General features: G+C 67.4%; 48 protein-coding genes (2 of these 48 only partly in view). 28 read left to right on the top strand and 20 right to left on the bottom strand.

What is annotated here, in order from left to right; genetic code table 11:
* From tssG to tssA, 7 genes are all read right to left on the bottom strand, one after another.
* Positions 1 to 868 carry the 5' portion of a type VI secretion system baseplate subunit TssG gene (gene tssG, locus BAU07_RS05680; RefSeq protein ID WP_066654887.1) on the bottom strand. 155 nt of this gene lie to the left of the window's left edge, so 868 of the gene's 1023 nt are visible here — the first part of the coding sequence; the start codon lies at positions 866 to 868; its stop codon lies beyond the left edge, outside the window.
* Complete coding sequence (gene tssF / locus BAU07_RS05675) at positions 853 to 2733, bottom strand: type VI secretion system baseplate subunit TssF (protein ID WP_066654885.1); 1881 nt, start codon at positions 2731 to 2733, stop codon at positions 853 to 855. The genes tssG and tssF overlap by 16 nt, the downstream gene beginning before the upstream one ends.
* Complete coding sequence (gene tssE / locus BAU07_RS05670) at positions 2730 to 3242, bottom strand: type VI secretion system baseplate subunit TssE (RefSeq protein ID WP_066654880.1); 513 nt, start codon at positions 3240 to 3242, stop codon at positions 2730 to 2732. Before tssE ends, tssF begins: the two co-directional genes overlap by 4 nt.
* Positions 3243 to 3354: 112 nt before the next feature.
* Complete coding sequence (locus tag BAU07_RS05665; protein ID WP_157122001.1) at positions 3355 to 3852, bottom strand: hypothetical protein; 498 nt, start codon at positions 3850 to 3852, stop codon at positions 3355 to 3357.
* 75 nt (positions 3853 to 3927) lie between these two features.
* Positions 3928 to 5430: a type VI secretion system contractile sheath large subunit gene (tssC, locus tag BAU07_RS05660; protein ID WP_066654874.1), complete on the bottom strand. Its 1503-nt coding sequence runs from the start codon at positions 5428 to 5430 to the stop codon at positions 3928 to 3930.
* A gap of 27 nt (positions 5431 to 5457) precedes the next feature.
* Positions 5458 to 5994 carry a type VI secretion system contractile sheath small subunit gene (gene tssB / locus BAU07_RS05655; protein WP_066654872.1) on the bottom strand — a complete coding sequence of 179 codons (537 nt, stop codon included), beginning with the start codon at positions 5992 to 5994 and terminating at the stop codon, positions 5458 to 5460.
* Positions 5987 to 7090 (bottom strand): type VI secretion system protein TssA, encoded by a 1104-nt coding sequence (gene tssA, locus BAU07_RS05650; RefSeq protein ID WP_066654870.1) that lies wholly within the window; start codon positions 7088 to 7090, stop codon positions 5987 to 5989. The genes tssB and tssA overlap by 8 nt, the downstream gene beginning before the upstream one ends.
* 298 nt (positions 7091 to 7388) lie before the next feature.
* On the opposite strand from tssA, the gene BAU07_RS05645 reads away from it, so the two are divergent.
* Both BAU07_RS05645 and BAU07_RS05640 read left to right on the top strand, forming a co-directional pair.
* Positions 7389 to 8198, top strand: a complete 810-nt coding sequence (locus BAU07_RS05645; protein ID WP_066664908.1) for an alpha/beta fold hydrolase — start codon at positions 7389 to 7391, stop codon at positions 8196 to 8198.
* Positions 8199 to 8935: 737 nt separating this feature from the next.
* Complete coding sequence (locus BAU07_RS05640; protein WP_066654866.1) at positions 8936 to 9460, top strand: MgtC/SapB family protein; 525 nt, start codon at positions 8936 to 8938, stop codon at positions 9458 to 9460.
* 104 nt (positions 9461 to 9564) lie between these two features.
* Here the strand turns inward: BAU07_RS05640 and BAU07_RS05635 are convergent, their stop codons facing one another.
* Complete coding sequence (locus BAU07_RS05635; protein WP_066664905.1) at positions 9565 to 10980, bottom strand: aminotransferase-like domain-containing protein; 1416 nt, start codon at positions 10978 to 10980, stop codon at positions 9565 to 9567.
* Between the two features lie 426 nt (positions 10981 to 11406).
* On the opposite strand from BAU07_RS05635, the gene BAU07_RS05630 reads away from it, so the two are divergent.
* Genes BAU07_RS05630 through BAU07_RS05615 form a run of 4 tightly spaced genes read left to right on the top strand, consistent with a single transcriptional unit; the run spans position 11407 to position 17196 of the window.
* Complete coding sequence (locus BAU07_RS05630; RefSeq protein WP_232338256.1) at positions 11407 to 14607, top strand: hybrid sensor histidine kinase/response regulator; 3201 nt, start codon at positions 11407 to 11409, stop codon at positions 14605 to 14607.
* Positions 14608 to 14618: 11 nt separating this feature from the next.
* The gene (locus tag BAU07_RS05625) at positions 14619 to 15440 is read left to right on the top strand and encodes a CheR family methyltransferase (protein ID WP_066654859.1); all 822 of its coding nucleotides are present in this window, start codon (positions 14619 to 14621) and stop codon (positions 15438 to 15440) included.
* 5 nt (positions 15441 to 15445) lie between these two features.
* Positions 15446 to 16054: a chemotaxis protein CheB gene (locus tag BAU07_RS05620; RefSeq protein ID WP_066654857.1), complete on the top strand. Its 609-nt coding sequence runs from the start codon at positions 15446 to 15448 to the stop codon at positions 16052 to 16054.
* 2 nt (positions 16055 to 16056) lie between these two features.
* The gene (locus BAU07_RS05615) at positions 16057 to 17196 is read left to right on the top strand and encodes a hybrid sensor histidine kinase/response regulator (protein WP_066654855.1); all 1140 of its coding nucleotides are present in this window, start codon (positions 16057 to 16059) and stop codon (positions 17194 to 17196) included.
* On the opposite strand, the gene BAU07_RS05610 is transcribed toward BAU07_RS05615, so the two are convergent.
* Genes BAU07_RS05610 through BAU07_RS05600 form a run of 3 tightly spaced genes read right to left on the bottom strand, consistent with a single transcriptional unit; the run spans position 17132 to position 19962 of the window.
* The gene (locus BAU07_RS05610) at positions 17132 to 18127 is read right to left on the bottom strand and encodes a sterol desaturase family protein (RefSeq protein ID WP_066654854.1); all 996 of its coding nucleotides are present in this window, start codon (positions 18125 to 18127) and stop codon (positions 17132 to 17134) included. The two genes, BAU07_RS05615 and BAU07_RS05610, sit on opposite strands and share 65 nt — an antisense overlap.
* A 19-nt stretch (positions 18128 to 18146) precedes the next feature.
* Positions 18147 to 18962, bottom strand: coding sequence for a polysaccharide deacetylase family protein (locus BAU07_RS05605; RefSeq protein ID WP_066654853.1), 816 nt, complete (start codon positions 18960 to 18962; stop codon positions 18147 to 18149).
* A complete protein-coding gene (locus tag BAU07_RS05600) occupies positions 18946 to 19962 on the bottom strand; it encodes a YncE family protein (RefSeq protein WP_415830366.1) in 1017 nt (338 codons plus the stop codon). Before BAU07_RS05600 ends, BAU07_RS05605 begins: the two co-directional genes overlap by 17 nt.
* Positions 19963 to 20320: 358 nt before the next feature.
* Between BAU07_RS05600 and BAU07_RS05595 the strand changes: the two genes are divergently transcribed.
* The gene (locus tag BAU07_RS05595; RefSeq protein WP_232338255.1) at positions 20321 to 21481 is read left to right on the top strand and encodes a methyltransferase; all 1161 of its coding nucleotides are present in this window, start codon (positions 20321 to 20323) and stop codon (positions 21479 to 21481) included.
* A 109-nt stretch (positions 21482 to 21590) separates the two neighbouring features.
* Here BAU07_RS05595 and BAU07_RS05590 read toward each other — a convergent pair whose 3' ends face one another.
* Positions 21591 to 22283 (bottom strand): PepSY-associated TM helix domain-containing protein, encoded by a 693-nt coding sequence (locus tag BAU07_RS05590; RefSeq protein WP_066654852.1) that lies wholly within the window; start codon positions 22281 to 22283, stop codon positions 21591 to 21593.
* A 188-nt stretch (positions 22284 to 22471) separates the two neighbouring features.
* On the opposite strand from BAU07_RS05590, the gene BAU07_RS05585 reads away from it, so the two are divergent.
* Positions 22472 to 23251, top strand: coding sequence for a 2-keto-4-pentenoate hydratase (locus tag BAU07_RS05585; RefSeq protein WP_066654850.1), 780 nt, complete (start codon positions 22472 to 22474; stop codon positions 23249 to 23251).
* Positions 23252 to 23287: 36 nt separating this feature from the next.
* Here BAU07_RS05585 and BAU07_RS05580 read toward each other — a convergent pair whose 3' ends face one another.
* On the bottom strand, positions 23288 to 24151 hold the full coding sequence (locus tag BAU07_RS05580; RefSeq protein WP_084025387.1) for an IclR family transcriptional regulator: 864 nt from the start codon (positions 24149 to 24151) through the stop codon (positions 23288 to 23290).
* A gap of 209 nt (positions 24152 to 24360) precedes the next feature.
* On the opposite strand from BAU07_RS05580, the gene BAU07_RS05575 reads away from it, so the two are divergent.
* From BAU07_RS05575 to pgl, 10 genes are all read left to right on the top strand, one after another.
* On the top strand, positions 24361 to 25353 hold the full coding sequence (locus BAU07_RS05575; RefSeq protein WP_066654848.1) for a tripartite tricarboxylate transporter substrate binding protein: 993 nt from the start codon (positions 24361 to 24363) through the stop codon (positions 25351 to 25353).
* A gap of 66 nt (positions 25354 to 25419) precedes the next feature.
* Positions 25420 to 26211, top strand: coding sequence for an enoyl-CoA hydratase/isomerase family protein (locus BAU07_RS05570; RefSeq protein ID WP_198168875.1), 792 nt, complete (start codon positions 25420 to 25422; stop codon positions 26209 to 26211).
* Between the two features lie 2 nt (positions 26212 to 26213).
* Positions 26214 to 28298: an acetate--CoA ligase family protein gene (locus BAU07_RS05565; protein ID WP_198168874.1), complete on the top strand. Its 2085-nt coding sequence runs from the start codon at positions 26214 to 26216 to the stop codon at positions 28296 to 28298.
* Positions 28299 to 28406: 108 nt separating this feature from the next.
* The gene (locus BAU07_RS05560) at positions 28407 to 29117 is read left to right on the top strand and encodes an ROK family protein (protein ID WP_066654847.1); all 711 of its coding nucleotides are present in this window, start codon (positions 28407 to 28409) and stop codon (positions 29115 to 29117) included.
* A gap of 72 nt (positions 29118 to 29189) precedes the next feature.
* Positions 29190 to 31289, top strand: coding sequence for a transketolase (gene tkt, locus BAU07_RS05555; RefSeq protein WP_066654845.1), 2100 nt, complete (start codon positions 29190 to 29192; stop codon positions 31287 to 31289).
* Positions 31286 to 34129 carry a bifunctional transaldolase/phosoglucose isomerase gene (locus tag BAU07_RS05550; protein ID WP_066654843.1) on the top strand — a complete coding sequence of 948 codons (2844 nt, stop codon included), beginning with the start codon at positions 31286 to 31288 and terminating at the stop codon, positions 34127 to 34129. Before tkt ends, BAU07_RS05550 begins: the two co-directional genes overlap by 4 nt.
* Positions 34130 to 34218: 89 nt before the next feature.
* Positions 34219 to 35196, top strand: coding sequence for a phosphogluconate dehydrogenase (NAD(+)-dependent, decarboxylating) (gene gnd, locus BAU07_RS05545; protein ID WP_066654841.1), 978 nt, complete (start codon positions 34219 to 34221; stop codon positions 35194 to 35196).
* On the top strand, positions 35196 to 36734 hold the full coding sequence (gene zwf / locus BAU07_RS05540) for a glucose-6-phosphate dehydrogenase (protein WP_066654839.1): 1539 nt from the start codon (positions 35196 to 35198) through the stop codon (positions 36732 to 36734). Before gnd ends, zwf begins: the two co-directional genes overlap by 1 nt.
* Positions 36716 to 37564 (top strand): Cof-type HAD-IIB family hydrolase, encoded by an 849-nt coding sequence (locus BAU07_RS05535; protein WP_066654838.1) that lies wholly within the window; start codon positions 36716 to 36718, stop codon positions 37562 to 37564. The genes zwf and BAU07_RS05535 overlap by 19 nt, the downstream gene beginning before the upstream one ends.
* Positions 37564 to 38286 (top strand): 6-phosphogluconolactonase, encoded by a 723-nt coding sequence (gene pgl / locus BAU07_RS05530; RefSeq protein ID WP_066654836.1) that lies wholly within the window; start codon positions 37564 to 37566, stop codon positions 38284 to 38286. Before BAU07_RS05535 ends, pgl begins: the two co-directional genes overlap by 1 nt.
* Before the next feature lie 87 nt (positions 38287 to 38373).
* Here the strand turns inward: pgl and BAU07_RS05525 are convergent, their stop codons facing one another.
* Positions 38374 to 39540 carry a mandelate racemase/muconate lactonizing enzyme family protein gene (locus tag BAU07_RS05525; RefSeq protein ID WP_066654834.1) on the bottom strand — a complete coding sequence of 389 codons (1167 nt, stop codon included), beginning with the start codon at positions 39538 to 39540 and terminating at the stop codon, positions 38374 to 38376.
* Positions 39541 to 39670: 130 nt separating this feature from the next.
* Here BAU07_RS05525 and BAU07_RS05520 point away from each other — a divergent pair, with 130 nt between their 5' ends.
* A complete protein-coding gene (locus BAU07_RS05520) occupies positions 39671 to 40615 on the top strand; it encodes a LysR family transcriptional regulator (protein WP_066654832.1) in 945 nt (314 codons plus the stop codon).
* On the opposite strand, the gene BAU07_RS05515 is transcribed toward BAU07_RS05520, so the two are convergent.
* The gene (locus tag BAU07_RS05515; protein WP_232338254.1) at positions 40530 to 41087 is read right to left on the bottom strand and encodes a hypothetical protein; all 558 of its coding nucleotides are present in this window, start codon (positions 41085 to 41087) and stop codon (positions 40530 to 40532) included. The genes BAU07_RS05520 and BAU07_RS05515 overlap by 86 nt on opposite strands.
* Before the next feature lie 167 nt (positions 41088 to 41254).
* On the opposite strand from BAU07_RS05515, the gene BAU07_RS05510 reads away from it, so the two are divergent.
* From BAU07_RS05510 to BAU07_RS05490, 5 genes are all read left to right on the top strand, one after another.
* A complete protein-coding gene (locus tag BAU07_RS05510) occupies positions 41255 to 42136 on the top strand; it encodes a LysR family transcriptional regulator (RefSeq protein ID WP_066654829.1) in 882 nt (293 codons plus the stop codon).
* A 165-nt stretch (positions 42137 to 42301) separates the two neighbouring features.
* Positions 42302 to 44986 (top strand): aconitate hydratase AcnA, encoded by a 2685-nt coding sequence (acnA, locus tag BAU07_RS05505; RefSeq protein WP_066664892.1) that lies wholly within the window; start codon positions 42302 to 42304, stop codon positions 44984 to 44986.
* Positions 44983 to 46074 (top strand): lactonase family protein, encoded by a 1092-nt coding sequence (locus BAU07_RS05500; protein ID WP_066654827.1) that lies wholly within the window; start codon positions 44983 to 44985, stop codon positions 46072 to 46074. The genes acnA and BAU07_RS05500 overlap by 4 nt, the downstream gene beginning before the upstream one ends.
* 73 nt (positions 46075 to 46147) lie before the next feature.
* Complete coding sequence (locus BAU07_RS05495; protein ID WP_232338253.1) at positions 46148 to 47161, top strand: tripartite tricarboxylate transporter substrate binding protein; 1014 nt, start codon at positions 46148 to 46150, stop codon at positions 47159 to 47161.
* Positions 47162 to 47309: 148 nt separating this feature from the next.
* Complete coding sequence (locus tag BAU07_RS05490; RefSeq protein ID WP_066654825.1) at positions 47310 to 48701, top strand: MFS transporter; 1392 nt, start codon at positions 47310 to 47312, stop codon at positions 48699 to 48701.
* 20 nt (positions 48702 to 48721) lie between these two features.
* Here BAU07_RS05490 and BAU07_RS05485 read toward each other — a convergent pair whose 3' ends face one another.
* Positions 48722 to 49156 carry a DUF2501 domain-containing protein gene (locus BAU07_RS05485; protein WP_066654824.1) on the bottom strand — a complete coding sequence of 145 codons (435 nt, stop codon included), beginning with the start codon at positions 49154 to 49156 and terminating at the stop codon, positions 48722 to 48724.
* Positions 49157 to 49404: 248 nt separating this feature from the next.
* On the opposite strand from BAU07_RS05485, the gene BAU07_RS05480 reads away from it, so the two are divergent.
* Positions 49405 to 50394, top strand: coding sequence for an NAD(P)-dependent oxidoreductase (locus BAU07_RS05480; protein WP_066654822.1), 990 nt, complete (start codon positions 49405 to 49407; stop codon positions 50392 to 50394).
* Positions 50395 to 50481: 87 nt separating this feature from the next.
* Here BAU07_RS05480 and BAU07_RS05475 read toward each other — a convergent pair whose 3' ends face one another.
* Positions 50482 to 51108, bottom strand: coding sequence for a phosphatase PAP2 family protein (locus tag BAU07_RS05475; RefSeq protein WP_066654819.1), 627 nt, complete (start codon positions 51106 to 51108; stop codon positions 50482 to 50484).
* Positions 51109 to 51295: 187 nt separating this feature from the next.
* Here BAU07_RS05475 and BAU07_RS05470 point away from each other — a divergent pair, with 187 nt between their 5' ends.
* Both BAU07_RS05470 and BAU07_RS05465 read left to right on the top strand, forming a co-directional pair.
* Positions 51296 to 52465: a zinc-dependent alcohol dehydrogenase gene (locus tag BAU07_RS05470; RefSeq protein WP_066654818.1), complete on the top strand. Its 1170-nt coding sequence runs from the start codon at positions 51296 to 51298 to the stop codon at positions 52463 to 52465.
* 31 nt (positions 52466 to 52496) lie between these two features.
* On the top strand, positions 52497 to 53195 hold the full coding sequence (locus tag BAU07_RS05465) for a hypothetical protein (protein WP_066654814.1): 699 nt from the start codon (positions 52497 to 52499) through the stop codon (positions 53193 to 53195).
* A gap of 57 nt (positions 53196 to 53252) precedes the next feature.
* Here BAU07_RS05465 and BAU07_RS05460 read toward each other — a convergent pair whose 3' ends face one another.
* The 3 genes from BAU07_RS05460 to BAU07_RS05450 all read right to left on the bottom strand — a co-directional run bounded on the left by BAU07_RS05460 (position 53253) and on the right by BAU07_RS05450 (position 57274).
* Positions 53253 to 53861 carry a lytic transglycosylase domain-containing protein gene (locus BAU07_RS05460; protein ID WP_232338252.1) on the bottom strand — a complete coding sequence of 203 codons (609 nt, stop codon included), beginning with the start codon at positions 53859 to 53861 and terminating at the stop codon, positions 53253 to 53255.
* A gap of 350 nt (positions 53862 to 54211) precedes the next feature.
* Positions 54212 to 55564: a DUF1501 domain-containing protein gene (locus tag BAU07_RS05455; RefSeq protein WP_415830370.1), complete on the bottom strand. Its 1353-nt coding sequence runs from the start codon at positions 55562 to 55564 to the stop codon at positions 54212 to 54214.
* 135 nt (positions 55565 to 55699) lie between these two features.
* Entirely contained in the window at positions 55700 to 57274 is a 1575-nt protein-coding gene (locus BAU07_RS05450; RefSeq protein WP_084025383.1) for a DUF1800 domain-containing protein, read from the bottom strand.
* Between the two features lie 163 nt (positions 57275 to 57437).
* On the opposite strand from BAU07_RS05450, the gene BAU07_RS05445 reads away from it, so the two are divergent.
* Positions 57438 to 57514, top strand: the 5' end (the start) of a protein-coding gene (locus BAU07_RS05445) for an ABC transporter transmembrane domain-containing protein (RefSeq protein WP_066654806.1). The gene runs 2620 nt beyond the window's last position; only the first 77 of its 2697 coding nucleotides appear in the window; the start codon lies at positions 57438 to 57440; its stop codon lies beyond the right edge, outside the window.

Here is a 57514-nt window from a genome sequence, read left to right as displayed (position 1 = left end):
CATCCCAATCCAGCAGCCCGCCCGTATACAGGTCGACCCACTCCAGCAGCCGCCGATGGGCCGATGTTCCGGGCAACAGGCGTCGCATATCGCGCGCGCCCACCGGGCCGATGACAACGCGGAACTTGTTTTGGCGGTCCCACACCCGTCCGCCCAGCACCAGTCCCTCCCCCAGGCGGCGCGCGCCATGGCGCCGCAGGGTCGACCGGTCCTGGCTCGGGAGCGTCAGCCACTGGCCCACGAACTGCCGTATCGCCACGGGAACACCGAAGTACTGCGACAACAGAAGTCCCAGGCCGCTCGCATGGCGGGTGCGCGAGGCAAGCAGGCTGCTGAACTGCAGCTTGTCCAGGTCGGCCATGGCGCGCGCGCGCCCGCGCGGCGGCGGGGCCAGACCGCACAGGCTGCCGACATAACCGACATAGCCTTCGGCGCGCGCGGGCCCGCGATCCAGCCCGACCACGGGTTGCGTATTGGCCCACGCGCGGTAGAAGAGGCTCAGCAGGCGATGATGGAAGATGTCCAGGAAGCGGGCCAGCGTCGGGTCACGCTCATGCACCATGCGGCTGTGCGCGTACTCGGCGAAGTAAAGCGGCATCGGGCTGTTGGGCCCGAACAGGCCGGCGACATTGACGGCCAGCCTGCCGGGCCGGCCGCCGGCGGCCGGCTGGTACCTGCCCAGCTCGGCTGCGACAAAGGCGAACTGCGGGTCCTGGCCCAGGCGGATGGCATCATCGGCCGGACGCAGCGATCTACCCAGACGGGGCCGATGCGGATAAGTTGATTCGATCAGGCGCAGGGCCTGCAGGAAGCCGAACCGCGCGGTTTCCCCGGACAGCCGGCTCACCAGGCTCAGAGGGTGTGGCATAGGCCCTCCCCGCTCGGCCATCGCATGATTTCGCCGCGGGCAAGACTGCGCACGACCGTCTCGGTAAAGTGGTTGACCGAGACGTACCCGGAGAAGAACGCCTGCAGCACCGCGCCCAGCAGGAATGCGCCGCCGCCCTGGAAGGCCGCCTCGTCCAGCGTCAACGTCACTTCCAGCCCGCGGCCGAAGCAGATGGGTCCGGGTAGCGGCAAGCGTCGGGTCACCGCGCGCGAACTCAGCCCGACGACGCCGGCGATCTGCCGTTTGCCCACGGCGTCGGACTCATGGCAATAAAGATCCAGGAGTTCGCGGACGGCGCTTGCGCCGGCCTCGGGCCGGTCTTCGAGCAGGGATCGGTAATTCAGTGCAAGGTGGTTCAGCAGCCGCCATGCCGCCACGCCGTCCTGCATCCCGGGACGCGGCTCGCTGGGGCCCGCCACGCATCGGATGCTGCGCACGGGCAGTTCGCCGTCCCAGGAGAAATCCGTGGCGCCGACGCCCACCGGCATCGACAAGGGCAGGTCGCGGTTGGTACAGAGCACATCCACGCCGAGTTGCTGCAGGTCGGCGCTGAACGGCGCCGACTGCACATCGACCAGCGCGATGAAGACGTCGCTGCCCAGATAGCGCGATCGCGCGCCATGCCGCAATTCCCTTTCGGTCTGACGCCGGGTGTCGCGGCGCTGCTGGAAGAAAGCGCCGCCGGTGATGCTTTCCGCCTGGGGATCGCGCGCCCGCAGAAAAGGTTCGAACACGCGCGGCTCCGCGTTGGACGACGCGTAATCGCGCACGGTATCCACACTGTAGACCTCGAAGTCAATCGGCCGGCTGCGGTCCGGCACCACCTGGTATTCGAACTTGCCCGGATCCAGCGGCACACGGTCCGCCCGCATCGGGAACAGATTGATCGCCGGCACGCAGTTCAGGCGGAAGTGCGAGGCGTCGACACTCTGCTCGAGGCGCGACTCGTAGGCATCAAGCAATAGGATGACTTCGAAGCGTGCCTGGTCGCAGCGCCGCAAGGCGTCCCGCAGGCCGCGGAGTTCCACGAACAAAAAGCGTTCTGGAAAGGCAAAATACTCCTGCAGCAGGCGATAGCCGCGGAAAGCCTGGCGCGACGGCGGCAGCAATGCTTCCTCGTCGGTGAAGCCCATTGCCGCGACACAGGCCGGGTCCAGCGCGCCGCGCCATGCGGTGGCCTGCCCCGCCGAGGTCGCGCAGCCGCCCAGCACATGGCCGACCAGATGTTCGTAGAGCAGGACGGGCAAGGCATCGGCGCCGCGCAGGAACAGGGGAAGGCGATCGAGATCCAGCGACGCTGCGGGGGTGCTGCCGTGCAGTTCGAAGCGCAGGCGCAGCATGGCCTGGGGACGACGCGGGGTATCCGGGACGACGCCGCCAATGTTCCCCATATAAGGCCTGTACTCGGCGCCGGTCAGCCGCAGCGGCCATAGCGTCATGGCCCGGGCGGTGCGGTACTCACAGCGCGTCGTGCCGTTCCGGTCCAGGTTGCTCTTAAGCACGCTATGGCGGGGCGCGGAGTATCCCTTGGCCAAGCCCGGGTGCCCCCAGTCGGGCTGGAACTCGGCGACGATCATCGAGGGCGTCGGCGCCAGGTAGTTCGGATACACCATCTCCGCCAGGTGCCGCGTGAACCGGGGGAACTCGGCATCCACCTTCATCCGCGTCCGCGCCGTCAGGAAACTGAAGCCTTCCAGCAGGCGTTCGACATACGGGTCGGCACACTCGAAGCTCTCCAGGCCCAGGCGTCCGGCAATCTTCGGATAGGCGGCCGCGAATTCTCCACCCATCTCCCGCAGGTACTGCAGTTCCTCGTTGTAGTACCGCAGCAGGTCGCCGTTCATTTTCGACCAGCTCCATGGCGAGGCATGACCGAGATCTGGCCGTCTTCGAGATCCAGCTCCGTCATCAGGTACAGGCGTTCGGGGTAGGGCTGCGCCCAGAGATCCCCCTCGATGAGAAACGCCAGCACGTTGCCACGGACACTTTCCTCCGAGGCAACGGCCGACACGCGCAGGCTGTCGCGCATGATCCTTGGTTCGAAGCACACGATCGTGCGCGCGATCTCCTCCGCGAAGGCCTTCCTGTCCAGGTCCGATGCGATCTTGCCCGCGAAGTCCGGCAGGCCGGCATTGAGCACGGACGAAGCGATAAGGGGATAGGCATCGACATTCCACCCGGACAAGCGCCTTGCGTTGAGCAGATAGCCGATATCGCGCAGCACCCCTTCCCGCAGTTGGCGTAGGGATACGACCCTGTGCTCGCGCGATTCCGCTGCAACGAGGGGATTGTTGTCGGTCAAGCGATCCAGAAGCGCGGGTTGCAGGCGGTTCCTGCTGACGAGTTCGGCCATAATCGATACCTGCCGCGAGGCGGTGTCGCCGCGCCGGGCCTTGCGTGCAAGGTCCGCGGCGCGACGGAGGAAAGCCGGAACGGCAGGCCGCGCACCCCGGCAACAGGACGGCTCAGCTGGTGGTGAGCACACCCTTGTAGCGGTCGTAGACGACGATCGTGCCGGCACCCAGTGCGCCGGTTTTGGGATCCTGCTTCTTGGTCTCGACCTTTAGCACCGTCCAGTCAAGTTCGAAGGCATCGGGCTCGAAGTCCAGGTCGCCTTCGTTGACGTGCCGCATGACGCAATCCGTCACCGTCCAGATCACGCGCTGGGCGGGCTTCTTCTCGGACGGGTCCATGTACCAGCTGAAGAACTGGACATCCATCGGCTCACCGTCCTGCAGCAGCCGCAGTCCAGGGCTCGCCGAACTCCAACGGCTCACCACGGAGATATTGGAATAGATGGGCACGCCCGGCGCGGACAGGCCCGAGCCGAAGGCATGATGGTCGTTCTGCAAGGTCATGAACCTTGGACGGGACTCCAGATCGATGTGGCCGTCGCAGCCCTCACGTTGACTTTCGCCCTGGAATTTATCTCCGAGCTTGCCGGTCCATACGTTGTTACTCACGATCGATTACTCCAAAAATGAGGCCGGTGCGCGTGGCGCGCCGACCGTTGTACGAGGCGACGATGCGCCTCCGACTTACTTCCCTTTGATGGCGGGAATCTTGCTGACCAACCGCAGCGAAACGGTCAGTCCTTCAAGCTGGTAGTGGGGCTTCAGATAGAACTTGGACGTGTAATAGCCCGGGTTGCCCTCGACCTCTTCGAGCGTTACCGCGACATCGCTGAGCGGCTTCATGGCCTTCACCAGGTCCGACGACAGCTTCGGCGAGCCGTCGACGTATTCCATGGCCCACTTGAGCAGCCACCTCTGCATCTCTTCCTTGCTCTTGTACGAGCCCACCTTGTCGCGCACGATGCACTTCAGGTAGTGCGCGAAGCGGCAGCATGCGAACAGATAAGGCAGGCGCGCCGCCAGGTTGGCGTTGGCGGTGGCTTCGGGGTCGTCATACTCGGCGGGCTTGTGCAGCGACTGCGCGCCGATGAAGGCGGCGACGCCGCTGTTCTTCATGTGCACCAGCGGCAGGAAGCCATTCTTCGATAGCTCCGCCTCGCGCCGGTCGCTGATCGCCACCTCGGTCGGGCAAATCACGTCCACGCCGCCATCGTCGGTGGGGAAGACATGGACCGGCAGGTCCTCCACCGCGCCGCCTGATTCGACGCCACGGATGCGCGAGCACCAGCCGAACTCCGCGAACGACCGGTTGATGTTCACCGCCATCGCATAGGCGGCATTGGCCCAGGTGTACCGTTCGGGATTGCCCCCGCCGGTATCCTCCTCGAAGGCGAATTCGTCGACCGGATTGGTTTTCGCCCCATACGGCGCGCGGGCGAGGAAGCGCGGCATGGTCAGGCCGATATAGCGCGAGTCCTCGGATTCGCGCAGCGCGCGCCAGGCGGCGTGCTCCGGCGTCTGGAACAGCTTGCCGATGTCGCGTGGGTTGGCCAGGTCGCGCCAGGAGTCCAGCAGCATCACGGCGGGCGCCGCGCCGGAAATGAACGGCGTATGGGCGGCGGAGCAGATGCGTGCGATCTGGGACAACAGGTCGACATCCTGGGCGCTGTTGTCGAAGTAGTAGTCCCCCACCAGCGCGCCATAGGGTTCGCCGCCGAACTGGCCGAACTCCTCTTCGTATAGTTTCTTGAACAGCGGGCTCTGGTCCCACGCGAAACCCTTGTACTTCTTGAGTGTCCTGTAGAGCTCCGACTTGGAGACATTCATCACGCGGACTTTCAGCCGCTCGCCGGTCTCCGTGTTGCTTACGAGATAATGCAGGCCGCGCCAGGCGCCCTCGACGCGCCGGTATTCGGCGCAGTTCAGGATGGCATTGATCTGGTCGGTCAGCTTGCGGTCGATCTCGGCGATCATGGCTTCCACCGTGTCCATCACGTCGGTGGATACCAGCGTGGTATCGGCCAGCGCGAATTCCGCGAGGGTGGACACGGACTGCTCCACCGCACGCTGCGCCTCGTCGTTCTTCGGTTTGAATTCTTTCAGCAGGAGCGACGAGAAATCGCCCCCGCCTTCTTCGATTGCAGTCTTTTCGTTGGCCTGTTCGGCCACAGCCGTAGCGTCGCTCATCGTCTATCCTTCATGGGTTCGGTGGATTTACTCCGGCTTGGACTCGCCGTCCCCGGCGTCGTCCTGCGCCGCGCCCTGGGGCTGCGTCGCCAGGGCGCGCATCAAGGCAGGGTCCGCCAACAACTTGGCGACCATTTCTTCCGCCGCGACCTTTCCGTCCATGTAGGTGAGCAGGTTCGACAGGTGGGTGCGCGCCTCCAGCAGCCGGCGCAGGGGTTCGACCTTGCGCGCGATCGCGACCGGCGAGAAATCCTCCATCTTCTCGAAGACGAGTTCCACGCCGATATTGCCTTCGCCGGTCAAGGCGTTGGGCACGCTGGCCGCCATGCGCGGCTTGATCGCCGCCATGCGGTCGTCGAAATTGTCGCTGTCGAACTCCAGGAATTTGCGCTCGGCGATAGGCGCCAAGGGCTCCACGGATTGTCCTGACAGGTCCGACATCACGCCCATGACGAAGGGAAGCTGTACTTTCTTGGCCGCGCCGTTTACTTCCACGTCGTATTCGATCTGCACACGAGGTGGGCGCGTGCGTGCAATGGCCTTCTGGCTACTTTCTTTAGGCATCCGGATAACTCCGTTCGTTGATTGAGAACGCTTCCTCGTCGGCGGAGTCGGAATTCGACGCGCCGGGGCTGACACCGAAAAGGAAGCAGGTTTCCGCAAGTCCTTGCGGAGACAGCTCGGACATGAGCTCGATGAAGTTCATATTGATGAGCCGTTTGGCACGCTGCAGGAGGATGGGGACCGGGCTTCCGGGTTCCTCCAATGCGTAGTACTCGCAGATCCGGTCGATCTGGCGCGCGACATCGTCGCGGCTTTTGATATCGCCGCTGGCGCGGGCGGTCGGGCCGCTGTCGTCCCCGGCCGGCACGGCGCCGGTGTCCGCACCGCGTTCGAGGGGTGCGCGCGGGGCGCCGGGGTGCCGGCGCAACTGGTCGCGCACCAGCCTGGCCGCATGGCGCAAGGTCTTGGGCAGGCGCTGCAGGCCGGCGGCGTTCACGCGGTCCAGGTGCCTGCCCAATACGGCCTCGATGTGCTCGAGACGCTCGCAGCTCCGTTCGATGGTATCGGCGACGGCCTCAAGATCAATGAACGGGACGGCGTGGAACACCGCATCGATCGCCGCCATTTTCCTCGGCGTATCGTCCGCGCGAGCCGGCAGCTCGCCGGTGGCCAGGTCGATGTCGCGCAGGCAGACCGCTCCATACGCGGCCGAGCGGGCCAGCGCGGCCAGGCGGACCTGGCCCAGCAGGCCATCCATGTCGTCGAGCGCCACGATCGTGTTGAGCCGTTCCGTGGGGTCGTCGTCCTCCGGATCCAGGATGGGATGCACATGGTCCCAGTACCGCTCGATGTAATCCTCGATGAGCGCGAGGCCGTCGTCCAGGCCGTCGTATCCGTGCTGGCCGACCAAGGCCCGCGTCAGCCAGACCGCCAGGCGCAGATCGCGCGTACGCGCCAACAGCTTCAACGACAGGGCTTCGGCCGACTTCCAATCGGGGTCGGCCGCATCGACGCGCATATCGCCGTACTCGACCTCCGGCGTGCCCTGCATGATCTGAGTCAGTTGGACATACTCGGCGTCATACAGCAGGTCGGGTCCACACGGCTGGTCCGCGCAGACATCCTGCTGATAACGAGACAGATCGATGGTTGACATCGCTGGTGCAGCCTTGGACCTGGCGCCCCGGGACGGATATTCCCCTTGGCGCCGTATTGCGTACGCACCGGACTGGGTATGCCGGGCACTGGTGTGGCAAGCGGGTGTGACCGCATCCACGGACTCAAAGATAGCGACGCGGTGATGAGCCAGATATAAGAAAAATCCACGCCCACGAATATTTTTTTGCGCCGTGCATGGCGCGGCCTATATGGGTTGGCGCTGCCGCGCCGCCGGCGGTCGCCGGGCTAGAATGGCAGCGCCCGAACAGCAGGGCGCTCCCGACCCGCCCGATGCCATGCCCGCCGACTTTCCGTTCCCGATCCAATTCCCGTCGTCTTCCGAGCCCGGCCTGTCGCACGTGCGGCTCGGCGCCGGCACGCCGCTGGTTCTCGTCCATGGATCTCTTTGCGATTTGCGCTATTGGAAGGCCCAGATCGGTGCGCTGTCGCGCGACTTCCAGGTCTTCTCGGTGAGCTTGCCGGGATACTGGCCGGAAAGCGGGCAAGCGAACCCGGACACTTTCCAGGCGGGCGCGCATGCGGACGCGCTGGCGTCTTTCATCGACCGCCATTGCAATGGGCGCGCGCATGTCGTGGGACATTCCCGCGGTGGACGCGTGGCCTACGAACTGGCGCGCCGCCATGCCCACAAGGTAGAGGCACTGGTGCTTGCGGATCCGGGGCTGGTGCTCGATGAACGCGGAGACCGCCGCGACGACTTCCGGCAGCGCGCACTGCGGCATATCGAGGCGGGCGACATAGAGCAGGGCCTGGCGCTGTTCATCGACACCGTCAGCGGCGAGGATACCTGGCGCCGCATGGTGCCGTGGTTCAAGCAAATGGCCATGGACAACGCAGGTACCTTGTTCGGGCAGGTGGGCGAGGCGCCATGCCTGCTGGCCGAGGCGGACGCCCGGGCGCTCGACAAGCCGGTGCTGCTGGTGGGCGGGGCGCTAAGCCCTCCGCCCTATCCCGCCATACTGGCGGCATTGCACGAATGGCTGCCGCATTCGCATTACCTGCGTATCCCGGGCTCCTCGCACGGCATGAACCTGGGGAACCCGCGCGCCTTCAACGAGGCAGTACGCCGTTTCCTCGCGCAATAGGTCCGCGCGCAGCGGGCATAGGCGGGTGCGGGCCGACACCCGCGCGCGCATGCTTGGCGGCCGCGCGGGTAAGGCGGTTCTCGCGCGTTCCGACCAGCTTCGCGCTATCCGGCCACGAGCGGGCGACGCGGTGAACCGCACCGCTGGCCAACTGCGCCACGCGGCCCGGGTGGCCCGTACAGGCTTTGAATGCGCGCCCATTCACCACTCCCACCGGCGCCTGCGGGCCGCCGGCGGCTGCCACACTGCCGTTTGCGGGGAGCGACCCGCCGCTGATACACGAAAACATAATGACCCCTGCAAAGTGCCTGCCCCGGACATCGCGGCATCGCGCGGCGCCGCCCGGGCAGCGCCCGAAGCCGGCGCGGCTCGATGCAGCCATCCGGCCTCGGCGAGCAGCTGAATGTAAAGGCAGCGGGAGCCGCTGTCTGTCGGGCCAAGCGGCGATCCACCGCAGGCGCCATGCCAACCCGGGCGCGGGCACGGGACGATGAGCCGATCCAAATATCCCGTCTGCTGTAGGACTCATTCACCACATGGCTGGGACCAACTAACCCAACATCGGCAGCGCAACACAGGTAGTCCCGACAGGTCTCCCCGCCCTGCGCACGTCGGGGCCGCCATCCCGGGCCTTCGTGGTACAACACCTCGTCTTCGCCGCCGCCGGAACCGCCCATGCCACACCGCCCTTTCAATGCCGCCAGCACGCGCGTCCCCGCCGGGATGCGGCAGACGCCATGAACGACTTCGGCGCAATCGTCTGGCGAACGCTGCAATCGGAATTCTCGGATATCAGCGACGTGGAAAGCTACACGCGCATCCTTACCCGCCTGACGGTGGCCGTCGTGCTGGGCGGGTTGATCGGCTACGAACGCGAACGCAGCGGCAAGGCCGCCGGATTGCGCACCCACATGCTGGTGGCGCTGGGCGCCGCGCTGTTCGTCCTCGCCCCGCTGCAAGGCGACATGGAGGTGTCGGACCTGAGCCGCGTACTGCAGGGCGTGATCGCCGGCATCGGCTTCCTGGGCGCCGGCGCGATCATCAAGCTCAGCGCCGAAGCAGAGGTCAAAGGCCTGACGACAGCGGCGAGCATCTGGCTGACGGCGGCGCTCGGCATCGCGGCCGGCATGGGCAAGGAACTCGTCGCCATCTTCAGCGCCCTGATCGCCCTGGTGATCCTGGGCCTTTTGCGGCGCCTGGAGCAGCGGCTCAGCGGCAACGGCAACGACAGCGGCGACGGATCGTCCGGCGGCCGGGCCTAGTTGCCGTTTCGCCCGCGCCAGGGCCAGACCGCCGCCAACGGAACCTGCTTGCCCGCCGGCGCCCGGCGCATTGCACTGCCTGCCCGCTTGCGCTCACGCGCACTTCAACCCTGTATGTCGCGCGTGACGATTTCGCCCAGCAGCCGCATGGCGTTCTCGGCCGCCTCGTCCCAGGGGTGGCCGTAGTTCAATCGCAGGCAATCGCGGAAGCCGCCGCGCGGCGAGAAGATCGGCCCCGGCGCCACGCTGATGCGCTGCGCCAGCGCGGCGTGGTAGACGCGCAACGCGTCGGCCCCCTTGGGTAGCTGCACCCACAGGAAGTAGCCGCCTTGCGGCCGCGACGCGCGCGTCCCCTCCGGAAAATACCGCGCTAGCGCCGCCATCATGTGCTGCTGCTGCCGGGCCAGCGTGGCGCGCAACTGCCGTAGATGGCGGTCGTATCCGCCATGGTCCAGATATTCGGCCAGGGCCAGCTGGTTGGGACTGGGAGACGCCAGCGTCGTCATCAGCTTCTGCCGCTCCACCTCGCGCGCATAGCGGCCCGCTGCTATCCATCCCACGCGGTAGCCCGGCGCCAGGCACTTGGAAAACGACGCGCAGTGAAGGACCAGGCCCTCGCGGTCGTAGGCCTTGGCGGGCAAGGGCCGCGCGCGGCCGAAATACAGCTCGCCATAGACGTCGTCCTCGATCAGCGGAATGCCGTGCCGGGCCAGCAGCGCCACCAGCGCCTGCTTGTCCTCGTCCGTCATCAGGCTGCCCGTGGGGTTCTGGAAATTGGACATGATCCAGCACGCCTTGGGGCGGTGGCGGGTGATGGCTTCGGACAGCGCGTCCAATTCGATGCCGGTGCGCGGACTGGTGGGGATTTCCACCGCATGCAGCTTCATCCGTTCCAGCGACTGCAGGGTGGCGTAGAAGGTGGGGGATTCGATCAGGACGGTATCGCCCGGCCGCGTCACGGCCATGAGGGCCAGTTGCAACGCCTCCATGGCGCCATTGGTGATCACCAGGTCGTCGGCGTGAACGTCCATGCCATCGACCAGGTAGCGCACGGCGACCTGCCTGCGCAGGCTGGCATTGCCGGTAAACATGTCGGACACGCTGCTCCACGGATCCATGCGGCGCAGCCCCGCCTTCAGGGACGAGGCCAGCCGGAGCAGCGGGAAAAGCGTCGGCGACGGGAAGGCGGAACCGAGGGGGACGGTGGCCGGGTCCCGGACGGATCCCAGCACGTCGAAAACGAGCGCCGCCACATCGACAGGACCGGGATTGCCGTCCGGCCGGGAGCTCTCGGGTTCCGGCGGCGGCCGCTTGCGGGCGCTGACGTAATACCCGGACCGGTCGCGCGCCTGGATATATCCACGCGCTTCCAGCAGGTAGTACGCCTGGAAAACAGTCGATACGCTGACGCGGCGCGCCGCGCTGGCCTGCCGTACCGAGGGCAGGCGATCGCCCGGCTGCAGGGTCCCTGTTTCGATGGACCGGACAATGTCGGCGGCCACGGTCTCGTAGCGCTTCAGGCGTCCGTCGCCATGGGCGGAATCTCTCATGATGGTTCCGTGTACCGGCGCCGCGCGCCTGGGCGATGCGCCGGGAAGTCTCCGGGGCAGGCCAGGCGTGCTGCCATGGATGCCGGGGCTGCGGTTCTAGGGTTCTGCGGTTCTGCGGTTCTGCGGTTCTACGGTTCTGCGGTTCCGGCGCAGGTTTTTCTGCTGCGCTCCAACTGTAGTGCGACGCAGTAAAACAGAACAGATGCAGATGGTTGAGTTTGCAACCATATCAGTGGCTCTGCCGGACGGATTCCCCGGCCTTTACACCATACCCAGGCACGGGAATTGCTCTGCCGCGCCCCGCGCTACGGAAGGTAACGTGCTGTACTATTTCCGCCTCTTGCTCCCTGTCCCCCGATGTTGCCGACCACGATGCAGCCGAACGAGAAAGACGACATGCCGACGTACGTCGGCATAGCCGCCCTGAGTACCCTGATCTTCGCCATAGACATCGTGCTGCCGATAGGCATCGCGATCTGGGTCTTCTACATGGTCCCGGTGGTGCTGAGCGTTTTCCAGCGCCACAAATACCTGCCCTTGCTGGTCGCACTGGTCCAGTTGGTTCTGGTGGTGTGCGGAACTTTCCTGCCGCTGGGCGGCGAGGTGCCGCTGCAGAACATGGTGAACCGCAGCTTCGGGGTCGTCACGCTGTTCGTGACGGCGCTCCTGGGCATGCAGGTCATTGCCACGCGCCTGCGGGCGCAAAGGTTGATCTGGCAGCAGCGCGGGGAAACGGCCTTGTCGCAGGAGCTATTGGGCGAGCAGAGCGTCCAGGACATCGGCCGCAACGCGCTGACCTCCTTGTCCAGGTATCTGAACGCGCAGATGGGCGCGCTGTACCGGCTGGAACGGGGCACGCTTCAATGGGTCGCCGGTTATGCCCGCACGCAGGCCGACGGCACGCCGGTGGAGGGCCCCAGCGCCGGCCTCGCCCAGGAGGTCGCCACGCTGGGCACGCCCCTCCTGCTGCACGACGTGCCGGAGGGATATGCCAGGGTGCGGTCGACCATCGGGGAAGCGACGCCGCGCACGGTGCTGATCGCGCCCGTCATGGCCGACGGCCGCGTCCAGGGTGTGGTGGAGCTGGGCTTCCTGCGGCCGGACAAGGACTTCTCCGAGGAACTGGAGCTGATGCAGGCGGCGGGCGAAGTCATCGGCATCGCACTGCGCTCCGCCCGCTACCGCGAGCATATGAAGGAGTTGCTGGAAGAAACCCAGCGCCAGAGCGAGGAACTGCAGACCCAGCAGGAAGAGCTGCGCGTATCGAACGAGGAGCTGGAGGAACAGGGCCGTGCGCTGCGCGAATCGCAGGCGCGCCTGGAACAGCAGCAGACGGAGCTTGTGCAAAGCAACGTCCAGCTCGAAGAACATACGCAGCGGCTGGAACGGCAAAAGCAGGATCTGCTGAAGGCGCGCGCGACGCTGGAAACCAACGCCAAGGAGCTGGCCCGTGCCAGCCGCTACAAGTCCGAGTTCCTGGCGAATATGTCGCACGAACTGCGTACGCCCCTGAACAGTTCGCTGATCCTGTCGCAGATGCTGGCGGATCCCAAGTCGGCAACGATGACGTCGGAGGACATCCGCCGTTATGCCAAGACCATTCATTCCGCCAATGCCGATCTGCTCTCCTTGATCAACGACATCCTGGACCTTTCCAAGATCGAGGCGGGCCATATCGACCTGGCCACCGAAACGGTGTCCGCTGCCGGGGTCCTCGAACCGATACGCCAGATGTTCGAACCCATCGCCGCCGACAAGCAGCTGGAGTTCCGCATCGACATCGACGAGGATGCACCCCCGACCTTCGTGACCGACCCCGCCAAGCTGCAACAGGTTTTGAAGAACCTGCTGGCCAACGCCTTCAAGTTCACGGAGAAAGGCGGGGTCACGCTGTCGGTACGGGCGGCGGACGCGGGCCGGCTCGCATTCGCGGTGCGCGATACGGGCATAGGCATCGCCCCGCAGCAGCAAGCCTCCATCTTCGAGGCTTTCCGCCAGGCCGACGGCACGACCAGCCGCAAATACGGCGGCACGGGCCTGGGCCTGTCGATATCGCGCGAACTGACGCGCTTGCTGGGCGGCACGCTGAGCGTCCAGAGCGAGGTAGGGCAAGGCAGCACGTTTACCGCGGAGATCGCCACGGACCTGCGTCCGACCGGCCAGGAAGGCAAGGCGGTGGATCGGACTGGCACTGCTACGACGCCGATGACCCCGGGCACGCTGGCCGCCGCCGCGGCAGCGGCTGCGGCCGCGGATGCCGCCACGGCCCCCGCCGCGCGCGATCATACCGCCGCAGCCACGGACGGGGGCCCGCCCCCGGGGCAAACCGGCGATGCCGTGGAGCACGAGCGCCGCGCGGCGCTGCCGCTACCGGCGGGCGGCAGCTTCAAGCCGGCACGCGGGGATATCCAGCAGCGGCGCCACGACCGCCTGGTCCTGGCCGTCGAGGACGACGAGCGCTTCGCCGACATCCTTTACGAACTGGCGCACGAACTGCGCTTCGATTGCGTGCTGGCCTCCAACGGCACGGACGCCGTACGGCTGGCGCGCGAGCTGCGCCCCAACGGCATCCTGCTGGATGTGGGCCTGCCCGACCAGTCCGGGCTGAGCGTCCTCGATCAACTGAAGCATGACCCGGATACACGGCATATCCCGATCCATGTGGTGTCGGTGGCGGACCACGTGCAGACGGCCCTGGAACTGGGCGCGGTCGGCTATGCGCTGAAACCGGTGGCGCGCGAAGAACTCGTCGAAGCCTTCAGGCGCGTCGAGGAAAAACTGCATCGCAGGGCCAACCGCATCCTGGTGGTCGAGGACGACCCCGACCTGCGCACCAGCATTTCGCTGCTGCTGCAGGCGGACGACATCGAGATCACGACGGCGGGCACGGTGGCGGAAGCCCTGGAGCACCTGTCCGAGCGGACCTTCGACTGCATGGTCATGGACCTGATGCTGCCGGACGCCTCGGGGTACGACCTGCTGGAGCAGATGGGCTCGGGCCGCAAGTACGCCTTTCCGCCCGTGATTGTCTATACCGGCCGCGCGCTGACCCGCGACGAGGAACAGCGCCTGCGCCGATACTCGCGTTCCATCATCATCAAGGGCGCAAAGTCCCCCGAGCGCCTGGTCGATGAAGTCACGCTGTTCCTGCACCGCGTCGAGGCGACGTTGCCGCCCGACCAGCAGAAGCTCCTGCTGCAGGCGCGCCAGCGCGACATGGTGTTCGAGGGTCGGCGCATCCTGCTGGTGGAGGATGACGTGCGCAATATCTTCGCGCTGTCCAGCGTCCTCGAACCGCTGGGCGCGCAGTTGCTGGTGGCCCGCAATGGCAGGGAGGCCCTGGACGCGCTGGCCAGGGATCCGCAGGTCGACATCGTACTGATGGACCTGATGATGCCGGAGATGGACGGCTTGACCGCCACGCGCGAGATCCGCAAGCGCCCCGCCCTGCGCGACCTGCCGATCATCGCCTTGACGGCCAAGGCAATGATGGACGATCGCAGGAACTGCCTGGAGGCCGGGGCCAACGACTATATCTCCAAGCCTATCGACGTGGACAAGCTGGTTTCGCTGTGCCGGGTCTGGATGCCCAAATAGGCGGAGCGCACATGGCGACGGACACGCTGTTCGATATCGAGTTGAAGCTGCTGCTGGAAGCGGTCTACCTGCGCTACCAGTATGACTTCCGCGGCTACGCCGTGGCGTCGATGCGGCGGCGCGTACAGCAGGCCATGGAGCGCTTCCAGTGCAAGACGGTGACGCAGCTGCAGGACCTGGTCCTGCACCAGCCCGCCGTGTTCGCGCAGATGCTGCAATATTTCACCGTGCAGGTCAGTGAAATGTTCCGCGACCCGGATTACTTCCGCGCCTTGCGCGAGCATGTGGTGCCCGTGCTGCATACCTACCCGTCCGTGAAGCTCTGGGTGGCCGGCTGCAGCAGCGGCGAGGAAGTCTGGTCGCTGGCCATCCTGCTGGACGAGGAGGACCTGCTGGAACGCACGCTGATCTACGGCACCGATATCAATGCCAATGCCTTGCACATTGCTGAAAGCGGCATATACCCGGTGGACCGTATCGCGCAATTCAGCAAGAATTATCGCGAGGCCGGCGGCCTGCGCTCCCTATCGGACTACTACAATGCGAATCTGCACGATGCCCGCTTCGAGCGGCGCCTGCGCGAGCACGTCGTATTCGCCGATCACAGCCTGGCCACCGACAGCGTGTTCTCCGAAGTGCATTTCGTCTCTTGCCGCAACGTGCTGATCTACTTCAATCGCGAATTGCAGGATCGGGCGACGCGGCTGTTCCACGATGCGCTGGTCCGTCGCGGCTTTCTGGGGTTGGGCGCCAAGGAAAGCCTGCGCTTTACGGCGCAGTCGGAGCGCTTCGTCGAGATCGCGCCCCGCCAGCGCATCTATCAACGTCTGTGACGCCTATGTCCAGGACCTTGCAACCCGTCAAAACCGAACTCGTCGCGATCGGCGCCTCCGCTGGCGGTGTGGGGGCGATCGGCGCGTTGCTGGAGGCCCTGCCCGCGGATTTTCCTGCGGCGATTGCCATCGTGTTGCATATCCCGCCGGACCACAACAGCCTGCTGCCGGCATTGTTCGCCCCCCGTTGCGCCTTGCCTGTGAAGGAAGTCGAGGACAAGGAGCCCATCGTTCCCGGAGTGGTCTACATGGCCGCGCCGGATTATCACATGCTGGTGGAGCCGGACAGGTGCTTTGCCCTGTCCCAGGATGAAGCCGTGAATTTTTCGCGGCCTTCCGTCGACCTGTTGCTGGAGTCGGCCGCCGCGGCATACCGGGAACGGCTGCTCGGCATCGTCCTGACGGGCGGCAGCCCGGACGGGTCCAGGGGACTGAAATGCGTGCGTGAAGCGGGTGGCCTGGCCTGGGTCCAGGACCCGGATAATGCGGATGCGCCGGCAATGCCGGCCAGCGCCATCGCCACGGCGGGCGCGGATCGAATCATGAGTGTGCAAACGCTGGCGCAGGCGCTGGCCGGGCTGGGCAGGCATCCGAGCGACATTGGAATTTCGTAGCCGTGACTGAAAACATCAACATCCTTGTCGTCGACGATATCGCGCAGAACCTGATCGCGATCGAAGCCCTGCTGTCCCGGCGGGGCGTGACCGTGCTCAAGGCCAACTCCGGGATCGAAGCGCTGGAGCTGCTGTTGACGCACGAAGTGGCGCTGGCGCTGGTGGACGTGCAGATGCCGCAGATGAACGGTTTCGAACTGGCCGAACTGATCCGCGGCAGCGAACGGACGCGCAGCGTGCCGCTGATTTTCCTGACGGCCGGCAGCAAGGAAGGCGAAGCGCATTTCCGCGGCTATGAAGCCGGCGCGGTGGACTTCCTGTACAAGCCGCTCGATACCGATGTGCTGATCAGCAAGGTCAACGTCTTCGTCGAGCTCCATACCCAGAAGAAGCTGCTGGCCAGCCAGTTGGAGGAGTTGCGGCAGGCCCTGACGCTGAACGACATGTTCACGGCCGTCCTGGGGCATGACCTGCGCAACCCGCTGTCGGCCATCCTGCATGGTTCGGAACTGCTGCTGCGCGGCTCGGACGACCCCAAGGTGGTCACCAACGCGCGCCGCATCCAGTTCAGTGCCGGCCGCATGGCGCGGATGGTGGAGCAGTTGCTCGATGTCGCGCGCATCCGTTCCAAGGGCCTGGTGCTGCAATGGGCGCGCGCGGACTATGGCGAACTGTGCAGGGCCATCATCGATGAAATCGCCGAGCCGGCGCAGCGGCAACGCGTGCGGGTAACCGTCACCGGCGATCCGCACGGCGACGTCGACGTCGACCGTTTCTCGCAGGTCATCTCCAACCTGCTCGGCAATGCCTTGCAGCATGGCGAGGCCGACGCGCCGGTGGCGCTGCATGTGGATGGCGGTCCGGCGGATCGTATCGTGGTGCGCGTCGCGAACCAGGGCGTCATTCCGCCCATGCAGCTGCCGAACCTGTTCAACGCTTTCCAGGCCAGCCTGGAAAGCCGGGCGTCCAAGAACGGGCTGGGGCTGGGGCTTTATATCGTCAAGAAGTTCGTGGACGCACATGGCGGCGAAGTCGCCGTTACCTCCAGCCGCGAGGCCGGAACCGTGTTCGAGATCGTCATGCCGCGGCGCGCCGCGACCGGCGGCGGACCAGCCGTGGACGCGACGCCACCAGGCGCTTGAGGCCCAGCCACTGCTGCGCCAGGAAGGTGCGGCCGTAATCCCGGCCGCCCGCCTCGGGCAACTGGTCGGCGATACCGGTGGGGCCGAAGTCGCCGTCGAAACGCGCGGTACGGAACAGGATGTCCCAGATCGGGAAGATCACGGCGTAGTTGCTTCCCACCACCTTGCCGGTCGGCGTGGTTTCATAGGCGATGCCGTGGTGCTCGCGATGAAAGCGCGGCCCCACGATCAGGCGTTCGCCGAGCCGGCCGAAGCCCAGGCGCAGGTTGGCATGCGAGAAGCTTTCCACCAATTGCAGGATGACCACCACCGCGACGAACTGCGCCGGCGGAACGCCGATCAGTTGCGAGACGATCACGATGACCACGTCGTGCAGCACGTCGTCCAGCAGATGGTTGCGGTTGTCGCTCCACATCGTCATCTGGCGCTGGCTGTGATGCACCGCGTGCAGGGCCCACATCCACTCGATGTTGTGCTGGGCGCGGTGGTAAAGGTATTCGACCAGGTCGAACACCACCAGGTAGATCGCCAGGCTGACCAGCGCGTTATCCGTTACCCCGGGCCAGAGATTGTCCAGCTGCAGCGTGGACAAGCCCCAGATATGCAGTTCGCCGAAGATGCTGTCCCAGAACGGATCGATCGCGAAGAACAGCACCACGCGAAACACGCCGAGCCGGTGGATCAGCGTGTACAGGATGTCCAGCCGGACTTCGCGGCGGTCGGTCACCGGCTCGACGGGCCGCCAGCGCTGCAGCGGCCCGATCACGCAGATCAGGACGGCGATCTGGAGGATGCCGGCGATCAGCCACAGCGTGGCGTCGTAGGCGTCTTCCAGCACGCTGGCGAAACCGAGCTTGAAAAGCACGGGCTGGATCAGCGACTCGAAGAGCCATTCCTGCGCCATGCCGATCAGGTGATTGAAGGTATCCATCGCTATCGGGGAAAAATGGTCATTGACGATGCGCCGCGATCCAGTCGCGATACGCCGGATGCTGGTCCAGCGTGGCGAAGCAATAGCCCTTGGCCTGCAGGCCGGTGATCAGGGGCTCCAGAACGGCCGGCGCCCAGGGATCCTGGCGCGACCAGATGCCGAGGTGGGCCAGCAGGATGTCGCCGGGCCTGATCGAAGCCAGGGCGCGCGCAAGCAATTGCTTGTTCGGGTATTTGTCGCTGGGCAGTTCGTCGCCGAGGAACCCGGCATCCGACCAGCCGACATGGCGATAGCCGCAGGTCTCGGCGGCCTTGAGCAGGGCTGGCGAGGTCCGGCCGCCAGGGGCCCGGAACAACGGCAGCATGGCGTGCCCGGTCATCTGCTTGAAGCGCGTGGCGGACTGCCGCAGCGCATCGCAGTACTGCTGCGCGGTGTAGACCTCGCGCTTGCCGGCATTGGGGCCGGCGCTGGGCCGCACCATGAATTTGCCGCCGGGCAGGTCCTTCTGCCAGTAGACGTGATCGTAGGTATGGGTGCCGAAGACATCGCCGTCCGCCACGCGGGCGCGCCACCAGGGCGCCCAGTGGTCATCCAGCGACGAGCCGTTGGTCAGCGTGCGCTCGTTGGCCAGAAAGAAGCTGACCTTCACGTGATGGCGCGCCAGGACGTCCGCGACCAGGGGCGCGACGCCCATGTGCCCGGTATCGAAGGTCAGGTAGACCGGCTTGCCGCACACCGGCGTTGCGGCCGCCGGCGCGGCCGCCGCCGTGGCCGCCATGACGACGCCCAGGACGCCGCAGGCAAGCGCGAACGCGCGTTCAGTGCATCGAGACATGATCGAGCGTCCACACGCCGTGGGGCGAGCGGCCGACATTGACCTGCCGCAGCAGCTTGCCGCTGTCGATATCGATGACGGAAAGCTTGCGTGCCCAGCGCGATGTCACCAGCAGCGTCTTGCCGTCGGCCAGCAGGTCCATGCAGTCCGGACCGCCGGGGGCGGGAAATTCGGCCAGCACGGTAAGGTTCCTGGTGTCGATGCGACTGATGGTGTTGGCCGCACGGTTGCTGACGAAGATATGCTGGCCGTCGCCCTGGGAACGGAAGGCGTGCGCGCCGGCATTGGTCTTGATGCGCTTGATGAGCTTGGGCGTGGGCGTGGTGATGTCATAGGCCTCGACATAACTGTCGCCCGTCAGGGCCACCAGCATGACCTTGTCGCCGGGGACGATGTAGACATCGGCGGGGGTCTTGCCTACCGGCAGCGTCCAGCGCACCTGCTGGGTCGCCAGGTCGATGGCGATGACCTCGTCGCTGTCCTGCAGCGACACGTAGGCCGTGGTGCTCTTGCTGTCGATGCCGATGTGGCTGGGCGTCTTGCCTGCCGGCACGCGGCGCATCAGCTTGAGGTCGAAGCCGTTCTTGCCCGGGATGTACTGGTAGATATCGATATGGTTGAGCCGGTTGGCCGCCGTGACGAACCACTTCATGTCGGGCGAAAAGCGCAACTGGTACGGATCCACGATGTCGGTCAGGGTGCGCTGGACTTCGCCGGTCCGGGGGTCGACCAGTGTCAGCGAGTTGCCGACCGAGTTGGCCACGATGAGTGACTTCTGGTCCGGGGAAAAGTACAGGTGATGCGGTTCCTTGCCGGTGGGAATGCGGCGCAGCTCCTTGTACGTGACCGGGTCGATGACGCTGACCGAGGCGTCGAGCGAGTTCAGGACGAATATGGGGCCGGTGTGGCCGGCCGGGGCGGTCGGAGCCGCCTGGGCGGGTGTGGCGAAGGCCAGGCAGGCGGCGAGCACGGCGCCGCCGGCGAAAGACAGAAGATTCAAAGAATATCTCGCAGAATCAGGGGGAGCGCGCCAGGGAACAGCGGGCGCGGCGGGCGCATCAGGGCTGAAGCGCCCTGAATTTTGACACAGGGACCGCCCTTGCGTACGACCGATTGCAGCGCGTCCGGCGGCATGCGACACAGCCGCCTCCACGCGGCTTACACGCCCGCGGCCGCTCGCTCCGCGCGCGTCGCGCACACGTTGCGCCATGGCAACAATACCTGCACGTTCGATGATCCCGCTCCTGCCGGAGCCGCCATCCGGCCCCATGAATGCAGGCTTGGAGGGACCTGGCAGGGGAAAGTTCGGCACGCCGCTTAAAATGTCCGGCTCACCCGCCGCGCAAGGCCGATGTACCGTGACTTCCTCTCCCGCCTCGCCCGTGCTTCCCGACCTCGCCTGGACCGAAAACGGCATCGAATGCCGGGCCGCATGGCGGGCCGAGAACGGCGCGCCACCGCCGCGCCGCGTCGTGGTCGCGGACGACGGCATGCCGGCGGATACCGCCTTCCGGCTGGCCAGCGAAGGCACCGGGCTGCTGTGGCGTGGCGATTTCCACAATGCCCGCCAGTTGCTGCAGGCCATGGCCCGCCGCATGGACCGGCGCGCGTCGGCGGCCCGGAAGCGCGCGGCGGACGCGCCGCCGGAATTTCCGCTTGCCTTCCACCTGCACCGGCAGGGGCGTGCCCAGCGCGCCCGCACGCTGGGTATGCTGCTCATCCCGGTGGAACCGGGGCATGTCCTGCCCTTGCGCCGCGCGCCCGACGTCTCTCAGGCGTGCGTGGACGTCTACGGCGCCGCCGACGCCCCGTATGTGACGTCGCTGCGCGAGCTGCTCGGCTTGATCGGCGCGCGCCAGTGGCGCGAGAAAGGCGTGCCCATACCGGCCCTGGACGCCGCGATCCATCCGCACTACGGCGTGTACTCGCCGGTGCGCGGCGAGTACCTGGAACTGGTTGCGCAGGCGCCGCTGCCGGCGCTGGATCGGGCTTACGACATCGGCACGGGCAGCGCGGTCATCGCGGCGCTGCTGGCCCGCCGCGGCGTCGCGCACATCGTCGCGACGGACCGGGATCCGCGCGCGCTGGCCTGCGCCCGCGACAACCTGGACAGGCTGGGGCTGGCGCAGCGCGTCACGCTTTGCGAGGCGGACCTGTTCCCGCCGGGCCGGGCGCCGCTCATCGTGTGCAATCCGCCCTGGGTGCCGGCCCGGCCCTCCGCTGCGATCGAGCATGCCGTGTACGATCCGGATTCGCGCATGCTGCGCGGCTTCCTGGATGGCCTGGCGGCGCATCTGGCGCCGGACGGCGAAGGTTGGCTGGTGCTGTCGGACCTCGCCGAGCACCTGGCGCTGCGCTCGCGCGAGGAGCTGCTCGCCTGGATCGAGGCCGCCGGACTGGCCGTGATCGGGCGCCTGGATACGCGCCCGCGGCACGCCAAGGCCGGGGACCAGGACGATGCGCTGCACGCCGCCCGGTCGCGCGAGGTCACGTCGTTGTGGCGCCTGAAAGCGCGCTGACATCGGTCCGCCGGAAATCGACCCCAGCCACGGGATTGCAGCGCGTCGGGCCCATCCGCGCACAGCGGAGCATCGACCGCGCCGCCACGTCGCGGCACACCGGTGCGGCTCAGAGCGTATGCGCCGCCATCGCCAGGGTGACGACCACCGACACGCCAAGGATGGCCATGCCCACCGTGCGCCGCCGGTTCAGGCCCGTCCACAGCAGCACGCCGGTCAACGACAGCAGGATCATTCCGCCCGCCAGCGTGTCGGCCAGCAGCACCCAGCCCACCCCCACGCCATTGGCGCGATGCAGGTTTTCCAGCACGGCGAGGAGCCCCGGCTCGCTGCGGCGCACCTGTACCTGGGCCGCGCCGGCCCAGTACTCGGCCTGCACCACGTACTGTGGGGAGCGGAACATCAGTTGCCAATGCTCGGGCTGGAGAACAGCCTTGTCCCCCCAGGCGACCGGCCTGGCCGGCTCACGCTGCACCCTCTCCGCAGGCCTGGGCAGCTTCAGTTCGCCCTGCAGCCATGCGCCGAGTTCGGCGGGTGTGCGCGGCGCCGGGGTGGGGAGATTCAATTGCAGCGTGGAGACCTGCGGCGCGCCGCCGCCGATCTTCATGACGGCGCGATGATTCTGGAAGAACCCCGTCAGGCCGAACAGCAGGCCCAGCAGCGCGCCCCACAGGCCGATCCAGCTGTGCGCCTTGCGCAGCCATTTCAGGAAAGTCCCGCGCCGGTTCGCGGACGCGCCGGTGGACGGGGTGGCGAGCGGCCGTGCGGTCGCGGGAGGGTGGGAGATCAAGGTACGGTCCATGGGCCGGATGATATTGCAACTCAACCTCATTTGCGCTGAACATGATGTGCCCGCGCAACGGGGCAGACGAGGCGGACGTCCAGGGCACGGCGGCCGGCGCGGGCGCCGCGGACGGTATTAAGATGCTCATGACCGCCAGCGCTGAATGGCGGCGCTCACCTTAGAGAGAGACAGAGAGGACTATCACCGTGACCGACGTTTTTGATCCCGCGCCCGCCGCCGCCCTGCTGGCGCAGGCATGGCGCGAGGGCCGGCAGTTGACCGAGCTGCCCGCCGACATCCGTCCGACGACCCTGAAGCAGGGCTATGCCGTGCAGGAAGCCTTCATCGCTGCCGGCGGCGACCGCGTGGCGGGCTGGAAACTCGGCGTGGGCAGCGTAAGCGCCATGCGCGCCGCCGGCACGGACCGCCCGTTGGTCGGGAGGGTATTGGAAACGCGCCGCCACCCGAACGAGGCCACCGTGGCGCCGCTCTGCCAGGCGCCGGTCACCGTGGAGTTCGAAATCGCCTTCGTGCTGGGCCGGGACATCGCGCCGGGCGCCGCCCCGGCCGACCCCATGCGCGCCGTCGCCTCCACGCACATCGCATTCGAACTGGTGTTGTCGCGCTTCATCAATCGCCGGGCCGTGGGATGGCCCAGCTTCGTGGGCGACAACGTCGGCTTCGAGGCGTCCATCCTGGGACCGCAGATCGATCCCGCCGCCATCAAGCGCGGCGTGTCCTCGGTGTCCGTGCAGGCCAACGGCGAGCCCAAAGCCCGCGGCCTGACGGGAGAGGATGGCATCGACCCGGTGCAGGCGCTGCGCTACCTGTTCGACCACGCCTGCGACCAGGGCATCACGCTGCGCGCGGGCGACATGGTCACAGCGGGCGCGGTGGCCCAACCCTTCGATATCGCGCCCGGCCACACGGAGCTGACCGCGACCTTCCTGGGCCAGACCCTGCGCGCCGTCGTCGTGCCGAAATAAAGGTAAAGGGCGGATCCCGGGCTTAACGGCGGAGTCTCAGGCGCCCGCGCCCAGCTCCGCCTCCAACGCCTGCACGATGCGCCGCTTGAGCCGCAGCAGATCCTCGGCCAGCGTACGGGCGGCGATCTGCGGCGGATCGCCGGTCGCCACACTGACGTTCAGCGCATAGATGGCGCCATCGTCCAGAACCAGCGGCGTGGACAAGGCCACCACGCCGGGCTGCCAGGCAGCCATGCACCAGCCGCGTCGCGCGATGCTGTCGCGCGCGTCATCGATCTCCGCCACCAGCGCGGGCCCGTGCCCCGGACGGCGCCGCTTCATCGCCGCGATCCAGGCGTTGCGCGCCGCGTCGGGCAACGCGGCCAGATAGGCGCGGCCCAGCGACGTCAGCTCGATGGGGACACGCTGGCCAGCCACCACGTTGCGCAGGGAGATTTTGCGGCTGTAGCGCACCGACTCCAGGTAGACCATATCGTCGCCGTCGGCCACGGCCACGCCCACATTGATACGGCGCGCCTGGGCCAATTCGCGCATCCACGGCGCCGCCACCCTGAGCACCGGGGACCCGCTGCGCATGGCATGCGCCAGGCTGAGCACCGGCGCGCCGAGCCGATAGGCCCGCGAGGCGGCGTCGTACTCCAGGAAGCCGGTCCGCACGAGCGTCTGCGACAAGCGGCTGACGGTGGCGCGCGACAGGCCGGTGCGTTCGGCCAATTCGCCGTTGCCCAGCAGTTCCAGCCCCGGACGGAAGGCGCGCAGCAAGGCGATGCCGCGCTCCAGCGAACGGTTGGAGGGAGAACTGCCCGGTACGCGCGCCCCACCGGGCGGCGGCGCCGGTGCCCGTGGCGTCGAAGCCGGGCGTGGGGGCGATGACCGGGCCGGCCGGGAAGAATCGGGCATGGAAGAACGCGGCATGGATGAACGGGGCATGAAGGGGCCCGGCATGGAGAGCTCGGCGTGGAATGACCCGGCGGGCGCCGGCCACCATTTCCATCAGGTGGAAATTCCGTCCGGATAGGCGGGACATTGTCACCTAAACTGGCCGCATCGCCCAGGGCCTGTACATACAACATCGCGCCGGCGTTGGCCGCGCCTCACTGGAGACTTGCATGGCTTTTCCCCTACCCCTACGCCGGCTCGGGCTGGCTGCGCTGGCCGCGTGCAGCCTGGCCTGGTGCGTCATCGCGCCGGGCGTCGCGCAGGCGGCGTTTCCCGACCGGCCGCTGCGCCTGGTCGTTCCCTTCCCGCCTGGGGGCGGAACCGACCTGATCGCCCGCCAGCTGGCCGAGGGCATGACCCAGGACCTTAAACAGACCGTCATCGTGGAAAACCGCGGCGGCGGCAGCACGATCATCGGCACCGAAGCGGTGGCCAAGGCCGCCCCGGACGGCTATACCCTGCTGCTGGCCACCTTCGCCCATGCGGTCAATCCGGCCTTGCACGCCAAGCTGCCCTATTCCACCTTCGACGCCTTCGCGCCGGTGGCGCTGATCGGCCGCTCGCCCAACGTGCTGGTGGTTGCACCGAAGTCGCCGTTCAAGACGGTGCAGGAGCTGCTGGCCTATGCGCGCGCACACCCTGGCAAGCTGACCTTCGGTTCCTACGGCAATGGCACCTCCGCACATCTGGCCGGCGAAATGTTCAAAAGCCTGGCCCATGTGAATATGGTGCACGTCCCCTATCGCGGCTCGGGTCCGGCCCTGACGGACCTGATGGGCGGGCAGATCGATATCATGTTTTCCACCGTCTCCAGCGTGAGCCAGCTGGTCAAGAGCGGGCAGCTGCGCGCTCTTGCGGTCACCTCGGCGCAGCGCTCCCCATCGCATCCGGACTGGCCCACGGTGGCCGAGTCGGGTGTGCCGGGCTATATCGTCGAAAGCTGGTACGGCGTCTATGCGCCGGCGGGCACCCCGGCCGGCGCGATCGCGCGCCTGAATTCGGCGCTGAAGGCCGCCGTGCAGGCGCCGAACTTCCGCCGCAATGTCGAAGAAGAGGGCCTGGTGCTGGACGTCGGCGATCCAAGCCAGTTGTCCGGCTTCGTGCGCAGCGAAGCCGACCGCTGGAGCCGCATCATCAAGGACGCCGGCATCGCCGGCCAGTAAGGCGCCCTGCCGCCGTCCCCGAACGACACACCCCACAACGCAGGCGCCTGCCTGCTGGAAGAGATCATGCAGAATCCGACCCTACAGATGGACATCGACGACGGCGTCGCCGTCATCACCCTGAACCGCCCCGAGGTGCGCAACGCGATCGACGACGACATGCGCCAGGACCTGATCGCCATGCTGGACCAGGTCGGGCGCGACAGCGCCATCCGGGCGCTGGTCCTGACCGGCGCCGGCAAGGCCTTCTGCGCGGGCGGGGACATCCGCTCCATGCGCGAACGCATGAGCGTGCCCGCCGGCCAGGTGGCGTTCAACGGCTGGAGCCGCCAGCAACGCACCCACCATGCGGTGGCGACCCTGCATAACCTGGGCAAGCCCACGATCGCCGCCGTCAACGGCGCGGCCACCGGCCTGGGATGCGACCTGGCCCTGTGCTGCGATTTCGTGATGGCCTCCGAATCGGCCACCTTCGCCATGACCTACATCCTGCGCGGACTCATCCCGGACGGCGGCGGCATGTACTTCCTGCCGCGCCGGGTCGGGCTGGCGCGGGCCAAGGAGTTGATCTTCAGCGGGCGCACCGTGGCGGCGGCCGAGGCGCACGCGCTCGGCATGGCGGACCGGCTGGTGCCGCCGGACGAGCTGCTGCGGCAGGCCTGCGACTGGGGCCGCACGCTGGGCGCCGGGTCGGCCGCCGCGCTGGCGCTGAGCAAGTCCGTCCTGAACCAGAGCTTCGAACTGAGCGCCGAACAGGTGTTCGCCCTGGGCAGCCAGGCGCAGGCCATCTGCTACACCACCGAGGCGCACCAGGCGTCGGTGGCGGCGTTCCTGGACAAGACCGCGAAGAAGGGCTGACCATGAGCGCCATCGACATCCTGCTCAAGCCCCGCAGCATCGCGGTGATCGGCGCGTCGGCCGACGCCACCAAGACGGCCGGCCGGCCGGTGGCCTATTTGCAGAAGCACGGCTACGCGGGCGCCATTTACCCGGTCAATCCACGCGCCGACACCGTGGGCGGCTTGCCCTGCTATCCGGATATCGATGCGCTGCCCGAAGTACCGGACGTCGCACTGGTGCTGCTCGCGCCCGAGCGCGCCATCGACGCCGTCGCGGCCCTGTCGCGGCGCGGCACCGCCGCGACCATCGTGCTGGCCAGCGGCTTCGGCGAAGTCGGCGAGCTGGGGGTACGGCGCCAGCAGGCCCTGAAGGCGGCCGCCGGCGATATGCGGCTGCTGGGACCGAATACCATCGGCCTGGTCAACCTGACCGACCGCATCATGCTGTGCGCCAGCGGCGCCCTGGAGATGGAAGCGCTGCAGGGCGGCAGTATCGCGGTCGTATCGCAAAGCGGCGGCATCCTGGGTTCCCTGCTGTCACGCGCGGCCGCCAGCGGCCTGGGCTTTTCCAAGCTGGTGTCCACCGGCAATGAAGCCGACCTCGATGTGGCGGACTTCATCGACAGCCTGGCCGACGATGCGGAAACCCGCGTCATCGCGGTCTATATGGAAGGGCTGCGCAACCCTGACAAATTCCGCCGCGCGGCGCTGAAGGCCGCGCAGGCGGGCAAGCCGCTGGTGATCTACAAGGTCGGCCGCTCCGAAGCCGGCGCCCGCTCCGCGGCCTCGCATACGGGCGCGCTTGCAGGAGCCGACCAGGTCTATGACGCCCTGTTCCACCAGGTGGGCGCCATCCGTGCGAAGACGTTCGCGGACCTGCTCGACATCCCGGCGGCACTGGCGACGCGGCGCACGTTGCGCGGCAAGCGCATCGCCATCCTGACTTCCACCGGCGGCGCCGGGACCCTGGTCGCCGACAGCCTGGGGGTAGCCGGCTTCGAGACCCCGGCGCCGGGGCCGGACACCGCCGCCAAACTGCGCGAGCTGCAGCAGAACGACCAGATCGTGCTGGACCGCAATCCCATCGACGTCACCCTGGCCGGGCTGCAGCCGCAACTGCTGCGCGACACCATCGCGACGCTGCTGGCCAGTCCGGACTATGACGGTGTCATCACCGTGGTGGGTTCATCGGCCCTGGCCCATCCCACCCTGGCCGCCGGCGCCATCGCCGACTCGCTGGCGCAAAGCGACAAGCCGGTGCTCGCGTATGTCAGCCCGCATGCCCCGGCCGTACTGGCCCATATCAATCGTGGCGGCGCGCCCGCCTTCACGGCGCCGGAAAGCTTCGCTTCGGTCCTGACGGCATTGCATGCACGGGCCACGCGCGACATCGCCGCCGATGCGGGGCCGGCCGAAGCCGCCAGCCCGGTGAACCTGCAAGGCCTGCCGCTGCCATCCGGATCGCTCAACGAAACCCAGGCCCGGGCGCTGTTCGGCCGTTTCGGCATTCCGTCCGTGCGCGAATGCGTGGTGACCGATGCGGCGCAGGGACAGGACGAAGCGGGGAGTTTCGACGGTCCGGTCGTGGTGAAGGTGCTGTCCAGCAGGATCACGCACAAGACCGAAGCCGGCGGCGTCGCCGTCGGCGTGGCGCCCGATGCCATCGGCGAAGCGATCACCGCCATGGATGCGCGGGTGCGGGCGCGCACCGGCATCGAGCCGGAAGGCTTCCTGCTGCAGGAGATGGCGCAGGGCGTGGAGATGATCGTGGGCATGCACCGCGATCCCCAGCTGGGACCCGTGCTGCTGCTGGGCTTGGGCGGCGTCACCGCCGAACTGTTCAAGGACACCGCGCTGCGCCTGCTGCCGGTGGACCACCCCACGGTGCGCGACATGATCCGGTCCCTGAAGGCCTGGCCCCTGCTGGACGGCTATCGCGGACGGCCCAAGGCCGATGTACAGGCCCTGGAAGATGCAGTCCTGCGTTTCGCCGCGATGGCGCAGCAATTGGGCGAACGCTTGATGGACGCGGAAATCAATCCGCTGTTCGTGCTTGAAGAAGGCCGCGGCGTACGGGCCGCCGACGGCGTCACGATACTGAAATAGTACGCAGGGCCCGATGGCCCGGATACCATTTCGCGCGCTTATTGGTGTACCTTACTGCGGAGCTGCCGGACCCCCGGCAGCGCCGCTGTCGCGAGGAGCACCCAACGCATGAAGCCCGGCATACTGGCCATCGACATCGGAGGCACCGGCCTCAAGGCCACCGTCGTCAATGAACGTGGACGCATGCTGGTCGAGCGCGTGCGCGTGCCGACGCCGCACCCCTGCCCCCCCAAAGTCCTTCTGGCCACCGTCAAAAGCATGACGGCGGATCTCCCACCCTTCGACCGGATCTCGGTCGGCTTTCCCGGCGTGGTGCGGGACGGCCGCGTCCTGACGGCGCCCAACCTCGATACCAGCCTGTGGGCCAGGTTCTCGCTGGGCCCCGCCATATCGCGCGCCTTCGGCGGGCTGCCGACGCGGGTGCTGAACGACGCGGATATGCAGGGACTGGCCTTGATCTCCGGCCGCGGACTGGAGTTCGTGATGACGCTGGGCACCGGCGTCGGCACGGCGCTGTTTCGCGAGGGCGAACTGATGCCGCACATGGAGCTGGCGCACCACCCTATCCACAAGAACAAGACCTACGACGAATACCTCGGCGAGGCGGCGCGCAAGACCGTCGGCAAAAAACAATGGAACCGGCGGGTGCATCGGGCGCTCGAACTGGTGGATATGCTGTTCACGCCCGATCGCATCTTCGTTGGTGGCGGCAATGCCGCCCGCCTGGAGGTGCCCTCCGACGGTCATATCGCCATCGGCTCCAACGACGCCGGGTTGCAGGGCGGCGCCGCCCTGTGGCGCGAACCCCGCCGCCGCTGACACGCCCGTGCCGCGGGCATGGTGTTTGCGGCGAGCGCCAATTCATCTGCGTTTATGCCAGAGAGAGGTCACATGAATACCTTATCGCCCCCCGGCTCCCCGCAAGACGACGAACGCCTGGACCTGCTGTGCATCGATACGCTGCGTACCCTGGCCATGGACGCGGTGCAAAAGGCCAAGTCCGGCCACCCCGGCACGCCGATGGCCCTGGCCCCTGTCGGCTACACACTGTGGCGCGATTTCCTGCGCTACGACCCTGCCCATCCCGACTGGCCCAACCGCGACCGCTTCATCCTTTCCGCCGGCCACGCCTCCATGCTGCTGTACGGACTGCTGCACCTGGCCGATGTGGTGGAGATCGACGCGGACGGCAAGCCCAGCGGTCAGCCGGCCGTCAGCCTGGAAGATATCAAGCAATTCCGCCAGCTCGACTCGAAGACCCCCGGACATCCCGAATACCGCATGACCACCGGTGTGGAAACGACCACCGGCCCGCTGGGCCAGGGTTGCGCCAACAGCGTGGGGATGGCGATGGCGCAGCGGCACCTGGCGCAGCGCTACAACCGCCCGGGCCTGGACCTGTTCGACTACAACGTCTATGTCATCTGCGGTGACGGCGACATGATGGAGGGCGTATCGGGCGAGGCGGCATCGCTGGCCGGCCACCTGGGTCTGTCCAACCTCTGCTGGATCTACGACAACAACACCATCAGCATCGAGGGCCATACCGATCTGGCCTTCAGCGAGGATGTCGCCGCCCGCTTCGCCGCCTATGGCTGGAACACCTTGCGCGTCAGCGATGCGAACGACCGCATGGCATTGGCGGCGGCCCTGCGCCAGTTCCAGGCGACCCAGGACCGGCCCACGCTCATCGTCGTCGACAGCGTGATCGGCTTCGGTTCCCCGAACAAGCACAACACCGCCGCGGCCCACGGCGAGCCGCTGGGCGACGACGAAGTGCGGCTGACCAAGCAGGCCTACGGCTGGCCCGATGACGCCTTCTTCCGCGTTCCCGATGAGGTCCGCTACCGCCTGCGGGACGGCATGGCCGCGCGTGGCGCCCCGGCGTACCAGCAATGGCAGGAAACGCTGTCCCGGCTGGCGGCCGGCGAGCCGGCCGTGGCCGAGGAATTGCGCCGGATGCGGCAAGGCCAGATGCCCGAAGGCTGGGATCAGGACGCGCCTGTCTTTCCCGCCGATCCTAAGGGCATGGCCACGCGCGAGTCGGGCGGCAAGGCCCTGAACGCCTACGCGAAGCACATTCCCTTGCTGGTGGGCGGCGCGGCCGACCTCGCTCCCTCCACCAAGACCAACCTGACCTTCGACGGCGCCGGCAGCTTCCAGCGCGACAACTACGGCGGCCGCAACCTGCACTTCGGCGTGCGCGAGCACGCAATGGGGGCCATCGCCAACGGCATGGCGCTTTCGCACGTGCGGCCCTACACCGCGACATTCCTGATTTTCAGCGACTACATGAAGCCGCCGATCCGGCTGGCCGCGCTGATGGAGCTGCCGGTGATCTTCGTGTTCACCCACGACTCCATCGGCCTGGGCGAAGACGGCCCCACGCACCAGCCGGTCGAGCAACTGGCGCAGTTGCGCGGCATACCGGGCATGCGGGTGCTGCGGCCTTGCGATGCCAACGAGACCGTGCAGGCATGGAAGGTCGCGCTGAAGCAGACGAACCACCCGACCGCGCTGGTGCTGTCGCGCCAACCCGTGCCGACGCTGGACCGCACGCGCTATGCGAGCGCAGCGGGACTGGAGCGGGGCGCCTACGTCCTGGCCGACTGCGCGCCCGAACGGCCGCAGGTCATCCTGATCGCCACCGGCACCGAAGTGGCCCTGTGCCTGCAAGCCTACGACCAGCTGCGGGCGGAGGGCATCGCGGCGCGCGTGGTATCCATGCCCAGCTGGGATCTGTTCGAGGAACAGGACCAGGCCTATCGCGATAGCGTACTGCCGCCCGATGTGGGCGGTCGCGTGGCGGTGGAACAGGCCGGCCCGCTGGGCTGGGAACGCTATGTGGGCGCGACGGGCGCAAAAATCGTCATGCACACCTTCGGTGCGTCGGCCCCCATCGCCAAGCTTCAAGCGAAATTCGGATTCACGGTAGACAATGTCGTTCGCGTCGCGCGCGAACAGGCGCAGAAAAACAGGAGCACCCAATGAACCAGACCGCGAAAAACCCCCTGGGACGGCTAGCCGAAGCCGGCCAGGCAATATGGCTCGACTTCCTCAGCCGCGAATTTCTGGCCGCGGGCGGGCTGGACAAGCTGGTGCGCGAAGACAGCCTGACCGGCGTCACCTCGAACCCGTCCATCTTCGAAAAGGCGATGGGCCACGGCGAGGTCTATGACGAACAACTGCACGCCATCCTGTATCAGGCGGATGCCGAGCCCGGCGATGTGTACGAGCGCCTGGCCGTGCACGACATCCGGACCGCCGCCGATGCGCTGCGCCCGGTGTACGACCGCCTGCAGGGCAAGGATGGCTACGTCAGCCTGGAGGTCTCGCCCTACCTGGCCTACGACACCGAGGGCACGCTGGCGGAAGCGCGCCGGCTGTGGCAGGCGGTGGACCGCCCCAACCTGATGATCAAGGTGCCCGGCACGCCGGCCGGCGTGCCGGCGATACGCCAACTGATCGAGGAAGGCATCAACGTCAACGTCACGCTGCTCTTCTCGCGCCAGGCGTACCGGGAAGTCGCGCTGGCGTACATCGACGGGCTCGAGGCCCGGGTGCGCGCCGGCAAGCCCGTCGACCGCCTGGCCAGCGTGGCCAGCTTTTTCGTCAGCCGTATCGACACGCGCATCGACAAGAAGATCGACGATGCCTTGCAGCGCCCCGGCGCGGACAGCGGCGCGCTCAGCGCGCTCAAGGGCAAGGTCGCGATCGCCAACGCCAAACTGGCTTACCAGGACTACCTGGCGCTGATCGGCGAGGAGCGCTGGAAAGCCCTGGCCCAGCGCGGCGCGCAGCCGCAGCGCCTGCTGTGGGCGTCCACCGGCACCAAGAACCCGGCCTATCCGCCCACGCTGTACATCGACGAGCTGATCGGGCCCGACACGGTCAACACCATGCCCGCCGGCACCATGGACGCCTTCCGCGACGGCGGCAAGGTGAAGGCCTCGCTGACCGCCGATATCGACGCGGCGCGGCGTGTGCTGGATGACGCCGAACGCCTGGGCCTGGACCTGGACGCCGTCACGCGCGAACTGGTCGAGGACGGCACGCGGCAATTCAGCGACGCCTTCGACGCCCTGCTGGGCGCGGTGGGCGCCAAACGGCTGGCTTATCTGGGTGATCGCATCAACGGCGCGGCGTACGAACTGCCCGCCGCCTTGAGCGAAGCGGTGGAACGCACGCTCGATCGTGCGCGCGTCGACGGCTGGGCACGGCGCGTGTGGCAGGGCGACGCCACGCTGTGGACCGGCCAGCAGGAAGATCGCTGGGTCGGCTGGCTGGCCGCCGGGCAGGGCCGGCAAATCGACGCGGACGCCATCGCCGCGCTGGCCCGCGACCTGCAAGCCGAGCGGTACGCGCACGCGGTCCTGCTGGGCATGGGCGGCTCCAGCCTGGGCCCGGAAGTCCTGGGGCAGACGCTGGGCGAGGCCGGCCAGGGACTGGCGCTGCATGCGCTGGACTCCACCAGCCCGGACGAAATCTGCGCCGTGGAGCGCGGCATCGACATCGCGCGCACCCTGTTCATCGTCTCGAGCAAATCCGGCTCGACGCTGGAACCGGAAATCCTCAATGCGTATTTCCATGCCGCCGCGGTGGCGGCGCTGGGCGCGGAGCAGGCCGGCAGCCATTTCGTCGCCATTACCGACCCCGGCTCCAAGCTGGAAGCGGCCGCGCAACAGGCCGGCTACCGCGCCATCTTCCATGGCGACCCCACCATCGGCGGCCGCTATTCGGTGCTGTCCGTGTTCGGCATGGTGCCGCTGGGCGTCATGGGCCACAACGTGGCGCACTTCATGGATGGCACCCAGCCCATGGTGCGCGCCTGCGGCCCCAGCTCGCCGCCGGCCATCAACCCGGGCCTGCGCCTGGGCGCCATACTGGGCGAAGCCGCCAAGGCCGGCCGCGACAAGGTGACGGTTTTTGCTTCCCCCACCGTCGCCAGCATCGGTTCGTGGCTGGAGCAACTGCTGGCGGAGTCCACCGGCAAGCAGGGCAAGGGCATCGTGCCGGTGGACCTCGAACCCATCGGGGCGCCGGACGTCTACGGCCAGGATCGCGTCTTTGCCTACGTCCGCTGCGCGACCGACGACACCACCCAGCTCGACGCCAAGGTCCAGGCCCTGGCGGCGGCGGGACATCCGGTGATACGCATCACGCTGCCGCGCGCGACGGCAATCGGGCAGGAATTCTTCCGCTGGGAAATCGCGACGGCCATCGCGGGCGCCGTGATCGGCATCGATCCTTTCGATCAGCCGGACGTGGAAGCCAGCAAGGTCAAGACCCGCGCCCTGACCGATGCCTATGAGAAAACCGGCAAGCTGCCTCCCGAGACGCCCATCGCCGAGGACGGCGAACTGGCGTTCTTCGGCGACGCGGCACTGGCCGGCGACGGCACCGTCGAAGGCGTGGTGGGCGCGCACCTGGCACGCCTGCGCCCCGGCGACTATGCCGCGGTGCTGGCCTATATCGCGCGCAATGCCGCCCACGAACGGCAGCTGGCCGCCCTGCGCACTGCCCTGCGCGACCGCCGCAAGGTCGCCACGGTGGGCGGCTTCGGACCGCGCTTCCTCCATTCCACCGGGCAGGCCTACAAGGGCGGGCCCAACAGCGGCGTCTTCCTGCAGATCACCGCCGACCCCGCGCACGACCTGCAGGTGCCCGGCCGCAAGATCAGCTTCGGCACCGTACAGGCGGCGCAGGCGCTTGGGGACCTGCAGGTATTGGCCGAACGCGGACGCCGCTACCTGCGCGTCCACATTCGCGGCGGCGACGTGGAAAGCGGGCTGGCCCGCCTGGCCAAAGCCGTCAAGCAAGTATTGAATTGAACGTCCCGGAATCGGGCTTCCAGGACAGGACTTCCAGCTGACCCCGGCGTGGCGCCCGCCACGCCCCCTGCTTATCGCGGAGAATCCCTATGCAACTCGGATTGATTGGACTTGGGCGCATGGGCGCCAATATCGCGCGTCGTCTCATGCGGGGCAAGCACGAAGTCGTCGTGTACAACCGCAGCCTGGACAAGGTGAAGGAACTGCAGGCCGAGGGCGCCGCCGGCGTCGACAACGTCGAGGCCCTGGTCGCGAAACTGGCCAAGCCGCGCGCCGTGTGGGTGATGCTGCCGGCCGGCAATGTCACCGAACACATGATCGACACGCTGGCGGGGCTGCTCGATCCGGGCGACATCATCATCGACGGCGGCAACACCATGTACAAGGACGACATCCGCCGCGCCAAGGCCCTCGCCGCGCGCAAGATCGAATACGTCGATGTCGGGACCTCGGGCGGCATCTGGGGGCTGGAACGCGGCTATTGCATGATGATCGGCGGCGAGGACCGCGTGGTGCGGCACCTGGATCCGCTGTTCGACTGCCTGGCGCCGGGCCTGGGCGATATCCCGCGCACGCCGGGCCGCGAAGGCCGCGACGACCGTGCCGAACGCGGCTACATCCACGCCGGTCCTGCCGGCGCCGGGCATTTCGTGAAGATGGTCCACAACGGCATCGAATATGGCCTGATGCAGGCCTATGCCGAAGGTTTCGACATCCTCCGCACCAAGGGTTCCGAGCAGGTGCCGGAAGGCGAGCGCCTGAACATCGAAGTGGCGGACGTGGCCGAAGTCTGGCGCCGCGGCAGCGTGGTGTCGTCGTGGCTGCTGGATCTGACCGCGATCGCGCTGGCCAAGGACCCCAAGCTGACCGGCTTTTCCGGTGAAGTGGCGGACAGCGGCGAAGGCCGCTGGACCATCGATGCCGCCGTCGAACAGGCCGTGCCCGCGCCCGTGCTGGCCAGCGCCCTCTTCGCCCGCTTCCGCTCGCGCCAGGACCATACCTTCGGCGAGAAGCTGCTGTCGGCCATGCGCTTCGGCTTCGGCGGGCATGTCGAGGAGAAAAAGTAATGGCAGACGCTCAATCGGCACGGCCACCGCGGTCCCAGATGGCGCCGCCGGTCAACCTGTTCCTGTTCGGCGCGCACGGCGACCTGGTGAAGCGCCTGCTGATCCCGTCGTTGTACAACCTGACGCGCGACGGGCTGGTGGGCGAAGCGCTGCACATCATAGGCGTGGACCACAACAAGGTCAGCGACGAGGCCTATCGCGACAAGCTGGCCGAATTCATGCAGTCGCAGGCCGACAAGTCCAAGCCGCAAGGCGAAGGCGACAGCTCGGCCGGGCTGGACCCGGCGCTGTGGAAACGGCTGGCCGAACGCACCACGTACCTGGAGGGCGACTTCCTGGATGAGGGCACCTACCAGGCCATCGCGCGCCGCATCGAGGCGTCCGGAACCAATAACGCGATTTTCTACCTGGCCACCGCGCCGCGCTTCTTCTGCGAAGTCATCACCCGGCTGGCCCAGGCGGGCCTGCTCAAGGAAGGCGACGACCAGTTCCGCCGCGTGGTAGTGGAGAAACCGTTCGGCTCCGACCTGAAGACCGCCGAGGAATTGAACGCCGGCATCCTCGCCGTCATGGATGAGCGCCAGGTCTACCGCATCGATCACTACCTGGGCAAGGAGACGGTGCAGAACATCCTGGTCAGCCGCTTCGCCAACGGGCTGTTCGAGGCGTTCTGGAACAACCACTACGTCGACCACGTGCAGATCACGGCGGCCGAGACCGTGGGCGTGGAGCAACGCGGCAACTTCTACGAACGCACGGGCGCGCTGCGCGACATGGTGCCCAACCACCTGTTCCAGCTGCTGGCCATGGTGGCGATGGAGCCGCCGGCTGCCTTCGGCGCCGATGCCGTGCGCAGCGAAAAAGCCAAGGTCATCGCCGCCATCCGGCCACAGTCGCCCGACGAAGCCCGCCGCAATTCCGTGCGTGGGCAGTATTCCGCCGGCGACGTGGGCGGCACCCAGGTCGCCGGCTACCGGCAGGAGCCGCGCGTCGCGCCCGACAGCTGCACGGAAACCTATGCCGCGCTGAAGCTCTGGGTGGACAACTGGCGCTGGGCCGGCGTGCCGTTCTACCTGCGCACCGGCAAGCGGCTGAGCGTGCGCAATACCGAAATCGCCATCTGCTTCAAGCCGGCGCCGATGTCGCCCTTCCGCGATACGCACGTGCACGGCATGCGGCCGAACTACCTGATCATCCAGATCCAGCCGGACGAAGGCATGTGGTTCGACTTCCAGGCCAAGCGGCCGGGCACCACGCTGGAGATCGACAACGTGCAGATGGGCTTCGCCTACGCGGACTTCTTCGCGATGCGCCCCTCCACCGGCTACGAAACCCTGCTGTACGACTGCATGATCGGCGACCAGACGCTGTTCCAGCGTGCCGACAATATCGAGAACGGCTGGCGGGCCGTGCAACCTTTCCTGGACGCCTGGCAGGGTTGCACCGACGTGCATACCTATCCGGCCGGCACGGACGGCCCGCAAGCCGCGGATGAGTTGCTCAAGCGGGACGGACGCGCATGGCACAGCCTGAAATGACCCACGGCGACGCGCGCTCGTCGCGCCGCATCCGCCTGCTGGTTTCGGATGTCGACGGCACGCTGGTACGGCCGGACAAGCAGATCAGCGCGGCCACGCTGGCCGCCGTCCAGGCCCTGCGCGAGGCCGGCGTGCTGTTCACCCTGGTCAGCAGCCGGCCGCCACGCGGCATGCTTCCGCTGATACGCATGCTGCGCCTGGACACCCCCACGGCCGCCTTCAATGGCGGCGCCATCGTGGACGCGCAGGGGCGGGTCATCGAATCGCATCCCCTGTCGCGCGGCGACGCGCGCACGGCGCTGGACCTCTTCCTGAGCCGGCCCGTCGAGACCTGGGTGTTCGCCGACGACTTGTGGCTGCTGCGCGATCCGGAGGGCCACTATGTACCGCTGGAGCGGCGCACGCTGGGCTTTGACGGCACCGTGGTCGACAGCTTCGAGCCCTACCTGGACCGCATCGAGAAGATCGTCGCCGCCAGCGCGGATGCCGCCGGACTCGTCCAGCTCGAAAAAGAACTCAATCCCCTGATCGCACCCGACGGTCACGCCGTCCGATCGCAGGTCTATTACCTGGACGTCAACCATGCGCGCGCCAACAAGGGCGACGCCGTGGCGGCGCTGGCGCGCCACCTTGGCGTGCCCCTGTCCGAAACGGCGGTGATCGGCGACGGCGCCAACGACGTACCGATGTTCGAACGGGCCGGCTTTTCCATCGCGATGGGGCAGGCCGCGCCCGAGGTCCAGGCGCGGGCCATGGTGACCACCACCAGCAACGCCGATGACGGCCTGGCCGCCGCGGTGCAACGCTATATCCTGCCGGGAGTGCATTGATGAGCGCCGAACACGCCTGCATCTTCGAGGACGACGCCAGCCTGGTGGCCCATCTGGCGGACTGGCTGGTGGACCGCATCGCCGCCAGCCGGGGACGCTTCGCGCTGGCCCTGTCCGGCGGCAGTACGCCCAAGCCGCTGTACGAACTGCTGGCCGCCGCGCCACGGGCGGGCCGCATCGACTGGACGCGCGTGCATCTGTTCTGGGGCGACGAGCGCTTCGTCGCGCCCGACGATCCGCAGAGCAACTACGGCATGACGCGCCACGCGCTGATCGACCACATTCCGATTCCCGCGGCCAACGTGCATCCCATACCGGCCGACGGCACGCCAGAATCCGCCGCCCAGCGCTACGCGCAAACCCTGCAGGATTTCTACGGCGCAACGCGGCTGGACCCGGCGAGGCCGCTGTTCGACGTGAACCTCCTGGGTATCGGGGATGACGGCCACACCGCCTCCCTGTTCCCCGGCGCGCCGCAGGTCGAGGAAACCCAGGCGTGGACTGCCGCCGTGGTGGGCGTCAAGCCCGAACCCCGCATCTCGCTTACGCTGCCTGTGCTGGGCAGCGCGGCCGCGGTGGTGTTCCTGGCCGCCGGCGACAAAAAACGCGCGGCGGTCGCACGGGCCCGCGCCCATGATCCCGCCGTGCCAGCCGGACGCGTGTCCTGCGAAGGCGAACTGCTGTGGTACCTGGACCAGAACGCCTCCGGCGGGGCCGCTTAGCAAGGATCCGAAGGGGCTGCGGCCGCAAACCGATGGCGAAGCAGGAGCCGACGATCGGGAAGCTCTCGCTGAAACCAGGCCGGCCGCTCAGGCGGACAACTTCCACATCTGGGCATACAGGTCCGCCTTCCCCTCGAAGCCGATCCCGGGCAGGTCGGGCATGGTGATATAGCTGTCCTCCACCCGCACGCCATCCGGGAACCCGCCGTAAGGCTGGAACAGGTCCGGGTAGGATTCGTTCCCGCCCAGGCCCAGCCCCGCCGCAATGTTCAGGGACATCTGGTGGCCGCCGTGCGGAATGCAGCGGCTGGCGGACCATCCGTACTCGCGCAGCATATCCAGGGTGCGCAGGTATTCGACCAGGCCATAGCTGAGCGCGCAATCGAACTGCAGCCAGTCGCGATCCTTGCGCATGCCGCCATAGCGGATCAGGTTCCTGGCGTCCTGCATCGAGAACAGGTTCTCCCCGGTCGCCATGGGCTTGTCGTAGTGCCTGGCCAGTTCGGCCTGCAATTCATAATCCAGCGGATCGCCCGCTTCCTCGTACCAGAACAGGTCGTACTGCGACAACGCCTTCGCGTAGGCCACCGCCGTCTTCAGGTCGAAGCGTCCGTTGGCGTCCACGCACAGGCGCTGGCCATCCTGCAGCACGCTCAATACGGCATCGATGCGCCCCAGGTCCTCGTCCAGCGTGGCGCCGCCGATCTTCATCTTGACCACCGAGTAGCCGCGGTCGAGATAGCTGCGCATTTCGTCCTTCAGCTTGCTGTGGTCCTTTCCAGGGTGGTAATAGCCGCCCGCGGCATACACAAAGACCTTGCGGTCGGGCGTGCCATTGCCGTAGCGCTCCGCAAGCAGCTGGAACAAGGACTTGTCGGCAATCTTGGCCACCGCGTCCCACACCGCCATGTCCAGCGTGCCGATGGCCACCGAACGCTCGCCGTGGCCACCGGGCTTCTCATTGATGAACATGCGGTCCCAGATCTTGTGCGGGTCCAGGTTCTCGCCGCTCGCGTCGACCAGCGAACCCGGCTCGGCGGACAGCAGGCGCGGGATGAAGCGTTCGCGCATCAGCATGCCCTGGCCATAGCGCCCGTTGGAATTGAAGCCATAGCCCACCACCGGCTTGCCGTCCCGTATCACGTCGGTGATGACGGCGACCAGGCTCAAGGTCATCTTGCTGAAGTCGATGTAGGCATTGCGGATGGACGAGCTGATCGGCATCGTCTGTTCGCGGATTTCAACAATGTTCATGGCGTCTCCTGTGTCGGCCCGGCCGGAAGGCGAGCGGATGAATCGCAGATTAACGAATCAAACCCTGCTTTTCATTCACCTGCGGGAAAATTATTATTCACTTTCATTGAATTATAGGAGCGCCGCCTCCATGAAGACCGACACCGCCTCCGAACTCGTGTTCTTCGTGCTGCTGGGCAAGCACGGCAATTTATCCGCGACGGCGCGCGAACTGGGCATCACCCCGCCCGCGGCGACCAAGCGCCTGGCGCAACTGGAGCAACGGCTGGGCGTGCGCCTGGTCAACCGCACCACGCGCCGGGTCAGCCTGACCAGCGAAGGTGAAACCTATCTGCGCCACGCCAGCCGCATCCTGGCCGAAATACGCGACATGGAAGACCAGGTCACCAGCAGCCGCGGCGCACCGAAGGGCCTGCTGCGCGTGAACACCACGCTGGGCTTCGGCCGCACGGTCATCGCGCCGCTGGTGTCCGACTATGCGCGCCTGCATCCGGATGTCGAGGTCCAGCTGGAGGTCACCGACCGGCCGGTCGACCTTGTCGAACAGGGCTGCGATCTTGCCGTTCGCTTCGGCGCGCCGCCCGACAGCCGGCTCAGCGCGCGCCGCCTGATGACCAACCGCCGCTTCCTGTGCGCGTCGCCGGCCTACCTGGACCGATATGGGACGCCACAGCGGCCCGCCGATCTGGCCAGCCACCGCTGCATCATCCACCGCCAGAACGACGACGCCTACGGCGTGTGGCGCTTCACGCGCAACCGCGAAACCGAGGCGGTGAAGGTCAGCGGGGCGCTGGGCAGCAACGACGGCGATATCGTCCTGGGCTGGGCCCTGGACGGCCATGGCGTCCTGGTACGTTCGGAATGGGACCTGGCCAAGTACCTGGAAACGGGGCGCCTGCGTCGCGTACTGCCCAGCTATAGCCTCGCACCCGCGGACCTGTTCGTCTATTACCCCAGCCGCCACCATCTATCGGCCCGCGTGCGCACCTTCATCGATTTCCTGGCGCTGCACTTCGAGACCCCGAGTCCGGCGCGTCCCCCGAAGCCGGCCAGGGCAAGGCCTTCTCCAGCCTGAATTCCAGCGCCCACACCCAGGGGTTCACGGCCCACGCACGCGCCCCGTAAAGCTCGCACCAGGCCAGCGCGAATACCGATTTCATGGGAATGCCCGGAAGAAAGCCGCCGTGTGCGCTGTGGCCCCGGGCACAACCTTCGGCTGCCACGTCGGCCTCGCTGATGTCCTGCAGGCGCTGTATGCGCAGGCCGATCAGCAATACTTGCGCGAAAGATACGCCACTGTCGTCATACAGCGGGATGGACTGGCCCGGCTCGCCATAGGGGCAGGACATGCGCCGGATGCGGCGCCGCGAGGGCGGCGGCACGGGGTCCTCCACGGCAATCCATTTGCCGTTGGGACCGACCTCACGCAGCCATGCCACCGTCGCATCCGTGGGCTGCGGCTTGAGAATGCGTCGCGTCTGCACTTTCCTGCCTTCCAGGATGTCGTCGATGACGTTGCGATCGAATCGTAGCGGTTGCACTCTCATCGCATAACCCGTGAAATGCCCATGTCTGGCCGCATGCGGCGCGCTTGCACCGATGCGGCGGTCACTGAACCAGCTCCGATAGATGTGCCGAGGTTCGCCATTATGCTCCTGGAAACCGCGCCTTGTGGCGCCTTCATCGAAGCGCACCTGAAGGATGGATTGTCGACATGCGTTACGACTTGACGAGCCTGGAACTGTTCGCTTCGGTGGCGGAAGAAAAGAACCTGACCAAGGCCGCCCGGCGCAAGCATCTGGCGGTGTCTGCCGTCAGCAAACGCATCGCCGAACTCGAAAGCCTGGCCGGCTCGCCCCTGCTGGTGCGGTACGCGCGCGGCGTCGACCTGACGCCGGCAGGGCAATCGCTGCTGCACTACGCGCGCCAGATGCAGCACACCCTGTCGCTCATGCAGGAAGAACTGGCCGGGTATGCCGCCGGCGTCAAGGGCCACGTGCGCATCCATGCGATCACCTCAGCGCTGGCCCAGTTCCTGCCCGGAGATATCGAACGCTTCGCCACGGACTATCCCCAGATCAAGTTCGACATCGAAGAGCGCGTGGGCAGCGCCGTGGTCGGTGCGGTGGCGGACGGTCATGCCGATTTGGGGATTTTCGCGGAGCAGACGCCATCGCACGGTTTGCAGGTCTTCCCCTACCGGCAGGACGAACTGGTCGCCGTAGTGCCCGCCACCCACGCGCTGGCGCGGCGCCAAAAGGTCCGCTTCGATACGCTGCTCGATTACGAGTTCGTCGGCCCGCACCTGGATAGCTCCGTGCATGCCTTGCTCACCGCGCAGGCCAAGCAGCGCGGCAAGCCGCTGCGCCCGCGCATCCGCATCAGCGGCTTTGACTGCATGTGCAAGCTGGTGGCGGCGCAAATGGGCATCGCGGTACTGCCCCGCGCCGTGGCCACGCCCTATCTGCGCGGGGGCAAGCTGCGCGCGCTGACCCTGGCCGAGCCCTGGGCCACCCGTACGCTGATGATCGGCGTACGCCAGCTGGAAACGCTGCCGCCCACCGTGCGGTCATTGATCGGCTACCTGCGAGGCTGAACCCCTCCGGGGAAGGCATGGCGCGCCGCAGGAGGCTCCGCCGGCGGCACAGCGTTCGCCATCCGGAAACGCTCGCTTGGCGAAGCGGCAATTTCCATGCGGCGGGGGGCGGCTTACCATGCGGGCCATCGCTCCCCCTGCCCGCCGCATGCCATCACCGCCTCCATGAACCAGCCCCATCCCTCCAGCCTCGCGCGCCTGGTCATCAACGGACGCGACCATGCCTATGTAGCGCTAGACCGCATCCTGCCGCCGGAAGTCCTGTCGACCCTGCCCTACTCCATCCGCTTGCTGCTCGAGAACGTCGCGCGGTGCCAGCCAGACGCCCTTCCCGCCGTGCTGGCCCGCGCGCAGGGCCGGGGACCGGCCTGCGAAGTGCCGTTCCATCCCAACCGGCTGATGTTCCACGACACGACCTGTCTGCCGGCGCTGGCCGATTTCGCGGGGATGCGTGACGCCGTCGCCGAGCTGGGCGGCGACCCGCGCCGCGTCAACCCGCATATCCCGGCCGTGTTGACGATCGACCATTCCGTCATCGTGGAGCACTACGCCGAACCCGACGCGGCGCAGTCCAACCTGGACATCGACTTCCGGCGCAACGGCGAACGTTATCGCTTCATCCGCTGGGCCGAGCAGAGCCTGGACAATTTCAAGGTCATCCCACCCGGCACCGGCATCATCCACCAGATGAACATGGAGGCCTTGGCCGAGGTCGTGTGCGAAGCCCCACGCGGGAGCGGCCCCAGCCTGCTGCATCCCGACGACATGGTGGCCACCGACAGCCACACCCCCATGATCAACGGCATCGGGGTGCTGGCCTGGGGCGTGGGCGGGCTGGAAGGCCAGGCCGCCCTGCTGGGCGAGCCGGTTCCCATCGCCTACCCCGAGGTCGTCGGCGTGCGCCTGTCCAACCGGCTTGCGCCCGGCGTCACCGCCACCGACCTGGCGCTGACCCTGGCCGAACGCCTGCGCGCGCACGGCGTGGTCGGCAAGTTCGTGGAGTGCTGCGGTCCCGGTTTGTCCACGCTGGACTGGGCGGCGCGCGCAACCGTGGCCAACATGGCGCCGGAGTACGGCGCGACCGTCGTGTTCTTTCCCTTCGATGACGAGGCCATGCGTTTCCTGGCATTGTCCGGGCGCACGCCGGCCGTGCGCGATCGCGTGCATGCCTACCTCGCGGCCCAGGGCCTGTGGCGACGCGACGACATGCCCGAACCGCGCTTCGACGAGGTGGTCGCCCTGGACCTGGCGACGGTCCAGCGCAGCGTGGCCGGCCCGCACCAGCCCCATGAGCGGCAGCCGCTTGCCGGCGCGCCGGCTTCCTTCATCGCGACGCTGGACGCAACCGCGCGTGCCGCTCCGGCCCCCGCCGCGCTGTGGGAGCGGAACGCCACCCAGCCCGTCGACGGCGCCGTCCTGATCGCCGCCATCACCAGTTGCACCAACACCGCCAACCCGCTGCTCATGCTGCAGGCCGGACTGCTGGCCCGGGCCGCGGTAGCGCGGGGACTGTCGCGCAAGCCGTGGGTCAAGACCTCCCTGTCGCCCGGTTCGCGCACCGTGGCCGACTACCTCGAGCGCGCCGGACTGCTGCGCGACCTTACCGCGCTGGGATTCGACGTGGCGGGCTTCGGCTGCATGACCTGTATCGGCAATTCCGGGGGCCTGCAAGCCGCGGCCGATGCCATGGTCGACGCGGGCCTGCAGGGCGTCGCGGTGCTGTCCGGCAACCGCAATTTCCAGGGCCGCGTCAATCCCAAGGTGCCGGCCGGCTACCTGGCTTCCCCGGCGCTGGTCGTGGCCTATGCCATCGCCGGGAATATCCGTGTCGACCTGGAACAGGAGCCCATCGGCATGGACGCCGAAGGCCGGCCGGTCTGGCTGCGCGACATCATGCCGGCGGACGAGGCGGTGGCCGCGCTGGCGAGCGAGGTCCTGGACCCCGCGCTGTTCCAGCGCCGCGCGGCCATGGTATGGGCGGGCACCCCGCAGTGGCAGGCACTGTCCGCCGCGCCCAGCGTCCGCTATGCCTGGGATCCCGCATCGACCTACCTGCGCCGGCCGCGCTATCTGGAAGCCGTGGCTGCGCGCGCCGCGCCGCTGGCCGCCATAACGGGCGCACGCGCCTTGATGGTGCTGGGCGACAACGTGACCACCGACCATATCTCGCCGGCGGGCGCCATACCGCCGGACAGCGCGGCGGGCCGGTGGCTGCTGGCGCGCGGCGAAGCCGTCGAAGACCTGAACCAGTACTCCACGCGCCGCAGCAACCATGAGGTCATGCTGCGCGGCGCCTACACCAACGCGGCGGCGCGCAACCGGCTTGCAAGCGCCCCAGCCGGCCCGGCTGCCAGGCCGGGCGCCTGGGCATGGGATGCGGACCGGCGTGAAGTCCTGCCGGTGCACGATGCGGCGGCCACCTACATGGCGCGCGGAATTCCCCTGCTGGTGTTCGCCGGACGCAACTACGGCGCCGGCTCCAGCCGCGACTGGGCCGCCAAGGCGCAGGCACTGCTGGGCGTACGTGCCGTCGTGGCACGCAGCTTCGAGCGCATCCATCGCAGCAACCTGATCGGCATGGGTGTACTGCCCCTGGTCTTCCACGGTGACGACAGTGCGCAGGCGCTGGACCTGGACGGCACCGAAACATTCGAGCTGCGGGGGCTGGACGCGTTGCGGGTGGGCGACCACACCGTCGTCCTGGAAACGCGGCACGCACAACGGCCGCCACGCACGCTGATGCTGTCCTTGCGGCTGGATGCCGAGCAGGAAATACGCTATCTGCGGCACGGCGGCGTGCTGCCCTATGTCGTCCGCAAAATCGCCGGCATGGGCGAGGTTCCGGCATGAGCGCAACGCCCTTCGCGCCCTCGCCCGACCTGCCGGCCACCGTCTATGTCGGCAGCCGCACGACCCGCGAGCGCAACGCCCGCGGCCGGGGCATCACGGCCTGGCACCGCGACCCGGTGAGCGGCGCGCTGCAACCGGTCCAGGAGGTGGACGGGCTGGTCAATCCCTCCTACCTGGCCCTGGGACCGGCGGGGCGCGTCCTCTATACCATCCATGGCGACGCCAGCGATATCAGCGCCTTCCGCATCGATGCGCATAGCGGCAGGCTGAGCTTCCTGAACCGGCAAAGCACGGAAGGCCGCAACCCGGTACACCTGGCGGTGGCGCCCGACGGCGGCCATATCGTTGTCTCCAACCACTTGAGCGGCTCGCTGGCCGTCCTGCCGCTCGCCGACGACGGCGCGCTGCTGCCGGTCAGCCACACGCGGATACTGGAAGGCGAGCCCGGCCCGCATCGCGTCGAGCAGCCACACGCCAAGCCGCACTTCAATCACTTCGATGCGCAAGGCCGCCATGTGATCGTTCCGGACAAGGGGCTCGACCGCATCCATGTCCTGCACTGGAACAATGGCGCGCTCGCGCCCGCCACGCCCGCGCATGTACCGACGCGCGAATGCGCGGGTCCCCGCCATGTCGCCTTCCATCCCCAGGCGCCGTGCATGTATACGGTCAACGAGCTGGACTCCACCGTGACCGCGTATCGCTACGATGCGGGGCCGGGAACGCTGCAGCCGTTCCAGATCCTTACGACGCTGCCGGATAGCTACACGGGGAACAACCGCGCGGCGGCCATCGCCGTCGACCCCCGCGGCCGCTACGTGTACGCCTCCAACCGGGGCCACGACAGCATCGCCTGCTTCGCAATCGCGGCCGCCACCGGCCACCTGCGCTTCGTGGCCGCGTATCCCACGCAGGGACGCACGCCGCGCTTCTTCACCCTCGATGCCGCGGGCCATTTCCTGTACGCGTGCAACGAGGACAGCGACACCATCGTCACGTTCCGCGTGGATGCCGAAACGGGCGCGCTGGCCGCCCATGGCACGCCCGCCCGCACCGGCAGCCCGGTCTGCATGGTGTTGCGCAAGTAGATCGAAACATCGGTGCATCCAGACAGCGCGAGACCGCGCAGCCAGACATACATACATAACCCGGAGACAAACGATGAAAGCCCTTATCCCGCTCGCCCGCGCCATGCGGCGCCTTTCCGTCGCGGTCGTGCTCGCCGCCACCACGGCGCAGGCACAGACACCGGCACAGGCGCAGGACCACTATCCCGCCATGCCGATCCGACTCATCGTGCCCTATACGGCCGGCGGCGGCGTCGACTTGATCGGACGCCTGCTCGCGCAGCGCCTGAACGACACGCTGAAGCAGCCGATCATCGTCGAGAACAAGCCCGGCGCCAGCGGCATGATCGGCGCCAACTACGTCGCCAAGGCCAAGCCCGACGGCTACACCATCCTGCTGTCGGCCGCCGGTGAGATCGTGGTGAACCCGTCGTTGTACAAGGAGAAAATGACCTTCGATCCGGGCCGCGAGCTGGCTTCGGTATCGCTGGTCGCGCGCATCCCCAACGTGCTCGTCGTGAACCCATCGGTACCGGCAAAGACGCCGGCCGAATTGCTGGCGTATGCGAAATCGCAGCCCGGCCACCTGACGTTTTCCTCCAGCGGCGTGGGCAACCTGCAGCATGTCTCCGGGGAATTGCTGAACCGCATGGCGGGCGTGGATATTCGCCACATCCCGTACAAAGGGGCCGCCCAGCAGATCGCCGATGTCGTGGCCCGGCATGTCACCATGACCTTTACCAGCGCCGCCGCGGCCATGCCTTTCATCAGGAGCGGACAGGTACGGCCCATCGCCGTCACGTCGTCGCAGCGGCTGGGCGCGCTGCCCGACGTACCCGCGCTCGCGGAAACACCGGGCCTGTCGGGCTACGAGGTGGTCAACTGGTTCGGCTTGTTCGCGCCGGGGGCGACACCTCCCGCCATCCTGGACAGACTCAACCAGGCGGCGCTGGCAGCGCTCAAGGACCCGGCGTTGCTGCAGGCCTTGAGAGACCAGGGCGCCGAACCCGCGTCTTCCTCGCGGCCGGACTTCGACGCCTTCCGGCGCGCGGAGACCGCCAAATTCGCCAAGGTCATCGCGGAAACCGGCATTACGCTGCAGGAGTGAGGCGCCGGCGGCAGACGTCGCGCGGGGCCGCCTTGCCGTCATGCGCATCGCGTGACCGCGCCGGAAATCTGAAGGAAAACTGAACGGTGGCCGCGGAGCGGAATGTCATAATCCCGCTCCATCGTTCATTCCCACGCAGTCCTTCGCCATGCCGCTCGCACTCGGTGCATTCATTGTTCCGCTTATCGTGGCTTGCGCGTTGTTCATGGAGAACCTCGACGCGACGGTGCTCGTGACGGCGCTGCCGTCCCTGGCACGGGACTTGGGAGAAGACCCGATCACCCTGAAGCTGGCGGTTACCAGCTATGTGGTTGGGCTCGGCGTCTTCATCCCCATCTGCGGCTGGGTGGCCGACCGCTACGGGCCGCGCACGGTCTTCCGCGCGGCAATCAGCATTTTCGTCGTCGGGTCGCTGCTTTGCGCGGCCGCCAACACGCTATTCACCTTCGTGCTCGCACGGTTCGTGCAAGGCGTCGGCGGCGCCATGATGGTGCCGGTCGGACGCATCATTATCTTCCGGTCGGTGGCGCGCGCCGATTTCGTGCGGGCGGTGAATTACCTGACGATTCCCGCGCTGCTGGGGCCCGTGGTCGGGCCGCTGCTCGGCGGGTTCATCACGACGTATCTGCACTGGCGCCTGATGTTTTTCATCAATGTGCCGATAGGCCTGGTCGGCATTTACCTGACGAATCGACATATCAACGACGTGCGCGATACGGAGCCCGGGCATCTGGACTGGCCGGGCTTCATCCTGTCGGCCGGCGGCGCCTCGTTGTTCATGCTGGGCATGTCGCTGGTCGGCAGCGACGTGGTGAGCGACCGCGTGACCGCCCTCCTGTGCGTGGCAGGCCTGGTGCTGTCCGGACTGTACGTGCTGTATGCGCGGCGCGTGGAGAATCCACTGCTGGACCTGCGCTTTCTGCGCATCCCCACCTTCCATACGAGCGTGATCGGCGGATCGCTGTTCCGCATCGGGCTGGGGGCGGTGCCGTTTCTCCTTCCGCTGGCCTTGCAGGAAGGCCTGGGCATGACGCCGTTCGAGGCCGGCATGATTACCTGCGCGTCGGCGTTCGGCGCGCTGTTCATGAAGATGCTGGCGCAGCCGGTACTGCGTCGCTTCGGCTTTCGCCCCGTACTGATGGCCAATGCGGCGCTGGCCGGAATCGCGCTGGCCATGTATGGCGTTTTCAATCCGGGCATGTCACGCGGACTGATCTGGGTGATCGTTCTTTTCGGCGGGATTTTCCCGTCATTGCAGTTCACCAGCCTGAATGCGCTGGCCTATGCCGACATCGACAGTGGCGACGTGGGCCGCGCGACGAGCGTGTCCAGCGTAATCCAGCAGATGTCGCTGGGCCTGGGGGTGACCGTGGCCGGGATCGTGCTGCAGCTCTCGCATTATGTGCAGGGGCATGCGGGCATCGTATGGACGGATTTCTGGCCGGCCTTCCTGGTATTGGGTCTTTTTTCGGCCGCCTCCATACCGGTGACGGCGCGCATGCCACGCGGCGCCGGCGGCGAACTGACACGGGGCCGCTGACCCCGTGCCTTGAGCCGGGCCTAGAGGAAGGCCCGGGCCTGGTTCATGATGGCGTCGCAGGCCTGCTGCGTGGCGGCCGCTTTCAACCCGTCGCCGCCCAGGCTGACCGTGTTCCCGCTGCCGGTCTGAAGCAACCCCTTGGCGCCCTCCAGATACCCCTCGTCCTTCTGCGCGGGCTGACCGGTGGTCCCGCTCAATTTTCCAAGCAGTTGATCCTTCAGCGACGACGCGCTGCCGCCGGACAGGTACTTGTTCTTGATGCAGTACTCGAGCACGCCGGCCGCGTTGGCCAGGCTCCCCGATTGCAGGCCCGCGCCGCCGGAGGCCGACCCCGAGCCCAGCCCGCCGAGCGCGCCCTTGATGGAATCGAACCCTTGCGCGATGGCCGGGCCGTGGGCGGATGCCATGAGCGCGCCGATGATCAGCGCCACACGGACGCGGTTGCGTATCTTCATATCCAACACTCCTGTTCGAGGGCCATTGTTCCTGGCCGCGGCACCGATCCGGCCGGCTCGGCGCGGGCTCAAGGCATCGGCGCAAGGCGGGTGGCCCGGATCGGGCGATAATGGCCGGCGCCGAGTCGCGGTGCCGGTCGTCAAGGGGTGACCGCACGCGCGACAAGGCCGCCCCGCTTGCGGACCGCGTAAGGATAGGCGCTTGCGGGTTCTTCCCAAGTAACGATAGGTGTCATTACCGAGCCACCATGACGATACGTATTCTGCTTTCCCGAAGTACCGCCGAACGCATGCGCGGACCCATCGCAGAAGTGATGTCAGGCCGCCCGCACGAGTTGCGCGTGGCGGAGCCGACGCTGGGGCACGCGCACGGTGATATCGACATCGGGTTCATCTCCCGCGATGTGACGGGGGCTTCCACCAAGCATGTGGTGACCGAACCCTTGCAGGCGTTCTACGAATCGCTGCGCGCCTCGCCGAACCTGCGCTGGGTCCACGTCCACTCGGCGGGGCTCGATCGCCCGATCTTTCCCGAATTGCAGGGGCGCGGCGTCCAGGTCACGCCTTCTCCTGGCGCCAATTCCGAGCCCGTCATGCAGACGGCCCTCGCCGGCCTGCTGGCCCTGGCGCGGCAGTTTCCCGCACTTATGGCGGCGCAGCGCGAGAATGTGTGGATCAAGGCTACCGAGCTGCCGCCGCTGCGCGACCTTACCGGCCAGACGGCCGTCATCGTGGGATGGGGCAATATCGGGCAGCGCCTGGGCGCGGCGCTGCGCCTGCTCGGCTTGAAGGTCGTCGTCGTGCGCAGCAGCGCCACGGCGATGGCCGACGGCATGCGCAGCGTGGCCTATGAGGACATCCACGCCGTGCTGCCGCAGGCGAACTGGCTGATCCTGGCATGTCCGCTGACCGATCGCACGCGTGCGCTCATCGGCGCGCGCGCCTTCGACGCGATGCCGCGCAACGCGTATCTGGTCAACGTGGCGCGCGGCGAAGTGGTGGCACAGAGCGACCTCATCGATGCGCTGCAGACCGGTCGCCTGGCCGGGGCCTACCTCGACGTATACGAGCACGAGCCGCTGGATGCCGGCTCGCCGCTGTGGCGCATGCCGAACGTCATCGCGACGCCGCACATGGCCGGCCATTCGGATGGCAACGCCGCGCGCGTCGACGGGATCTTCCTGGCGAACCTGCGCAGCTGGCTGGACCAGCACGCGCCGCTCGCCCCTGGAGCATGACGCGCCCGCGCGCCAGCGCAGTCCTGCTTGGCCCGGATCAGCAGGCGCGTCGCGGGGCGTGCGCTTCAGCGGGATGACGAGGGCCGGTCAAGACCCGCGCCGGTGCAAGGCCTCGCGGGTGTAGGGAGCATCGGCGCCGGACAGCGCCAGCGCCAGCGACACCACGACATCGTGCGTGCGCAACTGCGGCGCCACGGAATAGCTGGCCATCGCGGATACCACGAAGCCCAGGGCCACCGCGCCGAGCCGTACGCCGGCCCGGCCGGCGGGCCAACTCGCCAACACCAGGCCGGACACCACGCCGCCGATCAGCAGGCCCAGGACGACTTCCGACACCGAATGCGCCTGCAACACCAGGCGCGATATACCGATCAGCAGCGCCAGCACGGCGCCTGCCGCCGCGAGTACCCACGCAGTCCCGGCAGAGCGCCTGTTGCCCACGGCATAGCCGAGCACCGGGTACACCGCCGCCGACACCATGGAGTGGCCGCTGAATCCGGTGAAATCGATTGCCGCCCAGCCCACGCCCCAGCCCAGAAAGGCCAGCTTGGACGCCAGCACCAGCGCGCAAGCCACGCCGAAGGTCCACAACCAGCGAATAACCGGCGGCCGCTCCGACATCGCAACGAAGAGCATCGCGATCAGCGCCGCCGGCAGCAGGAGCCGCGATTCGCCGAACGCCGAAAGCGCAACCCAGAAACCGGAACCATGCATTGCCTGTCCATCCCATGTGCGTGTGCCAAGCGCGATATCCCAACACATCCCGGGCCGCTTGCCTATCCGTAGATTGGCCGTGCCCCCATTTCCATCCCCGATATGCCACCGCCTTGTCCCCTGCCAGGGCATGCAGCTTGCTGTTGCCGGCCACGATCCGCACCGCCGCCCCTGCAAGGAGATCCCTATGAGAGCACTACGCTGGCATGGCAAGCACGACATCCGTTGCGACAATGTCCCCGACCCCCAGATCGAACATCCGCGCGACGCCATCGTCAAGGTAACGTCCTGCGCCATATGCGGCTCGGACCTGCACCTGTTCGACGGCTTCATGCCTGGCATGAAGCATGGCGACATCATGGGCCACGAGTTCATGGGCGAGGTCGTCGAGGTGGGCGCCGAAGCGAAGGGACTCAAGGCCGGCGACCGCGTCGTCGTGCCCTTCACCATAACCTGCGGAGAATGCGAGCAATGCCGGCGTGGCAACTTCTCCGTCTGCGAGCGCACCAACCGCAACAAGGACGCCGCCGACAAAATGTTCGGCCATACGACGGCCGGTCTCTTCGGCTATACGCATCTGACCGGTGGCTACCCGGGCGGCCAGGCAGAGTACGTCAGGGTGCCCCATGCCGACAGCACCCATATCAAGGTGCCCGACGGGCTGACCGACGAGCAGGTACTGTTTCTGGGCGACATCTTCCCCACCGGCTGGCAGGCGGCGGTCCAGTGCGATATCCAGCCCACCGATACGGTGGCAATCTGGGGAGCCGGCCCGGTGGGACAGATGACCATCCGCAGCGCCGTGCTGTTGGGCGCGAAGCAAGTCGTGGTGATCGACCGCGTGCCGGAACGCCTGGAGATGGCCCGTGCGGCGGGCGCCATCACCATCAACTTCGAGCATGAAAGCGTGCTCGAGCGGCTGCATGACCTGACCGGCGGCAAGGGTCCCGAGAAGTGCATCGACGCCGTCGGCATGGAGTCCCATGCGACGCGCTCCATCGATTCCATGTACGACCGCGCCAAGCAGGCCATCATGGCCGAAACGGATCGCCCCCATGTCCTGCGCGAGATGATTTACGTGTGCCGCCCCGCCGGCATCCTGTCCATCCCCGGCGTCTACGGTGGACTGATCGACAAGATTCCTTTTGGCGCATCCATGAACAAGGGCCTGACGTGGCGCATGGGGCAGACCCATGTCCGACGCTGGACCGACGACCTGCTAAAACGCATCGCCGACGGCCAGATCGATCCGTCCTTCGTGATCACGCACACCGTCGGGCTGGAACAGGGTCCGGAGATGTACAAGACCTTCCGCGACAAGAAGGACGGATGCATCAAGGTGGTGCTCAAGCCGTAAACCCGCGGGCGTCCGCGCCTCTGGAGCCATTATGAACGACGTATATCAATTCCCGACCGCGCAAACCGAATCGAGGCCGGCCAGGCTGGCGCGCGGGCTGGGCTGGTTCAGCATCGCGCTGGGTGTGGCGGAACTGGCCGCGCCGGCCTTGGTCAATTCGGTGTGCGGGCTGCGGGCTCGGCCCGCCACGGTGCGCCTCTACGGGCTGCGCGAAATCGCCTGCGGCATCGGCATACTTACCAGCCGCGATCCGCGCCCCTGGCTGTGGGCGCGCACGGCGGGCGACATGGTGGACCTGGCCTCGCTCGCGCTGGCCGACAAGGATGCGCCCAACGCGGTGCGCACCGGCATGGCAGCCATGAATGTCGGCGCCATCGCCGCGCTGGACATCTATGCCGCCGAATCGTTCCCCGCGCCGCCTCCGCCGCCCAGCCAGTACAGCTATGCGGACCGCAGTGGATTGCCGCGCCCGCCCGACGCCATGCGCGGCGCGGCGCTCCAGGACTTCGAGATGCCGGACGACATGCGGGTACCGGCCGCGCTGGCTCCGTGGGGCCAGGAAGGCCCGACGGACGATACCCGGCAGACTGCGAGGACCGGGACGACCGCACAAAGCGACGCGACCGGCAAGACGGGCCAGCCCGCCTCGACCCTACCCACGCGCGGGACCGGCGAGAATGGTCAAAGGCCTTCGTCGGGACCGGCTGGCAATGGCGGCGCTCCTACATGACGGGCATGGCGCGGGCCGTGGCCAGGGCTGGCGCCGGGCCCCGGCCCGCCAATCCACTTACCAATCGGCCTTGTATCGCGCATATAGCGCGATGACGTCCCGGACGTACTGCTGCGTTTCCGCGTAGGGCGGGATGCCATCGTACTTCTGCACGGCGCCCTGTCCCGCGTTGTACGCGGCCAGCGCAAGGTCCAGCCGGCCCGGATACTGGTCGATCAGGCTGCGCAGGTGGCGGGAACCGGCGCTGATATTGATGGCGGGATCCACCAGGGCCCGCTCGACATCGGGCGCGCTGACCCATGCCGCGGCGGTGGTGGGCATCAATTGCATCAGTCCCAGTGCGCCCTTGGGGGAGCGGGCGTCCTTCCGGAAACCCGATTCGATGGCGATGACCGCACCCAGCAGCGCGCTGTCCACGCCATAGTCGGCCGCCGCCTTCGCGATGACGACGCGGTAGTCGTCCAGGCCCCGGTGCGCGGTCAGTGCATCCACGCGTGCGTCGTCCGCCTGCTCATAGGCCATCGCGGCGGTGATCTTGCCGCCCGGCCCCGCGGTCAGGTAGCGACGCGGACAGTCGGGACACCGCGCGTCCGCGCCGGCGGCGCGTCCATACGCCCGTACCTGCGCCCGCTTGTAGTACTTCGCCATGCCTTTGGCGACGGTCATGGTGCGCCAGACTCCGAAAGGATCCTTGTATCGGTACCTTTCGCCCGCCTGTGCCGCCGTCGCGGCGAACGCCAGTGCGATACATGCCGCCATCGCCGCCAGGAACAGCCATCGTCGCCCATCGTATTTCGCGGTGGTTCGCCAGTGTGTTCTCATGGTCTTCACAAGTGCGCGGCCCGCCGCGCGTCCACGGCCCCAGGCGGCGCGGTGCGCCGTCTCGTCTCTCCCCCGGCCCCTGATGATGGGGCAGCCCCCGGCGGCTGTCTCCCGGGTCAATGGCCTAGCACGTCCAGGCGAGCACTAATGCGCCTGGCTGACGCGTTCGCAGGGGCCGGATGGCGCCGGCCCGCTCAAGTCGCACGCATGAAGGCAGCGCCGTTCCGATCGAAATTGCGCAGGTGCGGGAACACATCGTTCAAGGCATCCGCGCCCGCGCCGAACCAGGCGCCCAGCGCCGCGCCGAACTGCTCTACGGACGTGGTGGGCAGCAGGCGTCCATGGTCCACGAAGCCCGGCCCCTCGATGTCCCAGTCCGGGTGGGTGCCATAGAAGCGGCCGCCCTGCACGGCGCCGCCCAGGATAAAGTGATGGCCGCCCCAGCCATGATCGGAGCCGTCGCCATTGGACACCAGCGTGCGGCCGAACTCCGAAGCGGTGAACGTGGTCACGCGGTCCGCCATGCCCAGGTCCGTCATCGCCTGCTGGAATGCGGCCAGCGCGCCGCCCAGCTCGCGCAGCAAGCCCGGGTGGGTTCCATTCAGGCCATCGTGATTGTCATAGCCGTTCTGCGACACGAAGAAGACCTGGCGCCTGACGCCCAGCGCGCGGCGTGCGGCGATCATGCGCGCGACGATCTTCAATTGCGCGCCCAGGGGCGTGCCGAAATCTCCCGCTATGGCCACGCCCTCCAGCGCGGCCCGCAATTGCGTATCGGCGCGGATCGATCGCGCCAGGGTCGCGGCGATCTGCTGCTGGAACAGGTGCTGCCCCGGCTGGACCAGCAGTTCGCGCAGCAGGTCGGTGCAGGCAGTCGAACCGTAGGTGTCGCGTTGCAGCAGCTCGATCGGCGTGGATCCCGCGGGACTGACGCGGTACGCGGAGACGTGCTGGCCGGACAGCAACAGCGCGCTGCCGCCCGCGGTCACGTTGGCGAAGGTGCTGGCGCCGTTGCCGGCGACGAACAGGTCCGCCATGCGCCCGGCCCAGCCGGAGGCCGCGCCCTCCGGCGCCAGTCCCTGCCAGTACGACTGCTGGTCGTTGTGCGAAAACAGCTTGGGTGGCATGGGCACGCGGTTGCCGATGTAGTCGGCCTTGCGGGTCGGCACCACCATGGGCCCGACGTTCAATTGCACCGCCATCATGCCGCGCTCGAACCACGGCTTGAGCGCGGCCAGCGTGGGCGCCAGCGCATACACGCGGCCATCCGCGCCGCCGCCGCGCGGCTGCAACACCGTTGCATCCAGTTTTTCGCGCGCCAGCGCGATGTCGGCGCGCGTGCGGAAGTAGCGCGCATGGCTTTCGCGGTCGTAGGGCACGACCGTGTTGTAGGGATCATTGCCGCCATACAGGAATACGCAGACCAGCGCCTTGTAGTCCTCGGCGGCGGGGCTTCCATGTGCCGGGGGCCGGGCCTGCGCGGCGGCTTCACCGGCGGCCGCCAACTGCAAGGCAAAAGGAGCGGCCGCACCGGCGACGCCGCCCATGCCCAGCGCGGATGCACGCTTCAGGAACTCGCGGCGCGAGGCATCGCCCGTACGCGGTACGCCATGCTGCGCGTCGCGGCGCGCCTTGCCAGACCGATCAGCCATCGTCCTGCCCTCCCGCCGTCAACGGCGTGATCATCGCTGCACCAGGTACTCAGGCGCCGCGGCCACCAGGGTGATGGCGGCCCGCACGCGATCGCGCGGCCGTTCGGCGGGAATGGTCCGCACGGCCTGCGCGATGGCCGCCGCCGTATCGCGGCTGAAGGCGTCGCCCGCCAGCAGCAGCACGATACGGTCGACCAGCCGCGACGTGTCCTGCGCGATGGCCACTTCCGCCGCATAGGAGGTCTGCAAGTCCTCCCAGCCGCGATCCACGTAGATGGCCACGAAATTCAGGTATCCGGCCACGCTGGTTTCATCTGTGATCTGCAGTTCCGGCGCAACCAGCCCACGCGCCGCGATGGCGCTGCCGGCAGGCGTGTAGCGCGGACGAAAGAAGTTGAACACCGAGGCGGACCGCATGGGGCTTTGCGCCAGCCGCACCGTATTGTCCGTGGTGTCCGGCATGGCCCACTTGCCGTTTGTCGACGTGGCCTGGAAGGCGCGCGCCCAGGCGGCGAAGCGCAGGATGGGCTCGCGTACCTTGCCCCAGGTCGGCGAATCCAGGTCCGGGAAGCGGGCCTCCGGGTCCAGCAGCACGGCCCTCACCACGGCGCGCAGGTTGCCGCGCACGCCCCGGCCGTCATCGGCGAAGGCGGCGGCGACGCGCTTGACGTAAGCCGGACTGGGATTGCTGGTCACCAGCCGCTGGATCAGCTGGGTGCCGATGAACGGCCCCACGTTGGGATGGGCGCACAGCACGTCCAGGGCCTTGCCCAGCGACGCCACCCCGCCGGTTCCGGGCGGAATCACCGCGCCCAGGAAGCGCTTCTCGCTCATGGAATGGTTGGAGGGGTTCAGCGCCATGGGGCGGCGCTGGAACTCGACGTCGTTCTCGCTGCCGTTCAGGTCCCAGCCGGTGAAGACCTTGGCCAAGCCCCGCACGTCGTCGTTGGTGTAGGTCTCGATGGGCTTGCCCTGCTTCAGCTTCAGCGTGCCATCGGGATTGAGTTCGTACAGGCCGATGGTGAACAACTGCATGACCTCGCGCGCGTAGTTTTCGTCGGGTTCCCGCCCGGTACGCGGGTCTTCCTTGCGGTTGCCGCGGTAGGTCAGCATGCAACCCATGGACAGGTTCAATGTCACGGCCTCCAGCAGTTGCCGATAATTGCCCAGGGCATGCTGAGCCAGGATGTCCATGAAGGACGCGGCGCCGAACAGCGGCCAGGATGCCGTGACCGCCGAAACTCCGACGACAAAGATCTCCGACAGCGCGAACGCGGTCCGCACGCGCACCTGGTCCGGGGCGCTGATGAACTTGCGCCATAGCGTCGACTCCAGCGGCGCATTGATGCCGTTGCCCTTGTTGGCTTCGTTATTCGCGCCGACGGAAAGCAGCCAGTCGAAGTGCGTCTGCGAGGGCGGCATGGAGAGCTGTTCGTCCAGCCACGCGGCGTACCCCATGCCGGTCACGCGTTCGATCTCGCGCGGCGTGGGCCCGAATGTGGCCTGCGCCAGGAAACGCGACGCCTGCCCCGGCGTGGGGCGCGGGTAGTCGTAGCCAGGGGGCGGCGATTCGCTGGGCAGCGCAGGGGATGCAGTCTTCGGCATGGGCGTAATGATTCGCGTCGCCTTACCTTAGACGCAACGCAGCACGCCTTCAATTCGCGCAGATGGAGGATGAAAGGTGTAGTCCCTGGGGCCTGCTGCCCAACCATGGGCACAAGCCTTGCCGCCACGCGCCCACCGTCGGGACTCGATCGTTGGAGGGAGAATGGCAGAGCAGGCATCCCGCTACGCGCGCGCGGAAGTGTTACGCATCCTGGGGCAGGCCCTGTGGAAATATCGCCG

This window comes from Bordetella flabilis, assembly GCF_001676725.1.
In the GTDB taxonomy this organism is placed as follows: Bacteria; Pseudomonadota; Gammaproteobacteria; order Burkholderiales; family Burkholderiaceae_B; genus Bordetella_C; species Bordetella_C flabilis.
Note: the sequence above shows the minus strand (reverse complement) of the source record. Positions and strands in the feature narration are given on the sequence as shown.

What these genes read in the sequence shown, in the direction of transcription:
- BAU07_RS05560 (WP_066654847.1), top strand. Translation starts at nt 28,407, where the DNA reads ATGAAGCCCGGCATACTGGCCATCGACATCGGAGGCACCGGCCTCAAG.
- BAU07_RS05565 (WP_198168874.1), top strand. Translation starts at nt 26,214, where the DNA reads ATGAGCGCCATCGACATCCTGCTCAAGCCCCGCAGCATCGCGGTGATC.
- BAU07_RS05610 (WP_066654854.1), bottom strand. Translation starts at nt 18,127, where the DNA reads ATGGATACCTTCAATCACCTGATCGGCATGGCGCAGGAATGGCTCTTC.
- BAU07_RS05450 (WP_084025383.1), bottom strand. Translation starts at nt 57,274, where the DNA reads ATGCCGAAGACTGCATCCCCTGCGCTGCCCAGCGAATCGCCGCCCCCT.
- BAU07_RS05575 (WP_066654848.1), top strand. Translation starts at nt 24,361, where the DNA reads ATGGCTTTTCCCCTACCCCTACGCCGGCTCGGGCTGGCTGCGCTGGCC.
- BAU07_RS05455 (WP_415830370.1), bottom strand. Translation starts at nt 55,564, where the DNA reads ATGGGCGGCGTCGCCGGTGCGGCCGCTCCTTTTGCCTTGCAGTTGGCG.
- BAU07_RS05630 (WP_232338256.1), top strand. Translation starts at nt 11,407, where the DNA reads ATGCCGACGTACGTCGGCATAGCCGCCCTGAGTACCCTGATCTTCGCC.
- BAU07_RS05620 (WP_066654857.1), top strand. Translation starts at nt 15,446, where the DNA reads ATGTCCAGGACCTTGCAACCCGTCAAAACCGAACTCGTCGCGATCGGC.
- BAU07_RS05580 (WP_084025387.1), bottom strand. Translation starts at nt 24,151, where the DNA reads ATGCCCGATTCTTCCCGGCCGGCCCGGTCATCGCCCCCACGCCCGGCT.
- BAU07_RS05625 (WP_066654859.1), top strand. Translation starts at nt 14,619, where the DNA reads ATGGCGACGGACACGCTGTTCGATATCGAGTTGAAGCTGCTGCTGGAA.
- BAU07_RS05475 (WP_066654819.1), bottom strand. Translation starts at nt 51,108, where the DNA reads ATGCATGGTTCCGGTTTCTGGGTTGCGCTTTCGGCGTTCGGCGAATCG.
- BAU07_RS05520 (WP_066654832.1), top strand. Translation starts at nt 39,671, where the DNA reads ATGAAGACCGACACCGCCTCCGAACTCGTGTTCTTCGTGCTGCTGGGC.
- gnd (WP_066654841.1), top strand. Translation starts at nt 34,219, where the DNA reads ATGCAACTCGGATTGATTGGACTTGGGCGCATGGGCGCCAATATCGCG.
- BAU07_RS05500 (WP_066654827.1), top strand. Translation starts at nt 44,983, where the DNA reads ATGAGCGCAACGCCCTTCGCGCCCTCGCCCGACCTGCCGGCCACCGTC.
- BAU07_RS05480 (WP_066654822.1), top strand. Translation starts at nt 49,405, where the DNA reads ATGACGATACGTATTCTGCTTTCCCGAAGTACCGCCGAACGCATGCGC.
- BAU07_RS05535 (WP_066654838.1), top strand. Translation starts at nt 36,716, where the DNA reads ATGGCACAGCCTGAAATGACCCACGGCGACGCGCGCTCGTCGCGCCGC.
- acnA (WP_066664892.1), top strand. Translation starts at nt 42,302, where the DNA reads ATGAACCAGCCCCATCCCTCCAGCCTCGCGCGCCTGGTCATCAACGGA.
- BAU07_RS05495 (WP_232338253.1), top strand. Translation starts at nt 46,148, where the DNA reads ATGAAAGCCCTTATCCCGCTCGCCCGCGCCATGCGGCGCCTTTCCGTC.
- BAU07_RS05640 (WP_066654866.1), top strand. Translation starts at nt 8,936, where the DNA reads ATGAACGACTTCGGCGCAATCGTCTGGCGAACGCTGCAATCGGAATTC.
- zwf (WP_066654839.1), top strand. Translation starts at nt 35,196, where the DNA reads ATGGCAGACGCTCAATCGGCACGGCCACCGCGGTCCCAGATGGCGCCG.
- BAU07_RS05570 (WP_198168875.1), top strand. Translation starts at nt 25,420, where the DNA reads ATGCAGAATCCGACCCTACAGATGGACATCGACGACGGCGTCGCCGTC.
- BAU07_RS05590 (WP_066654852.1), bottom strand. Translation starts at nt 22,283, where the DNA reads ATGGACCGTACCTTGATCTCCCACCCTCCCGCGACCGCACGGCCGCTC.
- BAU07_RS05485 (WP_066654824.1), bottom strand. Translation starts at nt 49,156, where the DNA reads ATGAAGATACGCAACCGCGTCCGTGTGGCGCTGATCATCGGCGCGCTC.
- BAU07_RS05510 (WP_066654829.1), top strand. Translation starts at nt 41,255, where the DNA reads ATGCGTTACGACTTGACGAGCCTGGAACTGTTCGCTTCGGTGGCGGAA.
- BAU07_RS05645 (WP_066664908.1), top strand. Translation starts at nt 7,389, where the DNA reads ATGCCCGCCGACTTTCCGTTCCCGATCCAATTCCCGTCGTCTTCCGAG.
- BAU07_RS05460 (WP_232338252.1), bottom strand. Translation starts at nt 53,861, where the DNA reads ATGACCGTCGCCAAAGGCATGGCGAAGTACTACAAGCGGGCGCAGGTA.
- BAU07_RS05470 (WP_066654818.1), top strand. Translation starts at nt 51,296, where the DNA reads ATGAGAGCACTACGCTGGCATGGCAAGCACGACATCCGTTGCGACAAT.
- BAU07_RS05605 (WP_066654853.1), bottom strand. Translation starts at nt 18,962, where the DNA reads ATGTCTCGATGCACTGAACGCGCGTTCGCGCTTGCCTGCGGCGTCCTG.
- pgl (WP_066654836.1), top strand. Translation starts at nt 37,564, where the DNA reads ATGAGCGCCGAACACGCCTGCATCTTCGAGGACGACGCCAGCCTGGTG.
- tssA (WP_066654870.1), bottom strand. Translation starts at nt 7,090, where the DNA reads ATGTCAACCATCGATCTGTCTCGTTATCAGCAGGATGTCTGCGCGGAC.
- BAU07_RS05550 (WP_066654843.1), top strand. Translation starts at nt 31,286, where the DNA reads ATGAACCAGACCGCGAAAAACCCCCTGGGACGGCTAGCCGAAGCCGGC.
- BAU07_RS05490 (WP_066654825.1), top strand. Translation starts at nt 47,310, where the DNA reads ATGCCGCTCGCACTCGGTGCATTCATTGTTCCGCTTATCGTGGCTTGC.
- tkt (WP_066654845.1), top strand. Translation starts at nt 29,190, where the DNA reads ATGAATACCTTATCGCCCCCCGGCTCCCCGCAAGACGACGAACGCCTG.
- tssC (WP_066654874.1), bottom strand. Translation starts at nt 5,430, where the DNA reads ATGAGCGACGCTACGGCTGTGGCCGAACAGGCCAACGAAAAGACTGCA.
- tssB (WP_066654872.1), bottom strand. Translation starts at nt 5,994, where the DNA reads ATGCCTAAAGAAAGTAGCCAGAAGGCCATTGCACGCACGCGCCCACCT.
- BAU07_RS05525 (WP_066654834.1), bottom strand. Translation starts at nt 39,540, where the DNA reads ATGAACATTGTTGAAATCCGCGAACAGACGATGCCGATCAGCTCGTCC.
- tssE (WP_066654880.1), bottom strand. Translation starts at nt 3,242, where the DNA reads ATGGCCGAACTCGTCAGCAGGAACCGCCTGCAACCCGCGCTTCTGGAT.
- BAU07_RS05515 (WP_232338254.1), bottom strand. Translation starts at nt 41,087, where the DNA reads ATGAGAGTGCAACCGCTACGATTCGATCGCAACGTCATCGACGACATC.
- BAU07_RS05465 (WP_066654814.1), top strand. Translation starts at nt 52,497, where the DNA reads ATGAACGACGTATATCAATTCCCGACCGCGCAAACCGAATCGAGGCCG.
- tssF (WP_066654885.1), bottom strand. Translation starts at nt 2,733, where the DNA reads ATGAACGGCGACCTGCTGCGGTACTACAACGAGGAACTGCAGTACCTG.